Origin of the sequence: Noviluteimonas lactosilytica (assembly GCF_020866925.1) — a bacterium.
GTDB classification, from domain to species: Bacteria; Pseudomonadota; Gammaproteobacteria; order Xanthomonadales; family Xanthomonadaceae; genus Noviluteimonas; species Noviluteimonas lactosilytica.
Window position 1 is genome coordinate 1 of sequence record NZ_JAJGAK010000004.1, and the last position, 55,497, is coordinate 55,497.

Annotated in this window: 55 protein-coding genes and 1 pseudogene (1 of these 56 only partly in view); 28 read left to right on the forward strand and 28 right to left on the reverse strand. The window is 67.9% G+C overall.

The genetic code is table 11. The features are described from left to right. Positions 1 to 143: 143 nt before the first annotated feature. From LK996_RS13975 to LK996_RS13990, 4 genes are all read right to left on the reverse strand, one after another. On the reverse strand, positions 144 to 863 hold the full coding sequence (locus tag LK996_RS13975) for a 2OG-Fe dioxygenase family protein (protein ID WP_425493802.1): 720 nt from the start codon (positions 861 to 863) through the stop codon (positions 144 to 146). Between the two features lie 22 nt (positions 864 to 885). Then, a complete protein-coding gene (locus LK996_RS13980) occupies positions 886 to 1,305 on the reverse strand; it encodes an MAPEG family protein (RefSeq protein WP_230527990.1) in 420 nt (139 codons plus the stop codon). A gap of 37 nt (positions 1,306 to 1,342) precedes the next feature. Then, complete coding sequence (locus LK996_RS13985) at positions 1,343 to 3,067, reverse strand: M28 family metallopeptidase (RefSeq protein WP_230527991.1); 1,725 nt, start codon at positions 3,065 to 3,067, stop codon at positions 1,343 to 1,345. Positions 3,068 to 3,148: 81 nt separating this feature from the next. After that, a complete protein-coding gene (locus tag LK996_RS13990; protein WP_230527992.1) occupies positions 3,149 to 3,823 on the reverse strand; it encodes a DUF4097 family beta strand repeat-containing protein in 675 nt (224 codons plus the stop codon). Between the two features lie 116 nt (positions 3,824 to 3,939). Here LK996_RS13990 and gpmI point away from each other — a divergent pair, with 116 nt between their 5' ends. The 3 genes and pseudogenes from gpmI to LK996_RS14005 all read left to right on the forward strand — a co-directional run. Then, positions 3,940 to 5,481 (forward strand): 2,3-bisphosphoglycerate-independent phosphoglycerate mutase, encoded by a 1,542-nt coding sequence (gene gpmI / locus LK996_RS13995; RefSeq protein WP_230527993.1) that lies wholly within the window; start codon positions 3,940 to 3,942, stop codon positions 5,479 to 5,481. Beyond that, entirely contained in the window at positions 5,478 to 6,722 is a 1,245-nt protein-coding gene (locus tag LK996_RS14000; protein WP_230527994.1) for a murein hydrolase activator EnvC family protein, read from the forward strand. The genes gpmI and LK996_RS14000 overlap by 4 nt, the downstream gene beginning before the upstream one ends. A 100-nt stretch (positions 6,723 to 6,822) precedes the next feature. After that, positions 6,823 to 8,169, forward strand: a pseudogene (locus LK996_RS14005) (S41 family peptidase); the annotation flags it as partial. A 221-nt stretch (positions 8,170 to 8,390) separates the two neighbouring features. Here the strand turns inward: LK996_RS14005 and LK996_RS14010 are convergent. After that, positions 8,391 to 8,711, reverse strand: coding sequence for a DUF1820 family protein (locus LK996_RS14010; protein WP_230527995.1), 321 nt, complete (start codon positions 8,709 to 8,711; stop codon positions 8,391 to 8,393). Between the two features lie 204 nt (positions 8,712 to 8,915). Further along, the gene (locus LK996_RS14015) at positions 8,916 to 9,608 is read right to left on the reverse strand and encodes a rhomboid family intramembrane serine protease (RefSeq protein ID WP_230527996.1); all 693 of its coding nucleotides are present in this window, start codon (positions 9,606 to 9,608) and stop codon (positions 8,916 to 8,918) included. A gap of 193 nt (positions 9,609 to 9,801) precedes the next feature. On the opposite strand from LK996_RS14015, the gene LK996_RS14020 reads away from it, so the two are divergent. Next, positions 9,802 to 11,172 carry an OmpP1/FadL family transporter gene (locus tag LK996_RS14020; protein ID WP_230527997.1) on the forward strand — a complete coding sequence of 457 codons (1,371 nt, stop codon included), beginning with the start codon at positions 9,802 to 9,804 and terminating at the stop codon, positions 11,170 to 11,172. A 243-nt stretch (positions 11,173 to 11,415) separates the two neighbouring features. Here the strand turns inward: LK996_RS14020 and putA are convergent, their stop codons facing one another. Next, positions 11,416 to 14,634, reverse strand: a complete 3,219-nt coding sequence (gene putA / locus LK996_RS14025) for a bifunctional proline dehydrogenase/L-glutamate gamma-semialdehyde dehydrogenase PutA (protein WP_230527998.1) — start codon at positions 14,632 to 14,634, stop codon at positions 11,416 to 11,418. Between the two features lie 141 nt (positions 14,635 to 14,775). On the opposite strand from putA, the gene LK996_RS14030 reads away from it, so the two are divergent. From LK996_RS14030 to LK996_RS14055, 6 genes are read left to right on the forward strand one after another with little or no spacing between them, the layout of a single operon-like run. Continuing rightward, positions 14,776 to 15,255 (forward strand): DUF2244 domain-containing protein, encoded by a 480-nt coding sequence (locus LK996_RS14030; protein ID WP_230527999.1) that lies wholly within the window; start codon positions 14,776 to 14,778, stop codon positions 15,253 to 15,255. A gap of 35 nt (positions 15,256 to 15,290) precedes the next feature. Further along, positions 15,291 to 16,295: a cytochrome c oxidase subunit II gene (coxB, locus tag LK996_RS14035; protein ID WP_425493788.1), complete on the forward strand. Its 1,005-nt coding sequence runs from the start codon at positions 15,291 to 15,293 to the stop codon at positions 16,293 to 16,295. Between the two features lie 58 nt (positions 16,296 to 16,353). Next, positions 16,354 to 17,979, forward strand: coding sequence for a cytochrome c oxidase subunit I (gene ctaD, locus LK996_RS14040; RefSeq protein ID WP_230528001.1), 1,626 nt, complete (start codon positions 16,354 to 16,356; stop codon positions 17,977 to 17,979). A 30-nt stretch (positions 17,980 to 18,009) separates the two neighbouring features. Continuing rightward, positions 18,010 to 18,153 carry a hypothetical protein gene (locus LK996_RS14045; protein ID WP_230528002.1) on the forward strand — a complete coding sequence of 48 codons (144 nt, stop codon included), beginning with the start codon at positions 18,010 to 18,012 and terminating at the stop codon, positions 18,151 to 18,153. Beyond that, positions 18,150 to 18,734: a cytochrome c oxidase assembly protein gene (locus LK996_RS14050; protein WP_230528003.1), complete on the forward strand. Its 585-nt coding sequence runs from the start codon at positions 18,150 to 18,152 to the stop codon at positions 18,732 to 18,734. The genes LK996_RS14045 and LK996_RS14050 overlap by 4 nt, the downstream gene beginning before the upstream one ends. Positions 18,735 to 18,760: 26 nt before the next feature. Further along, positions 18,761 to 19,642, forward strand: coding sequence for a cytochrome c oxidase subunit 3 (locus tag LK996_RS14055; protein WP_230528004.1), 882 nt, complete (start codon positions 18,761 to 18,763; stop codon positions 19,640 to 19,642). A gap of 87 nt (positions 19,643 to 19,729) precedes the next feature. Here the strand turns inward: LK996_RS14055 and LK996_RS14060 are convergent, their stop codons facing one another. Next, positions 19,730 to 19,960, reverse strand: a complete 231-nt coding sequence (locus LK996_RS14060) for a twin transmembrane helix small protein (RefSeq protein WP_230528005.1) — start codon at positions 19,958 to 19,960, stop codon at positions 19,730 to 19,732. Positions 19,961 to 20,020: 60 nt separating this feature from the next. Between LK996_RS14060 and LK996_RS14065 the strand changes: the two genes are divergently transcribed. From LK996_RS14065 to LK996_RS14080, 4 genes are read left to right on the forward strand one after another with little or no spacing between them, the layout of a single operon-like run. Beyond that, entirely contained in the window at positions 20,021 to 20,725 is a 705-nt protein-coding gene (locus LK996_RS14065; protein ID WP_230528006.1) for an SURF1 family protein, read from the forward strand. Further along, positions 20,722 to 21,315, forward strand: coding sequence for a hypothetical protein (locus tag LK996_RS14070; RefSeq protein ID WP_230528007.1), 594 nt, complete (start codon positions 20,722 to 20,724; stop codon positions 21,313 to 21,315). Before LK996_RS14065 ends, LK996_RS14070 begins: the two co-directional genes overlap by 4 nt. Before the next feature lies 1 nt (position 21,316). Next, the gene (locus LK996_RS14075; protein ID WP_230528008.1) at positions 21,317 to 22,477 is read left to right on the forward strand and encodes a COX15/CtaA family protein; all 1,161 of its coding nucleotides are present in this window, start codon (positions 21,317 to 21,319) and stop codon (positions 22,475 to 22,477) included. 6 nt (positions 22,478 to 22,483) lie between these two features. After that, positions 22,484 to 23,404, forward strand: coding sequence for a heme o synthase (locus LK996_RS14080; RefSeq protein WP_230528009.1), 921 nt, complete (start codon positions 22,484 to 22,486; stop codon positions 23,402 to 23,404). A gap of 462 nt (positions 23,405 to 23,866) precedes the next feature. On the opposite strand, the gene dnaG is transcribed toward LK996_RS14080, so the two are convergent. From dnaG to rpsU, 3 genes are all read right to left on the reverse strand, one after another. Beyond that, positions 23,867 to 25,594, reverse strand: a complete 1,728-nt coding sequence (gene dnaG / locus LK996_RS14085; RefSeq protein WP_230528010.1) for a DNA primase — start codon at positions 25,592 to 25,594, stop codon at positions 23,867 to 23,869. A 52-nt stretch (positions 25,595 to 25,646) separates the two neighbouring features. Beyond that, complete coding sequence (locus LK996_RS14090) at positions 25,647 to 26,096, reverse strand: GatB/YqeY domain-containing protein (RefSeq protein ID WP_230528011.1); 450 nt, start codon at positions 26,094 to 26,096, stop codon at positions 25,647 to 25,649. A 109-nt stretch (positions 26,097 to 26,205) separates the two neighbouring features. Next, on the reverse strand, positions 26,206 to 26,421 hold the full coding sequence (gene rpsU, locus LK996_RS14095; RefSeq protein WP_036170822.1) for a 30S ribosomal protein S21: 216 nt from the start codon (positions 26,419 to 26,421) through the stop codon (positions 26,206 to 26,208). A gap of 87 nt (positions 26,422 to 26,508) precedes the next feature. Between rpsU and tsaD the strand changes: the two genes are divergently transcribed. Genes tsaD through folK form a run of 3 tightly spaced genes read left to right on the forward strand, consistent with a single transcriptional unit; the run spans position 26,509 to position 28,423 of the window. Next, positions 26,509 to 27,549, forward strand: a complete 1,041-nt coding sequence (gene tsaD, locus LK996_RS14100) for a tRNA (adenosine(37)-N6)-threonylcarbamoyltransferase complex transferase subunit TsaD (RefSeq protein WP_230528012.1) — start codon at positions 26,509 to 26,511, stop codon at positions 27,547 to 27,549. Next, a complete protein-coding gene (gene folB, locus LK996_RS14105; RefSeq protein WP_230528013.1) occupies positions 27,546 to 27,911 on the forward strand; it encodes a dihydroneopterin aldolase in 366 nt (121 codons plus the stop codon). The genes tsaD and folB overlap by 4 nt, the downstream gene beginning before the upstream one ends. Further along, positions 27,908 to 28,423, forward strand: coding sequence for a 2-amino-4-hydroxy-6-hydroxymethyldihydropteridine diphosphokinase (gene folK / locus LK996_RS14110; RefSeq protein WP_230528014.1), 516 nt, complete (start codon positions 27,908 to 27,910; stop codon positions 28,421 to 28,423). The genes folB and folK overlap by 4 nt, the downstream gene beginning before the upstream one ends. Positions 28,424 to 28,431: 8 nt before the next feature. Here the strand turns inward: folK and LK996_RS14115 are convergent, their stop codons facing one another. Then, on the reverse strand, positions 28,432 to 29,169 hold the full coding sequence (locus LK996_RS14115) for a pteridine reductase (protein ID WP_230528015.1): 738 nt from the start codon (positions 29,167 to 29,169) through the stop codon (positions 28,432 to 28,434). 55 nt (positions 29,170 to 29,224) lie between these two features. Here LK996_RS14115 and LK996_RS14120 point away from each other — a divergent pair, with 55 nt between their 5' ends. After that, the gene (locus LK996_RS14120) at positions 29,225 to 30,436 is read left to right on the forward strand and encodes a class I SAM-dependent methyltransferase (RefSeq protein ID WP_230528016.1); all 1,212 of its coding nucleotides are present in this window, start codon (positions 29,225 to 29,227) and stop codon (positions 30,434 to 30,436) included. Positions 30,437 to 30,522: 86 nt separating this feature from the next. After that, on the forward strand, positions 30,523 to 30,861 hold the full coding sequence (locus LK996_RS14125) for a VanZ family protein (RefSeq protein ID WP_230528259.1): 339 nt from the start codon (positions 30,523 to 30,525) through the stop codon (positions 30,859 to 30,861). Here the strand turns inward: LK996_RS14125 and LK996_RS14130 are convergent. From LK996_RS14130 to LK996_RS14155, 6 genes are all read right to left on the reverse strand, one after another. Next, a complete protein-coding gene (locus tag LK996_RS14130) occupies positions 30,858 to 32,105 on the reverse strand; it encodes a multifunctional CCA addition/repair protein (protein WP_230528017.1) in 1,248 nt (415 codons plus the stop codon). The genes LK996_RS14125 and LK996_RS14130 overlap by 4 nt on opposite strands. Before the next feature lie 15 nt (positions 32,106 to 32,120). Next, the gene (locus LK996_RS14135; RefSeq protein WP_230528260.1) at positions 32,121 to 34,019 is read right to left on the reverse strand and encodes a lytic transglycosylase domain-containing protein; all 1,899 of its coding nucleotides are present in this window, start codon (positions 34,017 to 34,019) and stop codon (positions 32,121 to 32,123) included. 191 nt (positions 34,020 to 34,210) lie between these two features. Beyond that, positions 34,211 to 34,948: an endonuclease/exonuclease/phosphatase family protein gene (locus tag LK996_RS14140; RefSeq protein ID WP_230528261.1), complete on the reverse strand. Its 738-nt coding sequence runs from the start codon at positions 34,946 to 34,948 to the stop codon at positions 34,211 to 34,213. A 32-nt stretch (positions 34,949 to 34,980) separates the two neighbouring features. Further along, positions 34,981 to 35,832 (reverse strand): thiol:disulfide interchange protein DsbA/DsbL, encoded by an 852-nt coding sequence (locus LK996_RS14145; protein WP_230528018.1) that lies wholly within the window; start codon positions 35,830 to 35,832, stop codon positions 34,981 to 34,983. Between the two features lie 41 nt (positions 35,833 to 35,873). Then, positions 35,874 to 36,503 (reverse strand): thiol:disulfide interchange protein DsbA/DsbL, encoded by a 630-nt coding sequence (locus tag LK996_RS14150; protein WP_230528019.1) that lies wholly within the window; start codon positions 36,501 to 36,503, stop codon positions 35,874 to 35,876. 119 nt (positions 36,504 to 36,622) lie between these two features. Next, complete coding sequence (locus LK996_RS14155) at positions 36,623 to 37,390, reverse strand: c-type cytochrome (RefSeq protein ID WP_230528020.1); 768 nt, start codon at positions 37,388 to 37,390, stop codon at positions 36,623 to 36,625. Positions 37,391 to 37,559: 169 nt separating this feature from the next. Between LK996_RS14155 and yihA the strand changes: the two genes are divergently transcribed. Together yihA and LK996_RS14165 are read left to right on the forward strand one after the other, a co-directional pair. Continuing rightward, positions 37,560 to 38,159, forward strand: coding sequence for a ribosome biogenesis GTP-binding protein YihA/YsxC (gene yihA / locus LK996_RS14160; RefSeq protein WP_230528021.1), 600 nt, complete (start codon positions 37,560 to 37,562; stop codon positions 38,157 to 38,159). A gap of 94 nt (positions 38,160 to 38,253) precedes the next feature. Next, entirely contained in the window at positions 38,254 to 39,630 is a 1,377-nt protein-coding gene (locus tag LK996_RS14165; protein WP_230528022.1) for a glutamate--cysteine ligase, read from the forward strand. Positions 39,631 to 39,642: 12 nt separating this feature from the next. Here LK996_RS14165 and LK996_RS14170 read toward each other — a convergent pair whose 3' ends face one another. After that, the gene (locus LK996_RS14170) at positions 39,643 to 41,298 is read right to left on the reverse strand and encodes a hypothetical protein (protein WP_230528023.1); all 1,656 of its coding nucleotides are present in this window, start codon (positions 41,296 to 41,298) and stop codon (positions 39,643 to 39,645) included. Positions 41,299 to 41,412: 114 nt separating this feature from the next. Between LK996_RS14170 and LK996_RS14175 the strand changes: the two genes are divergently transcribed. Together LK996_RS14175 and fghA are read left to right on the forward strand one after the other, a co-directional pair. Further along, the gene (locus LK996_RS14175) at positions 41,413 to 42,522 is read left to right on the forward strand and encodes an S-(hydroxymethyl)glutathione dehydrogenase/class III alcohol dehydrogenase (RefSeq protein ID WP_230528024.1); all 1,110 of its coding nucleotides are present in this window, start codon (positions 41,413 to 41,415) and stop codon (positions 42,520 to 42,522) included. A gap of 13 nt (positions 42,523 to 42,535) precedes the next feature. Continuing rightward, positions 42,536 to 43,366: an S-formylglutathione hydrolase gene (gene fghA / locus LK996_RS14180; RefSeq protein ID WP_230528025.1), complete on the forward strand. Its 831-nt coding sequence runs from the start codon at positions 42,536 to 42,538 to the stop codon at positions 43,364 to 43,366. On the opposite strand, the gene LK996_RS14185 is transcribed toward fghA, so the two are convergent. Continuing rightward, positions 43,339 to 44,016 carry a Dph6-related ATP pyrophosphatase gene (locus LK996_RS14185; protein WP_230528026.1) on the reverse strand — a complete coding sequence of 226 codons (678 nt, stop codon included), beginning with the start codon at positions 44,014 to 44,016 and terminating at the stop codon, positions 43,339 to 43,341. The two genes, fghA and LK996_RS14185, sit on opposite strands and share 28 nt — an antisense overlap. 43 nt (positions 44,017 to 44,059) lie before the next feature. Then, a complete protein-coding gene (locus LK996_RS14190; RefSeq protein ID WP_230528027.1) occupies positions 44,060 to 45,727 on the reverse strand; it encodes a hypothetical protein in 1,668 nt (555 codons plus the stop codon). 493 nt (positions 45,728 to 46,220) lie between these two features. Between LK996_RS14190 and LK996_RS14195 the strand changes: the two genes are divergently transcribed. Then, entirely contained in the window at positions 46,221 to 46,883 is a 663-nt protein-coding gene (locus LK996_RS14195) for a helix-turn-helix transcriptional regulator (protein ID WP_230528028.1), read from the forward strand. A 3-nt stretch (positions 46,884 to 46,886) separates the two neighbouring features. Here the strand turns inward: LK996_RS14195 and LK996_RS14200 are convergent, their stop codons facing one another. The 6 genes from LK996_RS14200 to LK996_RS14225 all read right to left on the reverse strand — a co-directional run bounded on the left by LK996_RS14200 (position 46,887) and on the right by LK996_RS14225 (position 51,968). Further along, entirely contained in the window at positions 46,887 to 47,225 is a 339-nt protein-coding gene (locus tag LK996_RS14200; protein WP_230528029.1) for a hypothetical protein, read from the reverse strand. Positions 47,226 to 47,304: 79 nt separating this feature from the next. Further along, complete coding sequence (locus LK996_RS14205; RefSeq protein ID WP_230528030.1) at positions 47,305 to 48,249, reverse strand: DegV family protein; 945 nt, start codon at positions 48,247 to 48,249, stop codon at positions 47,305 to 47,307. 3 nt (positions 48,250 to 48,252) lie between these two features. Then, complete coding sequence (locus tag LK996_RS14210; RefSeq protein WP_230528031.1) at positions 48,253 to 48,882, reverse strand: 2-hydroxychromene-2-carboxylate isomerase; 630 nt, start codon at positions 48,880 to 48,882, stop codon at positions 48,253 to 48,255. Between the two features lie 2 nt (positions 48,883 to 48,884). Continuing rightward, complete coding sequence (locus LK996_RS14215; RefSeq protein ID WP_230528032.1) at positions 48,885 to 49,289, reverse strand: DUF1761 domain-containing protein; 405 nt, start codon at positions 49,287 to 49,289, stop codon at positions 48,885 to 48,887. 37 nt (positions 49,290 to 49,326) lie between these two features. Continuing rightward, a complete protein-coding gene (locus LK996_RS14220) occupies positions 49,327 to 50,622 on the reverse strand; it encodes an amidohydrolase family protein (RefSeq protein ID WP_425493791.1) in 1,296 nt (431 codons plus the stop codon). Then, on the reverse strand, positions 50,619 to 51,968 hold the full coding sequence (locus LK996_RS14225) for an amidohydrolase (RefSeq protein WP_230528263.1): 1,350 nt from the start codon (positions 51,966 to 51,968) through the stop codon (positions 50,619 to 50,621). Before LK996_RS14225 ends, LK996_RS14220 begins: the two co-directional genes overlap by 4 nt. A gap of 175 nt (positions 51,969 to 52,143) precedes the next feature. On the opposite strand from LK996_RS14225, the gene LK996_RS14230 reads away from it, so the two are divergent. From LK996_RS14230 to LK996_RS14240, 3 genes are all read left to right on the forward strand, one after another. After that, complete coding sequence (locus tag LK996_RS14230) at positions 52,144 to 52,920, forward strand: AMP nucleosidase (RefSeq protein ID WP_230528033.1); 777 nt, start codon at positions 52,144 to 52,146, stop codon at positions 52,918 to 52,920. Continuing rightward, the gene (locus LK996_RS14235; protein ID WP_230528034.1) at positions 52,917 to 53,453 is read left to right on the forward strand and encodes a DUF924 family protein; all 537 of its coding nucleotides are present in this window, start codon (positions 52,917 to 52,919) and stop codon (positions 53,451 to 53,453) included. The genes LK996_RS14230 and LK996_RS14235 overlap by 4 nt, the downstream gene beginning before the upstream one ends. A gap of 103 nt (positions 53,454 to 53,556) precedes the next feature. Further along, complete coding sequence (locus LK996_RS14240; RefSeq protein ID WP_230528035.1) at positions 53,557 to 53,985, forward strand: hypothetical protein; 429 nt, start codon at positions 53,557 to 53,559, stop codon at positions 53,983 to 53,985. A 161-nt stretch (positions 53,986 to 54,146) separates the two neighbouring features. Here LK996_RS14240 and grxD read toward each other — a convergent pair whose 3' ends face one another. Beyond that, entirely contained in the window at positions 54,147 to 55,070 is a 924-nt protein-coding gene (gene grxD / locus LK996_RS14245; protein ID WP_230528036.1) for a Grx4 family monothiol glutaredoxin, read from the reverse strand. A gap of 248 nt (positions 55,071 to 55,318) precedes the next feature. Between grxD and LK996_RS14250 the strand changes: the two genes are divergently transcribed. Then, on the forward strand, positions 55,319 to 55,497 hold the start of the coding sequence (locus LK996_RS14250) for a polysaccharide deacetylase family protein (protein ID WP_230528037.1). It continues 595 nt past the right edge of the window; 179 of the gene's 774 nt are visible here — the first part of the coding sequence; its start codon is at positions 55,319 to 55,321; its stop codon lies off the right edge, out of view.

Sequence of the window (55,497 nt, forward strand, 5' to 3'; positions counted from 1 at the left end):
GCGCCGATGGTAGTGTGCATCCGCATGCAAGAGTAGGTCATCGCCAGGGCCTTACACCAAAACCCCGCAGGGTTACCTGCGGGGTTTTTTCTTTGCGCGGCGAGACTCCCTGCAGGGAGGCCGAAACTAATCTGCGGCGCTACTCAACTCCGTCGCAACGTCACCACCAAGACATCGCGATGCGCCGCCTGCGCGGGGTCGAACGGCGTCACCGCCGTAACGCCATGAAACACGCGTCCATCGTCGACCAGCGCCGCATCGAAGGCGGCGGTCAGCGTGAAGCTCCCCAACTCGGTGCCATCGGCGAGATGGATCGTGGTCGTGCCGCTCTCGATGTTCCGTCGATCGACCATCAGCACCAGCACATAATCGACGCCGTCCCGATGCACGCCTTCCGGCGTCGGCTCGCCCGCTTCTCCGGGACGCGCCTCGATGCGGAACTGGTGGACTTCGATGCGCCACTGCGCGACATCCGGCGACAACCCGCCGAAGAAGGCCACGCAGTAACGCAAGATCGTCCGCAGGCAATCGCCGTCCGCAACAGCATCGGTGATCGGCTCGAACCACCGTTCGATATCGCCCTGCAGCCGGTTGTACTCGCTGCTCTGGAAATGCGGCTGGTTCGCCTCGCCCCGAATCGTGCCGTCGCTCGACGCCGTGAACACCGCATGCCGGCGCCGGCGCGCACGCCCGGTGCGGGCGAGATACGGGTCCGGCCCGAGCCGGTTCCAGCTCTCCGCGAATGCCTGCCAATCGTCGAGTGATCCAACGCCTGCAAGCGCCGCGCGCATCTCGTCCGCATGGACGAAGCAGAACCCTTGCGCGCGCACGACATCCGCGCAACGCGCGCTCCCCGCATCCATCGGCACGTTCGCGTTCACGACATCAAACCGCGCCGTGCGCCCCGCCGACGACGCGCAACGCCGCCAGCACCATCAACGCCACGACGCACGCCAGCGCGCTGAACCAACACAGGCTGCGCAGCGAATGCTTCATCCCCAGCGTGTACACGACGCCGTGCAGCAGGCGGAACACCACGAACGCCACTGCCAGCCCCGCGACATGCGTCTCCGGCACGCCGGCGAACTGCGCCATCAGCACGCCCGCCGCGAAAGGCGCGAACGCCTCGAACGCATTGAGCTGCGCCGAATTCGCGCGATGCACGCGCGGGTTGGTCTGCCGCGCGAGCCAGCCGCGCGGATCCCGGTTGTCGTAACGCTCGCCGCTGGCCTTCGCGACCGTCGTCCACACGTAAGGCAACATCGCCGCGACCAGCACGCACCAGTACGCCAAAGCCATCGTCATGTCGCCATCTCCGTGAGAGGTGGACTACTCGCCTGGATTACTTACCCGCATCCGCACGCGAAGCATCGCGCGCAGCGCGGAACGGATTGCCCGCGCGCCAGTTCGGCCACGCATCGCCGTCGGCGAGCGTGCGGCCCACCTGGTACAGCGTATCGAGATCCTGCACCGTGCCTTCGAGGTTCCAGTTCGGGTCGAACTCGTCGGCGGGCTTGTGGTAACGCGCCTCCGTGTACGCCTCCGCCGCCTTGCGACCCGCGGCCGTGCCCCCCTCGACGAGATCCTCGCCGCCTTCGGCATACAGCGCCGGCACGCCCGACTTCGCGAAGTTGAAGTGATCGGAGCGGAAGTAGAACCCGCTCTCCGGCGTCGCCTCTGCATGCAGCACGCGACCCTGCTTGTCGGTGATCGACTTCAGCAAGTCGTCGAGTTCCGAATTGCCGAGCCCGGTCACCACCATGTCCTTCGCCGGACCGGACGTCGACATCGCATCGATGTTGATCGCCGCCACGGTGTCCTTCAGCGGCACGGCCGGATGTGCAACGTAATACTTCGAGCCGAGCAGGCCCGACTCCTCGAGCGTCACCGCGAGGAACACCACCGACCGCTTCGGCGGCGCCTTCGCGAACTCGCCCGCGAGCTCCATGATCCCCGCGACGCCGGTCGCGTTGTCGATCGCGCCGTTGTAGATGTTGTCGCCGGTTTCCTCGGCGTGCTTGCCCAGGTGATCCCAGTGCGCGAGGTACACCACGGCCTCGTCGGGCTTCCCGGTGCCACGCACCTTCGCGACGACGTTGCGCGATGACTTCTCGACGACCGTGCTGTCGATCGCACCCGACGCCTTCGCATCGAGCGGCACCGCCTTGAAGCCACGCTTGTTCGCCGCCTTGCGCAGCGCGTCGAAATCCTGGCCCGACGCGGCGAACAATGCCTTCGCCTGCTCGCCCGTGATCCAGCCCTGGATCGGCAGGCGCGGCGCCGGATCGTCGCTCGCGCGCAGATCGAACTGCGCGCCCGACCACGATCCCCGCACCACGTCCCAGCCATACGACGCGCCCGCGTCGTCGTGCACGATCAATGCCGCGGCGGCGCCCTTGCGCGCGGCCTCTTCGAACTTGTACGTCCAGCGCCCGTAGTACGTCATGCGGCGTCCTTCGAACAGTTCCGGATCGTCGACATGGAAGCCCGGGTCGTTGACGAGGATGACCACCGTCTTGCCCTTCACGTCCAGGCCCGCGTAATCGTTCCACTGTTGCTCCGGCGCATCGACGCCGTAGCCGACGAACACGACGTCGCTGTCCTTCACTTCGACATGCTGCTGCCCGCTGCGCGTGCCGATCACCATGTCGTCGCCGAACTTCAACGCATGCGACTTGCCCGCGACGTCGATGTCGAGCGTCGCCTTGTTGGCGGTCGTCTCGGTCATCGGCACGACCTGCGTCCACTCGCCCGCGTTGCCCGGTTCCAGGCCCATGCGCTTGAACTGTGCGACGAGGTAATCGACGGTCTTGTCTTCGCCGACGCTGCCCGGCGCACGGCCTTCGAACTCGTCGGAAGCGAGCACGCGCACGTGTTCGGCGAAATCGCCGGCAGCGATGCCGGGAACGAAGGCGTGCGTGCTTGCGGGCGCCGGTGTCGTGGCGGTCGCCGAAGTGGCGGGTGCCGCATCGGCCGTGGGCGCGTCGGCCGCGCGATTGCAGGCGGTCAGCGCGATGGCGCTGGCCAGGCACAGGACGAGGGTTCGAGGGTGCAGCGCGTTGCGCATCCGCCTGACTCCGGGGTGGGGAACCCGGAGATTTAAGCACGGTCGTCGCGCGCCGGCCCGTGCCGGCGCGCGGGTGCCCGATTACTGCGGCGCGGTGTCGGTGCTGAAGGGGATCGCCTTCGCGCCGGTGATCTGGCCGACCTTCGCCGAGGTGTGCACGTACAGCACGACTTCGCGCTCGAAGATCATCGGCCCTTCGACGACCGCGTTCGGCCCGATCACGATGCGCGGCGGCTTCTGCTTGCCCATGCGGATCCAGCTGCTGCCCGGCTTCTCGACGTGGATGCCGCCACGCACGTGCGAGCCGATGCCGACCGTCACGTCGCCGTTGACCGTTTCGATGCCGCCGCCGAGGTCGGTGTCGACCAGGCCGATGGCACCGTTCACCGTGCTGATGTCGTCGCCGATGTTGCCGCCCCGGTCGACGAAGATGCTGCCGTTGACCGTCTCGACGCCATCGTCGATCTGCGCCTGGGTGCCGATCTTGACGCTGCCGTTGACGGTGGACAGCGAGCGCACGCGGATGTTGTCGGACGCATTGATGCTGCCGTTGACCGTTTCGACGTCGTCGGCCTTCGCGTTCGACTCGATGCGGATGCTGCCGTTGACGGTTTCGAGGTCGCCGTAGGTCTGGCTCGCTGTCGCGGTGATGGCGCCATTGATCTTGTCGATGCTTTCCGGATGCTGGGCAAGCGCCGCGAACGAAGCGGTGGCCAGCGCAATGCCGAGGGCGAGGGAAAGGCGAGCGTGCGTCATGGGGTCGGTCCCGGAATCGTTGGGGTGTTCCCGTACAGATGCGCCGACCGGGCATCCGGTTTAACCCCCTTCGCTACAATCCACGCATTCCCCCGAAATCGACCCCCGGAGCGCACGTGCCTGCCGTCCAGACCCGCCCCAAGCCCGTCGTCCTGCTCATCCTCGACGGGTGGGGCCACCGCGAGGAAACGGCCGACAACGCGCTGGCCCAGGCCGACATCCCGAACTGGCGCCGCCTCTGGGCCGCCGCGCCGCACACGCTCGTCCATACCGAAGGCCGCCACGTCGGCCTGCCCGACGGGCAGATGGGCAATTCGGAAGTCGGCCACATGAACCTCGGCGCCGGCCGCATCGTCTACCAGGACCTCACCCGCGTCGATGCGGCGATCGACGACGGCAGCTTCTTCACCAATGAAGAGCTGCTCGCCGCCTGCGCCGCCGCGCGCGCCGCCAACGGCACGCTGCACGTCATGGGCCTGCTCTCGCCGGGCGGCGTGCACAGCCACGAAGCCCACATCCACGCGATGCTCGACCTCGCGAAGCAGGCCGGCGTCGAAAAAGTCCGCGTGCACGCCTTCCTCGATGGCCGCGACACGCCGCCGCAATCCGCGGAACCGAGCCTCGCCGCGCTCGAAGCCAAGTGCGCCGCGCTGGGCAACGCGCGCATCGCCACCGTCGGGGGTCGCTACTTCGCGATGGATCGCGACCATCGCTGGGATCGCGTGCGCCGCGCGTGGGATGCGATCGTCGAAGCGCGCGCCGACCACCACGCCGCCGACGCGATCACCGCGCTCGCCAACGCCTACGAACGCGGCGAGACCGATGAATTCGTCGCGCCGACCGTCATCGCAGGCGCGACACCGATGCACGACGGCGACGCCGTGGTTTTCATGAACTTCCGCGCAGACCGCGCGCGCCAGCTGACCGCGGCGTTCACGTCGCCGACGTTCGACGGCTTCACCGCGCACAAGCCGAAGCTCTCGCGGTTCACCTGCCTGACCGAATACGACGCGAAGCTGCCGGCCCCCGTCGCGTTCGCGCCCGACGACCTGCGCCACACGCTCGGCGAACTGCTCGCCGATGCCGGCCTGACCCAGCTGCGCATCGCGGAGACCGAGAAGTATGCCCACGTCACGTTCTTCTTCAGCGGCGGCCGCGAAGATCCCTACGCGGGCGAAACGCGCATCCTCGTGCCGAGCCCGAAAGTCGCCACCTACGACCTGCAACCGGAAATGAGCTGCCCCGAAGTCACCGCGAAACTCGTGGACGCGATCGACACGCAGGCGTTCGACGTCATCGTGTGCAACATCGCGAACCCCGACATGGTCGGCCACACCGGCAACATCGCCGCGGCGATCCAGGCCGCGCAGGCGGTCGATGTGGCGATCGGCGCGGTCGAAGCGGCGGTGCGTCGCGTAGGCGGCGCCTTGCTCATCACCGCCGACCACGGCAACCTCGAGCAAATGCGCGATCCAGACACCGGCCAGCCGCACACCGCCCACACCGTGGGGCCGGTGCCGTTCGTGTACGTCGGCCCGCGCGCGGCCACGCTGCGCAGCGGTGGCGCGTTGCGCGACGTCGCCCCGACCATGCTCGACCTGCTGGGCCTCCCGCAACCGGCCGAGATGACCGGCCTCAGCCTGCTCGTGCCTGCTTGAGGACGCATCTCGCGCTCGCGCTGGCCGTTGCGCTGACGACAGCAGCGGGGCCCGCGTCTTCGCAGAACAGCAAGGACACCGAGCAGCGCCTCAAGCAGGTGCGCACGGAGCTGAAGAGCGTCGCGGCCGAACGCCGGAAGATCGAAGGCCAGCGCGGCGATGCCTCGCGCAAGTTGCGCGCCGCCGACGAAGAGGTCGGCCGCGTCGGCCGCGCCGTGCGCGACACCGAACGCGCGCTCGCGCGCGACACGCAGGCGCTCGCCGAACTCCAGCAACGCCGCGACACGCTCAACGCCGGTCTCGCCGCGCGTCGCGAGGAACTCGCGCAACTGCTGCGCGCGGCCTATACCGTCGGCGACGACACGCCGCTCAAGGCGCTGCTCGCGCAGGACCGCGTCGACGACGCGCAACGCACGCTCGCGTACCACCGTTACGCGCAGCGCGATCGCGCCGCGCGCATGCAGGCGATCGTGCAGGAACTGCAGGAAGTCGACGCGCTCGAACGCGAGATCACCGAGCGCCGCACGGCGCTCGACAATGATCGCCGCAAGCAGCGCGACCAACTCGCGTCGCTCGAAACGGCACGCCGCGATCGCGCGAAGCTCGTCGACCAGCTCGACGAGAAGTACAAGGACCGCGCGACCCGCGAACGCGCGCTCGGCCAGGACGCCAAGGCCCTGCAGCAACTGCTTGCGCAACTGCGCGCCGCCGCGGCGAAGGCCGCGCGCGATAAGGCCGCCGCCGACAAGCGCGCCGCCGCTGAAAGACGCGCCGCGACCGCGAAGCCGAAGGCCGGCGACAACACCACTGCATCGGTCACGCCGCTGCGCAGGAACACCACCACCGGACCGGCGCTGCAGGTCGGCGGCCTCAGCTGGCCGGTCAACGGCAGCCTGCTCGCGCGCTACGGCGGCCCGATGCCCGACGGCCGCACGAGCCAGGGCGTGCTCATCGCCGCGCCCGCGGGGACGACGGTCAAGGCCGTCGCCGACGGACGCGTCGTGTTCGCCGACTGGATGAACGGCTACGGCCTCATCCTCATCATCGACCACGGCAACGGCTACATGAGCCTGTATGCGCACAACGACGCCCTGTTGCGCGACGCCGGCGACGCGGTCCGGCGCGGCGAAGCGCTCGCCAGCGTCGGCAACTCGGGCGGGCAGGGGCGCGCGGCCCTGTATTTCGAACTGCGCCGCAACGGCCAGCCGGTGAATCCCGACGCCTGGCTGAAACGCCAGTAGCCGCGGAATCCGATTCCCACGCTGCTTTAACGCGCGTCCAGCGCACGCTTGCATAATCGAGGCGCACTTCCCGAAGCCCCACGCACCCGGACCCCACGCCATGCGCAAGACGCCCTTCGCCTTCCTGTTGCTCCTCGCCGCGGGCGCGGCCTTCGCGCAGCAGGCGCCAGAACAGCAGGTCGTCTCCACGAGCGACGACCCCGATGCACCGGAGAGCACCACGTCGAAGGTGCCGCTCGATGAGATCCGCCGCTACGTGTGGGTCTACAACGCGGTCAAGGAAGCCTACGTCGATCCGGTCGACGACAAGAAACTGATGCAGGCGGCCGTGCGCGGCCTGCTGCTCGACCTCGATCCGCACAGCGCGTACCTGCCGAAGCGCGACGCGAAGGCGTTCGACGAAGTGACGCAGGGCGCCTACACCGGCGTCGGCGTCGAACTCATGACGCTGCCCGACCGCACGCTGAAAGTCGTGGCGCCGATCGACGACACGCCCGCGCAACGCGCGGGCATCAAGGCCGGCGACATCGTGATCGCGATCGACGGCAAACCCGTCGCCGACCGCGATGCATCGAACGACGGCGACGACGATGACGAAGGCGACGGCAACTCCGCGCCGTTGCGCGGCGCGCCCGGCACGAAGGTCGTGCTCACGATCCAGCGCGAAGGGACGGCGAAGCCGTTCGACGTCACCTTGACGCGCGAGCGCATCCGCGTCACCAGCGTGAAGTCGCGCGCGCTCGAACCCGGCTTCGGCTACATCCGCATCGCGACGTTCCAGGCCGACACCGCCGCCGACTTCTCGCGCGCGCTCGACACGTTGCAGGCCGGCGGCAACTTGCGCGGCCTGGTCATCGACCTGCGCAGCAACCCCGGCGGCCTCCTCACGGCCGCGGTGCAGATCGCCGACGAACTACTCGACAAGGGCAAGATCGTCAGCACGCGCGGTCGCGTCGCGCTGAGCGACGCCGAGTTCAGTGCGACTCCGGGCGATCGCCTCGATGGCGCCCCGATCGTCGTCCTCGTCGACGCGGGTTCGGCGAGCGCGTCCGAAGTGCTCGCCGGCGCGTTGCGCGACAACGGACGCGCACGCGTGGTCGGCAGCCGCACGTTCGGCAAGGGCTCGGTGCAAACGCTGTTGCCGCTCGACAACGGCGACTCGGTGAAACTCACCACCGCGCGCTACTACACGCCGAGCGGCAAATCGATCCAGGCGCTCGGCATCCAGCCCGACATCGTGCTGCGCCCCGAGAAAAACGCGACCAACGGCGGCCGCCCGGAATACAGCGAAGCCACGCTCCCGCGCCACCTGCGCGGCGACGGCGAAGACATGGCCGGATCCAACGCCGGCGAAGTCCTCGACGGCGACGCCCCGATCGCCGCCGCCCTGGCGGAACTGAAAAAGCCGATCGCGAAAGCGCCGGCCGCGACGCCGGCGCCGAGCAAGGAATAGTTTGCTGCGCAAACCGACGTAGTTTGCTGCGCAAACCGACGTAGTTTGCTGCGCAAACCACGTCTGTAAACGTTGCATGCCATCCCCGCAATTTTTCGCCCTTGGCGAAAACCGCCCCCAACTTGGGGGCTATTGCCGCGTCGCTTCGATCGAGTTGCGTATGCGTCGCTTCGATCGCGTTCGCGTGCGTAGCAAACTACGTCGGTGTCAAAACCTCAGCGAGGTTTGACCGGCATCGGAAAGGGCGTGACCACGGTTTCGCCAGTCGCCGCATCGCGGATCGCCGACGCGCCCTTCTTTTCCACTTCCTCGATCCGCACGATGCTCTGCATCGGCAGATGCAGCACGCGCGTGTTGCCGAATTCGTCGCGCAGGCGCTCTTCCGTCGGATCGACGACGACGCCCGCATGCACGTCGAAGACGAGTTCTGCGACCTCGGTGAATCCCCACAACGCACCCGACGACACGCGCTGCGCGTACAGCTCGTAGATGCGGCCCGCGTTGAGGAAGGTGACCTTGTAGAGCGTCTTCGCCATGGCGCGGATTATAGGTCGCCCAAAGGCGCGCGCGCCTTAGTCGAAGCGACATACACGCACCCAGATCGAAGGGACGCGGCAATAGCCCCCAAGTTGGGGGCGGTTTTCGCCGAAGGCGAAAAATTGCAGGGTTGGCCTGCAACGTTTACAGACGTAGTTTGCGAAGCAAACTACGTCCGCGGGTACTGAGTTTGCTGCGCAAACTCAGTACCCGCGCGCCCTGCGCAAACGCCGCGCGATCGCCGCGCGCACCAGCACCGCGAACACGATCCCGAACACGAAGCCCGCCAGGTGCGCCCACCACGCCACCGCGCCGAGGGCCGGGCCGATGTAGGCGAACACGACCTGCAGCAGCGCCCAGATGCCGATCAGCAGCGACGCGGGCGCGCGCACGAATTCGAGGAACAGGCCGAGCGGCAGCACGACGCCGAGCTTCGCGCGCGGGAACAGCGCGAGGTACGCGCCGATCACCGCCGACACCGCGCCGCTGGCGCCGATGATGATCCGGTCCGGCGCGCCGATCGTCAGCGCCGCCGCGAGGTTCGCGATCGCCCCGCCGAGGAGGAACAGCAGCAGGAACCGCCACGGCCCCATCGCGCGTTCCGCGGGCAGCCCGAAGATCAGCAGGAACACCAGGTTGCCGACCAGGTGCGCCCAGTCGGCGTGCAGGAACAGGGCCGTGACCAGCCGCAGCGCGCGCCCGTCCTGGAGCGCAGCGGGCCACGCGACCGGCGACAGGAAACCGCCGGACAGCGCGCCCCAACTCTGGATCAGCGCCCGCTGCTGGGTGTCCGAGCCCATCGTCGCCCAGACGAACGCGGCCGACAGCAGGACCGCGAGCAGGGGCGTCGCCCAGCGCAGGCCGCTCTTCTGTCGAGTGGGCAGGGACACGAACATGGCCGGCACATCCTACCGACACCCGAAACGAACGAGCGTTCGTTACCGTTTCGGGATGCGGTTGTTAGCACCCGGTTAAAGACCGGGTATATTCCCTACGGCGCAGTACGTCGGGAGGGGTTCCGGCACGCGCTTGGTGCTGGCCGAAGAGCCACCCGATGCACACCACATTCGTCACCGGAGACAACACGCAATGCAAACGAACAGCATCATCCGCATCTCGGCGCTCGCATTTGCCGTCGCGGGCGCCCTCGCTGCAGGCCAGGCCAACGCCTCGGGCTTCCAGCTGAAGGAAAACAGCGTCAAGGCCATGGGCCGCGCCTTCGCGGGCAGCGCCTCGGCCACCGGCGACGCCTCCGTCGTCGTGAACAATCCGGCCGCCATGTCGACGTTCAAGAAGACGACGGTCCAGGCCGACGTCACCGTCGTCGACCTGTCGTTCGACTTCTCGGGCGGCGGCGTGGCCGCGGCGGGTTCGCCGCTGCAGCAGCCCCTGACCGGTGGCAACGGTGGCGACGCCGGCGACACCACGCCGATCCCGGCGATCTCCGCGATCTTCCCGCTGGGCGATTCGGGCGTCACGGTCGGCGCCATGGTCAGCGCGCCGTTCGGCCTGAAGACCGAATACGAACCCACCTGGGTCGGCCGCTATACCGCCGTGGAATCGGAAGTGAAGACCGTCGACTTCACGCTGTCGGCTTCGTTCGACTTCGACGCCGGCGTGTCGTTCGGCCTCGGCCTCGTGTACGAGCGCGCCGAAGCCACGCTGTCGAAGGCGATCGACTTCGGTTCGAGCCTCTGCCGCGCGAACCCCGCCGGCTGCAATCTCCTGTACGCGCCGCAGCGCAACGACGGCTTCATCGAAGTCGAAGGCGACGACACCGGCATCGGCTGGATCATGGGCATGCACGTGCACGCCACCGACAACCTCGGCATCGGCTTCTCGCACCGCTCGGAAATCGACCACAACATCTCGGGCACGGCCGACTTCACCGTTCCGGCCAACACCGCCCCGATCCTCGCGGCCGGTGCGCCGGGCCAGTACGTCGACACCGCGGGCAGCGCTGCGCTGACCACGCCGGCCGTCGACACGCTGTCGGTCACCTACGGCATCAACGACAGCTGGACGATCCTCGGCGACGTCTCGCGTACGCAGTGGAGCTCGCTGCGCGAAGTCGCGATCGTCTTCGGCAACCCGGCGCAGCAGCCGAACCCGGCGGTCGAGGAATTCCGTTGGGAAGACACGATCTTCGCGTCGCTCGGCGCCGAGTGGAAGCTGAACGACCAGTGGACCTTCCGTGCCGGTTACGCCGAAGACCAGACGCCGACGCGCAACGACCTGCGCACCCCGCGCCTGCCCGACGCCGACCGCCAGTGGCTGTCGATCGGTGCGACGTGGGCGCCGAGCGAAAACTGGGAAATCAGCGGCGGCTACACTCGCATCAACGCGGACGACCCGACGATCAACCTGGCGCCGTCGATCGGCACGAGTGGTTCCGCGCTGCAGGGCGTGTACAGCTCGAGCGTGAACCTGTGGGGCCTGTCCGGTCAGTACCGCTTCTGATCGAAGTCACATGCAACAAAAAAAGCCCCGCGAAAGCGGGGCTTTTTTATTTCGCGGCTTGCTTCGCAATCCGCACGCGTTGATCGAAGTCACCCTGCAGTGATCGAAGCGACGCGGCAATAGCCCCCAAGTTGGGGGCGGTTTTCGCCGAAGGCGAAAAATTGCGGGGTTGGCATGCAACGTTTACAGACGTGGTTTGCGAAGCAAACTACGTCGGTTTGCGAAGCAAACTACGTCGGCTGCTCACTCGCCCAGAGTGAGCAGGGATGCGTTACCGCCGGCGGCCGTCGTGTTGACCGTCACCGTCTTCTCCGTGCCGAAGCGCGGGAGGTAGTGCGGGCCGCCGGCCTTCGGGCCGGTGCCGCTCAGGCCCTGGCCGCCGAAGGGCTGCACGCCGACGACCGCGCCGATCTGGTTGCGGTTGACGTACGCGTTGCCGACTTTCACGCGCGAGACGATGTGCTCGATGGTTTCGTCGATGCGCGAGTGGATGCCGAGCGTCAGGCCGTAGCCCGTCGCATTGATCGCATCGATCACCTTGTCGAGTTCGTCGGCCTTCCAGCGCACGACGTGCAGCGCCGGGCCGAAGACTTCCTTGTGCAGGCGGTCGATCGAATCGATCTCGAACGCCACCGGCGCGAAGTACGTGCCGTTCGCGGTCGACGCATCCATCTTCGCTTCGGCGATCAGCTTCGCTTCGCCGCGCATGCGCTTGCCGTGGTCTTCGAGCATGCAGAACGCGTCGTTGTCGATCACCGGGCCGACGTCGGTCGACAGCAGGCCCGGATCGCCGACCTGCAGTTCCGCCATCGCGCCGGCGAGCATGCCGATCGTCTTGTCGGCGATGTCGTCCTGCACGAACAGCACGCGCGCGGCCGAGCAACGCTGGCCCGCGGAGGTGAACGCCGACGACAGCGCGTCCTTGATCAACTGTTCCGGCAGCGCGGAGCTGTCGCCGATCAGCGCGTTCTGGCCGCCGGTTTCGGCGATCAGCACGCCGATCGCGGCGTCGCGCGCGGCGAGCGCGCGATTGATCGCGCGCGCGGTGTCGGTCGAACCGGTGAACGCCACGCCCGCGACGCGCGGATCCTTCGTGAGCGCCGCGCCGACCGTGGCGCCGTCGCCCGGCAGGAATTGCACGACCTTTTCCGGCACGCCGGCTTCGTGCAGCAGCTTCACCGCGTAGTAGCCGATGAGGTTGGTCTGCTCGGCGGGCTTGGCAATCACGCTGTTGCCGGCCGCGAGCGCCGCGGCGACCTGGCCGAGGAAGATCGCGAGCGGGAAATTCCACGGCGAGATGCACACGAACACGCCGCGGCCCTGCAGGCGCAGTTCGTTCGATTCGCCGGTCGGGCCCGGCAGCTTTTCCGGATGGCCGAACAGCTTGCGCGCCTGGCCCGCGTAGTAACGCAGGAAGTCGACCGCTTCGCGCACTTCGGCGACGCCGTCGGGGATCGTCTTGCCCGCTTCCTTCGTGCACATCGCGATGTATGCGGGCATGCGCTGTTCGAGAAGCGTCGCTGCGTGTTCGAGGATCGCCGCGCGCGAAGCCGCGGGCGTCGCATCCCACGACGGCTGCGCATCGACCGCATTGCGCAGCGCCTGCTCGACGGTCGCCGCATCCGCGGCACGCCACGTGCCGACTTGCTCGCGGCGATCGGCCGGATTGGTCACGCTGATGTCGGGACCCGCGGCGGTCGCGCCCGGCACGAGCGGCGTGGCCTTCCAGCCGGCGTTCGTCGCGGCGTTGACCTGTTCGGCGAGGGCGCGCAGCTGCGCGTCGTTGGCGAGGTTGATGCCCATGGAGTTGTCTCTCTCGTCGGCGATGTCCGTCGCCTGGCTGCGGTAGACGTCGCGCGGAAGCGGAATGCGCGGATGCGGGATGCTGGCGAAGGACGCGACGACATCGCGCGGATCGCGCACGAGGTCCTCGATCGACACGTTCTCGTCGGCGATGTTGTTGACGAAGCTGGAGTTGGCGCCGTTCTCGAGCAGGCGACGGACCAGGTAGGGCAGCAGGTCTTCGTGCGAACCGACCGGCGCGTACACGCGGCACGGCGCATCGAGGCGATCGGCCGGCACGACTTCGGCATACAGGTCGTCGCCCATGCCGTGCAGCTTCTGGAATTCGAATGCCTTCTTCGTGTCGCCGCCGCGCGCGAAGCGATGGATCGCCGCGATCGTGTGCGCGTTGTGCGTCGCGAACATCGGGTAGATCGCATCCGACGCTTCGAGCATGCGGCGCGCGTTCGCGAGATAGCTGACGTCGGTGTTCGGCTTGCGCGTGAACACCGGGTAGCCCGCCTGGCCGTCGACCTGCGCGCGCTTCACTTCGCTGTCCCAGTACGCGCCCTTCACCAGGCGCACGGGAATGCGGCGGCCGTTGCGACGCGCGAGGTCGGCGATCCAGTCGATCACGAACGGTGCGCGCTTCTGGTACGCCTGGATCGCGAGGCCGTAGCCTTCCCAGCCGTCGAGCGACTTGTCCTCGAACGCGGCGGCGAGGACTTCGAGCGAGAGTTCGAGGCGGTCCGCTTCCTCGGCGTCGATGGTGAAGCCGATGCCATGCGACTTCGCGAGCTGCGCGAGTTCCAGCACGCGCGGCACGAGTTCTTCCATCACGCGCGCGCGCTTGGCGAGTTCGTAGCGCGGGTGCAGCGCGGAGAGCTTCACCGAGATCGACGGCGCAGCAAACACGTCGGTGCCGACGAAATTGCCGCTGGTGCCGATCGCCTTGATCGCTTCGCGATACGCGCCGAGATAGCGCAGCGCGTCCTTCGTCGTCAGCGCGCCTTCGCCCAGCATGTCGAACGAATAGCGATACGCGGCGTTGGCGCCCTTGCGCGAACGCGCGAGCGCTTCGCCGATCGTGCGGCCCATGACGAACTGGTGGCCCATGATGCGCATCGCCTGCCGCACCGCGAGGCGCACGACGGGCTCGCCGACGCGGCCGACCAGCCGCTTGAAGGCGTTGTGCACGTCGCGCTTGGTGTCGTCCGCGAGATCGACGAGATGGCCGGTGAGCATCAGGCCCCACGTCGACGCGTTCACGAGGATCGAGTCGGACTGGCCCATGTGCTTCTTCCAGTCCGCTTCGCCGAGCTTGTCGCGGATCAGCTTGTCGGCGGTGTCCTGGTCGGGGATGCGAAGCAGCGCTTCGGCCACGCACATCAGCAGCACGCCTTCCTCGCTGCCGAGGTCGTACTGCCGCATGAAGGCTTCGATCGCGCCTTGGTCCTTCGTGCGTGCACGCACGCGCTGCACGAGGTCGGCGGCCGTCGCTTGCACGGCGAGGCGATCGGCTTCGGGCTGGCGCGCCTGCGCGAGGAGTTCGCGCACGTGTTCGGCTTCGTCGCGCACCCAGGCGGCGGTGATCGCGGCGCGCAGGCGGTCGGGCGGGGCCGGCAGTTCCGGCGACAACAGCGGCCGTTCGGCCGTTGCAGGGAGGGGGAGGGAATTCATCGGGCCCGCTTGGTGACGTGGCGAGCCGCACATTGTAGCGGTGCAAAACGCGCACCCATACCCCGCGCGGCTTGCCCCGCATGGGCGGCGGGGGCTACCATTTCGCGGTTTCCGCAGCCGGTTTTCCAGCTGCGGTTCGGCATGATCGAAACGGTGCCATCGTCGCCAGGAACGGATGCGCAACTCCGGTTGCGTCCGCCGCGGGCGTTGACGGGCCGGCAGTTCCTCCTCCTGTTCGCGTCCCTCGCCGCCTCGATGTGGCTGGTCGCGGGGCTGGGATGGTGGGGCGGCAACGTCTTCGCCCCCGCGTTCGCGCTGCTCGACAGCGTGCTCGTGGCGGCGGCGTTGCGATGGTTGTGGCGGCTCGGAGAGCGCCGCGAAATCATTTCGATCGGGCCGGAAGCGGTCGAGGTCTGGCGGTCGGCACAGCCGGCGCCCGTGTTCCGAGCGCACCCCGCGTGGGTGCGGATGGAAGCGACGGGCGGGGAAGCGCCGATCGTGCTGTCCAGCAGCGGGGTCCGCTGCGAGGTCGGCGCATTCCTCGGCCCCGGCGAACGCCGGCAACTCGAACAGCGCCTTCGCGCGCTGCTCGAGGCCAGCAAGGCGCCGCCCACGACATGAACACGAATGGCATTCAGCTGCGGGGCTCGTTACCGATGAAAGCAGGCTTCAAGATTTCCGGCGCCAGGGGATGGGCCGCACGCGTCGCCATCGCCGCATTTGCGCTGATGGCATCCGTTTCCGCGTTCGCCACGCCCGCCGGCGCCGGTCCCGCGGATCCGCAGCCGTGGCAGCTCAACATGGGCAGGGGCGTCACGCACTCGTCCAACATGGCGTGGGAAGCCCACATGGTCGCGCTGTGGGTGTGCGTGATCATCGGCCTGGTCGTGTTCGGCGCGATGGCCTACGCGATGTTCAAGTTCCGCCATTCGAAGGGCGCGGTGCCCGACGTCAGCTTCACGCACAGCACCAAGCTCGAGATCATCTGGACGCTCGTCCCGGTCATCCTGCTGGTCGGCATGGCGTGGCCGGCGACCGCCAAGCTCATCGCGATGTACGACACGCGCAACGCCGCAATGACCGTGAAGGTCACCGGTTACCAGTGGATGTGGAAGTACGAGTACCTGGGCGAAGGCGTGACCTTCACCAGCCGCCTCGACCGCCGCAGCGACGCGGTGCGCCAGTCGGGCGAAGTGCCTTCGTTCAAGAACGAAGCCGACCGCCACTACCTGCTCGACGTCGACAATGTCCTCGTCCTGCCGGTCGACACCAAGGTCCGCTTCGTGATCACCGCCGACGACGTCATCCACGCATGGTGGGTGCCGGCGCTGGGCTGGAAGCAGGACGCGATCCCCGGGATCATCAACGAGGCCTGGACCGAAATTAAGCAGCCGGGCATCTACCGCGGCCAGTGCGCGGAGCTCTGCGGCAAGGACCATGGCTTCATGCCGATCGTGGTCAAGGCCGTGTCGAAGGTCGAATACCAGAAGTGGCTCGCCGAGCAGAAGGCCAAGGACGCCCCGCAGGCGCCGGAAGCCGCGCAGGCGACCGCCATCGACGCGATGCAGGCCACGCCGTCCGGCACCGGCGAGCGGCAGCCCGCCGCCCCCGACACCAGCGATACGCCGACGCCCGAGAAAGCCGAGCCCGTGACGCAGTAAGCGCACGCGATCCCGGTCTTCGACTTTCCACCGAATCAAGCATTACCTGAGGTAGGCCATGGCCCAGTACGACGCCGCCGTGCACCACGACGATCACGGACACAAGCAGAGCTTCATCGACCGCTGGTTCTTCTCCACGAACCACAAGGACATCGGCACGCTGTACCTGGTGTTCTCGTTCCTGATGTTCATCGTGGGCGCCGGCATGTCCGTCGCGATCCGCCTTGAACTGATGCAACCGGGTCTTCAGTTCCTGAAGCCGGAACAGTTCAACCAGATGACCACCGTGCACGCGCTGGTCATGATCTTCGGCGGCGTGATGCCGGCCTTCGTGGGCCTGGCGAACTGGATGGTGCCGCTGCAGATCGGCGCGCCCGACATGGCGCTGCCGCGCATGAACAACTGGTCCTTCTGGATCCTGCCGTTCGCCTTCACGATGCTGCTGGTGACGCTGTTCCTGCCGGGCGGCGCGCCCGCCGGCGGCTGGACGCTCTACCCGCCGCTGTCGCTGCAGGGCGGCAGCAACCTCGCCTTCGCGATCTTCGCGATCCACATGATGGGCATCAGCTCGATCATGGGCGCGATCAACATCATCGCGACGATCCTCAACATGCGCGCGCCGGGCGTCGACCTGCTGAAGATGCCGATCTTCTGCTGGACCTGGCTGATCACCGCGTTCCTGCTCATCGCCGTCATGCCGGTGCTCGCCGGCGCGGTGACGATGCTGCTCACCGACAAGTTCTTCGCCACCAGCTTCTTCAGCGCGGCCGGCGGCGGCGACCCGGTGATGTTCCAGCACATCTTCTGGTTCTTCGGGCACCCCGAGGTCTACATCATGATCCTCCCGGCGTTCGGCATCGCCTCGGAGATCATCCCGACCTTCTCGCGCAAGCCGCTGTTCGGCTACCAGGCGATGGTGTACGCCACCGCGTCGATCGCGTTCCTGTCGTTCATCGTGTGGGCGCACCACATGTTCACGGTGGGCATGCCGCTCGGCGGCGAGATCTACTTCATGTTCGCCACGATGCTCATCGCCGTGCCGACGGGCGTGAAGGTGTTCAACTGGGTCACCACGATGTGGAAGGGCTCGATCTCGTTCGAGTCGCCGATGCTGTGGGCGATCGCGTTCGTCATCCTGTTCACCATCGGCGGCTTCTCGGGCCTGATGCTCGCGATCGTGCCGGCGGACTTCCAGTACCACGACACCTACTTCGTCGTGGCGCACTTCCACTACGTGCTCGTGACCGGCGCGCTGTTCGCGATCATCGCCGGCGTGTACTACTGGTGGCCGAAGTGGACGGGCCGCATGTACAACGAGACCGCCGCCAAGTTCCATTTCTGGTGGTCGATGATCTTCGTCAACCTGCTGTTCTTCCCGCAGCACTTCCTCGGCCTCGCCGGCATGCCGCGCCGCATCCCGGACTACAACGTCGTGTTCGCCGACTGGAACCTGATCTCCTCGATCGGTGCGTTCGGCATGTTCCTCACGCCGTTCATGATGGCCACGATCCTGTGGAGCTCGCTGCGCAACGGCGCGAAGGCGACCGACCGCGTGTGGGAAAGCGCGCGCGGCCTGGAGTGGACGGTGCCGTCGCCGGCCCCGCACCACACCTTCACCACGCCGCCGGTCATCAAGGATGGCGACCTGGCCCACGGCGACTTCGCCCACATGGACTTCGACTGACGGCGCCTCGCGCCGTCCAGTGAAACGACCATGGTCGATTCCCCGAAGCCCGTGATCGAAGCCGAGATCGCCGCACGCCGCAGGAGCGGTGTGCGCCGTACCGCGTGGCTGGTCGGTGCGGTGGCGCTCGCGGTGTACGTCGCGTTCCTGCTGTCGGGAGTGTTCGGCAAATGAACGCTCCGCAGAAGAAGAAGTTCGGGGTCGGCAAGATGGTGGGCGTCGCGCTCGGCGCGTTCGCGTTCACCTTCTCGCTGGTTCCGCTGTACCGCATCGCGTGCGAGAAGGTGTTCGGCGTTCGTCTCGAGAAGGAAGCGATCGCCGCTCCGCTCGACGCGAAGGCCAACGTGCAGCGCACCGTCACCGTCGTCTTCGACGGTGGCGTGAACTCCAAGCTCCCGTGGGAGTTCGAGCCGCAGCAGGCGACGATGCAGGTCCACCCGGGCCAGCAGTACGAAGCCACCTACTTCGCGCGCAACGACGGCGATCGCGCGATCGTCGGCAACGCGGTGCCGTCGGTGGCGCCGGCGCGCGCGTCGGGCTATTTCAACAAGACCGAATGCTTCTGCTTCACCGCGCAGACGCTGAAAGCCGGCGAAGGCCGTGCGATGCCGGTGCGCTTCATCGTCGACCCGGCGCTGCCGGACGACGTCAACACGATCACGCTGTCGTATACCTTCTTCAAGAACGACACCCAGACCGCGCAGTTGAACGCGCCGAAGGGTGGTTCGCACAACCCGTCGCACGCGGCTCCCTGAGCCACCACGAATCCGGAAGACCAGTCATGGCCCAAGCCCACGAGTCCCACGACGCCAACGTCTACTACGTCCCGCACGGCAGCCGCTGGCCGGTGATCGCGTCGGTCGCGCTGTTCCTCACGATGCTGGGCCTCGCGTCCTGGCTGAACGAAGCCAGCTGGGGCAAGGCCGTGTTCTTCACCGGCGTCGCGTTCCTCGCCGCCATCCTGTTCAAGTGGTTCGGCGACGTGATCCGCGAATCGCTGCGCGGCTACTACAACAAGCAGGTCGATACCTCGTTCCGCATGGGGATGATCTGGTTCATCTTCTCCGAGGTGATGTTCTTCGCCGCGTTCTTCGGTGCGCTGTTCTACGCGCGCCAGTTCGCGTTGCCGTGGCTCACGGGCGAAGGCCAGAAGCTCGCCACGCACACGGTGCTGTGGTCGGAGTTCACCGGCGGCTGGCCGAGCAACGGCCCGGGCTACATCGGCGGTACGTACCAGACGATCCCGGCGTGGGGCCTGCCGCTGCTCAACACGCTGATCCTGCTGACCTCGGGCGTGACCGTGACCATCGCGCACCACGCGCTGAAGGCCGGCCACCGCAAGCAGCTGCTGTTGTTCCTCGGCCTGACCATCCTGCTGGGCGCGAGCTTCCTGTTCTTCCAGGCGGAGGAATACATCCACGCCTACAAGGAACTCAACCTGACGCTCGGCTCGGGCATCTACGGTTCGACGTTCTTCATGCTCACCGGCTTCCACGGCGCGCACGTGACGCTGGGCACCATCATGCTCGCGATCATCTGGTTCCGCTGCCTCGCCGGCCACTTCACCAAGGACAACCACTTCGCGTTCGAAGCGGTGGCCTGGTACTGGCACTTCGTCGACGTGGTGTGGCTGGGCCTGTTCCTCTTCGTGTACGTGCTGTAAGGCACGCGCGACGCGGGACGAAACCGTTGCAGTCATCCCGTCGCGGGCCGGCCATGCCGGCCCGCGTCGTATCGAGGGGTGGAGCGATCAGGCCGGCGGGCGGCTTCCGACACCGTGCGGCGTGATCCAGCCCATGTAGATGGCGAGGATGATGAACAGGATGAGCGCGACCGACAGCGCGATGCGCTTGGTCAGCGCATTGACCGTGCGCTTGGTCGTCCCCTTGTCGACCAGCATGTAATAGAGGCCGGCGCCGAGGTTCCAGAGGATGAGGATCAGGACCGCGACGATCAACAGCGTCTTCAGCGAATCGTTCATGGGTCAGGCCCTGGGGGTTCGGTGGATGCGCGCATTATCGCGCCGTGCGCGGAGGTTGGCGTGACCCGTCGCGGGACGCTCTGGATCGGCTGGACGCTGGCGCTGCTCGCGATGGCGGGCTTCGCGCGCCTCGGCTCCTGGCAGTACGCACGCATGCAGGAGAAGGAAGTCCTGCTCGCGCAGGTCGACCGCGTGCTGCGCGACCGTCGCGCGGTTCCACTCGACAGCGACCTGGGTGCGTCGCTCGCGTGGGTCGAAGGCCAGGCGCGCATCGCGAAGGAAACGCTGCTGCTCGACAACCAGCTGCGCGACGGCAGGCCCGGCGTGCACGTGTATTGCGTCGCGGCAACGGGCACGACGCATCGTCTCGTCGATTTCGGTTGGGTCGCCGTGAAGCCGGATCGCACGATGCCCGACGTCGCCTGTCCCGAAGGCCCGCTGCACGTGCGCGGCCTTGCGACCGCGCTGCCGTCGGCGGGCGTGCGCATGGGGCCGGCGTTGCAGCAGATCGGTCCATCGCGCTGGCTGATGGTGCGCGCCGACATCGAGGCCGTGCGCGATGCGCTGCGCGTCGAGCTTCCGCCGCGCGTCGTGCGCCTGGATCCCGCGATGAAGGTCGGCTGGGCACGCAACCTCGACGTGCTGCCGAACACGCTTCCCCCCGAACGCCACCTCGGTTACGCGGTCCAATGGTGGGCGCTCAGCGCCGCCGTCTTCGTCACCGCACTCGTCCTTACTTTCCGAAAGAAGAAGCGCGCCGCATGAACGCCCCCCGCGAACATCGTCCCGTCGACACCACCACGCGCAACCGCAATCGCTGGATGCTCGTCGGCCTCTTCGTGCTGTTCTTCGGCGCGATGGCGGTCGCGGGCCTGCTGCGTTTTTCCGGCTGGCGCCCCGAAGGCCTGAAGAACAAGGGCGAACTCGTCGAACCCGTCGTCGACCTGCGCGGCATCGTGCCCGAGCTCGCCGACGGCAAGCCGTATCGCTGGAAGGACGCACCGCGCACGTGGCGCATCGTCGCGATGACGCGCGACTGCGACGGTGCGAATGCCGCGCCGTGCGAACGCCTGCTCACCGACCTCGACAAGGTCTGGCAACTCGCGGGCAAGGATGCCGATCGCGTGCACGTGCTGTGGGTCGGCGCATTGCCGGCGCAGGGCCCGCGTCCGAACACGCTGCACGTCGTGCGGGCGTCCGGCGCGCTGCGCGACACCCTGCCGCGCGCGGAAGACCCCAAGGGCATGCCGGTGTACCTGCTGGATCCGAACGGCTTCGTCGTTCTGCGTTACGCTCCCGGCTTCGACCCCGCGGACCTGCGGACCGACCTGTCCCGCCTGCTCAAGGTGAACTGAGATGGTGTCCAGCGCTTCCGCCGTCGCGCGACCGAGCGTGCATCGCAACTTCCATCGCATCGCATGGCTCGCGGCCGCGCTCGCGTTCGGCGTGATCGTGTTCGGCGCGTTCGTGCGCTTGTCGAACGCGGGCCTGAGCTGCCCCGATTGGCCGACGTGTTACGGCCGCGCCGCGTGGCCGCAGGCCGCGCACGACGCCGCCGATCATGTCGCGACCGCGATCCGCGCCGTCGAGCCGCACAAGGCGTGGCGCGAACAGCTGCATCGCATGCTCGCCGGTTCGCTCGGCCTGCTCGTGCTCGTGCTCGCGGTGCTCGGCGCGCGCAAGCGCAGCTTCGGCGTCGCGCAGGTGCTGCTCGCCGCATTGCTCGTGGGCATCGGCATCCCGCTGTACATGCAGGGGCAACACGTCGCCGCATCGGTGTTCGCGATCGCGGGCGAAGCGCTGCTGCTCGCCGGTGCATTGCGCTGGTCGAACGTCGACCTCGCGCGTGCGTCGTCGCTCACCTTGATGGTCATCGTCTTCCAGGCCTTGCTCGGCATGTGGACGGTGACGTGGCTGCTGAAACCCATCGTCGTCATGGGCCACCTGCTCGGCGGATTGCTGACGTTCTCGCTGCTGGTGTGGATGGCGTGGCGCGCGACCAACATGCCGATCCGCCTCGCGTTCGCGCGGCGCATGCACGTGCTGATCGCGGTCGGCCTCACGTTGCTCGCGATCCAGATCGCGCTCGGCGGCTGGACCAGCGCGAACTACGCCGCGCTCGCGTGCGCCAACGATTTCCCGAAGTGCGTCGGTCAATGGTGGCCGCCGACCGATTTCCGCGAAGGCTTCGTGCTCTGGCGCGGCATCGGCGTGGACTACGAAGGCGGCGTGCTCGACGGCCAGTCGCGCATCGCGATCCAGATGGCGCATCGCATGATGGCGGTGGTCGCGTTCGCGTACCTGCTGTGGCTCGCGATCCGCCTGGTGCGCATCCCGGGCCTGCATGCATGGGGCGCGACGCTCGGCGTGCTGTTGTTCGCGCAGGTGGGGCTCGGCATCGCGAACGTGAAGCTCGGGCTTCCGCTGCACATCGCGGTGCTCCACAACGCGGGCGCGGCGCTGCTGCTGTTCGTGCTGGTCTCGCTCATCGCGCGCGTGCGCGCGCCGGAGGCCTGACGCCTTATGCGCTCACGCGTCGCCCAATATTGGACCCTGACCAAGCCGCGCGTGGTCGCGCTCATCGTGTTCACCGCGCTGGTGGGCATGTTCCTCGCCGTGCCCGGCCTGCCGCCGTGGCGCGAGACCGTGTTCGGCCTGCTCGGCATCTGGCTCGCCGCGGCGTCGGCGGCGGCGATCAACCACGTGCTCGACCAGCGCATCGACGCGTTGATGGCACGCACGCACGATCGTCCGCTGCCCACGGGTGGATTGAAGACGTCGCAGGCGGTGGTGTTCGCGCTGGCGCTCGGCCTGTCGTCGATGGCGATCCTGGTGTTCCTCGTCAACCCGCTGTGCGCGCTGCTGACGTTCGCGTCGCTGATCGGTTACGCGATCGTCTACACCGGATGGTTGAAGCGCGCGACGCCGCAGAACATCGTGATCGGCGGCATCGCCGGGGCGGCGCCGCCGCTGCTCGGCTGGTCGGCGATCACCGGCATGCACGGCGAGTACGACTGGGCCTACGCGCTCACGCTCGTGCTGATCATCTACCTCTGGACGCCGCCGCACTTCTGGGCGCTCGCGATCTTCCGCCGCGAGGACTACGCGAAGGCGATGGTCCCGATGCTACCGGTGACGCACGGGGTGACCTATACGCGCTGGCAGATCCTGTTCTATTCGGTGCTGCTGGTCCTCGCGACGCTGTTGCCGTTCGCGCTGGCCATGAGCGGGATCTTCTACCTGGGCGGCGCGCTCGTGCTCGGCGCGGTGTTCCTCTGGTATGCGTGGCGCATGCTCGATCCGCCGGACGAGTTCTTCGCGATGCGCATGTTCCAGTACTCGGTCGTGTACCTGATGGCGCTGTTCGCCTTCCTCCTCGTCGACCACTGGCTGATGCCGTGGCTGCAGGCCGCCCCCGCGGTGGAATTCCGCCCGGTCGGCTGACGTGAAAACGCGGAGGCCGTCGCGCATCGAACCGGCCTGCCTCCGCACTCCCTGAACAAATCCGGCGGCGCCGCGCGGGATGTGACGCGCGGCCCAAACACTGCGCGTGCGCAGGCGTCAGATGGCCCTCCCGGAGGGGGTTCACGTCAGTGACGGCCGGGAAGGGAGTTCCACCCATGCGCAACGACGATCGTTCCGACCGCAGCGAACGCAGTGCCCGCGTGCTGCTCTTCCTCGCCCTGTGCGGCGCCGTGTTCTGGGCGCTGACCAGCGGGCCCGCCTGACGTTGAACCAATCCCGCGCGTCCTCGCATCCACCGGGGCGACTGGAACATCGTCGGCGTCGGTGATCGGGCGGCGACGGCGCAGCCGACACACCGCCACGACAGCGTCGAACCTGGCGCGGCGGGTCACCGGCGCCGGCGATGTCCCAGGCGCGTGGGGAACACGCGAGTCGAATGCATCAGGCGCGCGTCGACAGCAGCCCGCGTAGTTCGTCCTTTTCGTAATCTTCGAGCGCGCCTTCCAGCTTCTTCGCCTGGAGTTCGGCGATGCGCTGCTGCACGGTCTGCTTCTCGAGTTGCGCCATGACGTCGACGAACTCCGTCTCCCACATCGCCTCGTCGCCGGGTAGCGATTGCGTGGCGAGCTTGTGCAGCGCCGCCGCTTCCTCGCGTTCGCCGAAATGTTCGAGCAAGCCGCCGGTGCGGATGTCGGGACGCTCGCGCACGAGTGCGACGAGTTCCGACAACAGGTCCACGCCGGGCTGGCGCAATTCGGCGAAGCGATAGGGCGGTTCGAGCGCGAGCGCGATCGACGGTTGCTGCAACAACAGGGCGATCGCGCTGCGCACGAGGCTGCGCTTGGGCGTCGCATTGAGCGCGGGCGCATTGCGCGCGCGCTGCGCAGGCACGTGCGTTTCGGGTTGCGCGGCGCGTGCACCGACGCCGGTGAGTTCGGTGAGGCGCTGCTTCATCAGGTCGCCGAACGCGCCATCGGGAATCTGCGCGAGCAACGGCTTGCATCGTTCGGCCAGGCGCGCCTTGCCGTCGAGGCTCGACAGGTTCACGTCCGACGACATCTGCGCGTAGAAGAACTCCGACAGCGGCGTCGCGTCGCGCAGGCGCGCATCGAATCCTTCGCTGCCTTCCTTGCGCACGATGGTGTCCGGGTCCTCGCCGTCGGGCAGGAAGAGGAAAAACGCCTGGCGGCCGTCCTTCATGCGCGGCAGCACCGATTCGAGCGCCTTCCACGCGGCGCTGCGTCCCGCGCGATCGCCGTCGAAGCAGAAGAACACGTCGGCCGCGTTGCGGAACAACAACTCCGCGTGATCCGGCGTCGTCGCCGTGCCGAGGGTGGCGACCGCCTGCGACACGCCGTACTGCGCGAGCGCGACGACGTCCATGTAGCCCTCGACCACGATCAGGCGATCGAGCTTGCTGTTGACCTGCCGCGCCTGCCACAGGCCGTACAACTCGCGACCCTTGTGGAAGAGCGGCGTCTCCGGCGAGTTGAGGTACTTCGGCGAATCCTCGGGATCGAGCACGCGGCCGCCGAACGCGATCGTGCGCCCGCGCCGATCGGCGATCGGGAACATCAGCCGGTCGCGGAACTTGTCGTAGACGTGGCCCTTGTCGTTCTTCGAGAACAGGCCCGCACGTTCGAGCAACTGCATGCGGCGCTGGTCGGTGCCGAGCGCGTCGCGCAGCGCGTTGAAACCGTCGGGCGCGTAACCGATGCCGTAGCGTTCGGCGATCGCGGGCGCGATGCCGCGCTTGTCGACGTAGGCCTGCGCCTTCGCGCTGTTGCCCAGGTGCTTGCGGAAGAACTTCGCCGACGCGTCGAGCGCGCCGAACAGGTCGGTGGTGTCGTGGTTCTCGTTCTTCTGCCGCGTGTCGCGCGGCACTTCCATGCCGACGCGCTTGGCGAGTTCGTCGACCGCGTCGAGGAACTCGAGGCGGTCGTAGTTCATCAGGAACGAGATCGCGGTGCCGTGCGCGCCGCAGCCGAAGCAGTGATAGAACTGCTTGGTCGGCGAGACGGTGAAGCTCGCCGAGCGTTCGTCGTGGAAGGGACAGCGCGACGCGAATTCCTTGCCCTGGCGCTTGAGCGGCACGCGCGACGCGATCACCTCGACGATGTCGGTGCGCGCGAGCAGGTCGTCGATGAAAGCGTCGGGGATGCGGGCCATCGGTGTCAGGATGCCACGAGCGCGCGCGAGGGCGATGGCCGCGCGCGAGACATCAGCCGCCGGCGAGGCGGCGCTTCACGATCGCCGAGACGTCGCCCATGTCGGCCTTGCCCGCAAGGCGCGGCTTGAGCACGCCCATCAGCTTGCCCATGTCGGCAGGGCCGGCCGCGCCGCTGTCGCGGATCGCGCCGTCGACCACGTCCTCGATCTCGGCTTCCGACATCTTCGCGGGCAGGTAGTGCTCGATGATCGCGATCTCGTTGCGCTCCACGCCCGCGAGGTCCTCGCGGCCGGCCGCGTCGTACTGGCTCACCGAGTCGCGGCGCTGCTTGACCATCTTGTCGAGGACCGCGAGCACCTGGGCATCGTCCAGGGAGATGCGCTCGTCGACTTCCTTCTGCTTGATCGCGGCATTGATCAGGCGGATGACGCCCAGGCGTTCCTTCTCGCCGGCCTTCATCGCGGCCTTCATGTCGTCGGTCAGCTGGGTCTTGAGGCTCATGGAGTGCTCCTTGCAGAAATGCGAAAAGCCGGCGGCGCATGGGCGCGGCCGGCTTCGCGAGGTTTGGACCGATGCGGGGCGGGGCGAGCGACTCGCCGCCGGCGCCGGATCAGTACAGGCGCTGGCGCTTCGTGACGTCGCGCGAGGTGCGGCGCGCCTGGCGCTTCACCGCGGCAGCGGCCTTGCGCTTGCGTTCCTGCGTCGGCTTCTCGTAGAACTCGCGCTTGCGGGTCTCGGCGAGCACGCCGGCCTTCTCGCAGGTGCGCTTGAAGCGGCGCAGGGCAAACTCGAAAGGCTCGTTTTCGCGGACTTTGACGCTCGGCATACGGTATCTCGTTTCTATAGAGGATCTGCCGGGGCAGACCCGGGGAGCCGCGTATGATAGCGGCCTGCCCTTCAGACAACAACCGTCATGCGCGTCCTCGGCATCGAGACCTCCTGCGACGAGACCGGCGTGGCCGTCTACGACACCGCGCGCCCCGGCCCCGAAGGCCTGCGCGCGCATGCGGTCTACAGCCAGATCGCCCTTCACGCCGAATACGGCGGGGTCGTGCCGGAGCTCGCGAGCCGCGACCACGTGCGCAAGCTCCTGCCCCTCATTCGCCAGACCCTTGGCGAAGCGGGCCTCACGACCGCCGACCTCGATGGCGTGGCCTACACGGCCGGCCCCGGCCTGGTCGGCGCATTGCTCGTCGGCGCGGGCGTCGCGCGTTCGCTCGCCTGGGCCCTCGACGTGCCCGCGGTCGCGGTCCATCACATGGAAGGCCACCTGCTCGCACCGCTGCTGGAGGACCCGGAGCTGAAGGCGCCGTTCGTCGCCCTGCTGGTGTCGGGCGGCCACACGCAGTTGGTCGGGGTCGATGCGATCGGCCAGTACCGGCTGTTGGGCGAAACCCTCGATGACGCCGCGGGCGAAGCCTTCGACAAGACCGCCAAGCTGATGGGCCTGCCGTATCCGGGCGGCCCGCAGCTCGCCGCGCTCGCGGAGCAGGGGCGGCCCGGGGTGTTCAAGTTCGCGCGGCCGATGACCGATCGCCCGGGCCTCGACTTCAGCTTCAGCGGCCTGAAGACGCAGGTGCTGCTGGCCTGGCGCGACAGCGACCAATCCGAACAGACGCGCGCCGACATCGCACGCGGGTTCGAAGATGCGGTCATCGACACGCTCGCGATCAAGTGCCAGCGCGCGCTCGATGCCGCGGGGTGCGACACGCTGGTCGTCGCCGGCGGCGTCGGCGCGAACAAGCGACTGCGCGTGAAACTCGAAGAGATCGCGCGCAAGCGCGACGGTCGCGTGTGCTTCCCGCGCCCCGCGTTGTGCACCGACAACGGCGCGATGATCGCCTTCGCCGGCGCGTTGCGCCTGGAAGCCGGCCAGCGCGCGGGCAACGCCGTCCACGTGCAACCGCGCTGGGATATGGCATCGTTGCCCGCCGTCCAGACCGTCGCCGCATGAGCGTCCCGCAAGATCGTGTGTTCATCGAAGGCCTCCAGATCGAGGCGCTGATCGGCATCTACGACTGGGAGCGGCGCATTCGCCAGCCGCTGGTGTTCGACATCGAAATGGCGTTCGACAACCGCAAGCCCGCGGCGACCGATGCGATCGAGGACACGCTGGATTACAAGGCGGTGAGCAAGCGCATCATCGCCTTCGTGTCCGCTTCCGACTTCGGCCTGGTCGAGACGTTGGCGGAACGGTGCGCCGCGTTGATCCTCGAAGAATTCGGCGTGCAGCACGTGCGCCTGAAACTGAGCAAGCCCGGCGCCGTGCGCGGCGCGCGCGCAGTGGGCGTGATGATCGAACGCAGCCGCGGATGAGCGCGACGACGGATCATTCGAAGGCCGGCCGTTCGCGGGCGTTCCTGAGCCTCGGCAGCAACGTCGAACCCGAGCGCCACCTGCGCGCGGCGATCGCGGCGTTGCGCGAACGCTTCGGCGTCGTCCTCGTCTCGCCGGTCTATCGCGTGCCGGCCGTGGGCTTCGAAGGCCCGGATTTCCTCAACGCCGCGGCGATGATCGCCAGCGACCTCGATCCCTTCGCGCTGGCCGAATGGCTGCACGATCTCGAACGCGCCAACGGCCGCGTGCGCGGGCCGGTGAAATTCAACGATCGCACGCTCGACATCGACCTCGTCTACTTCGAACACGTGGTGCTCGACGAACGTGGCCTGCGCCTGCCGCGCGACGAATTGCGCCACGCCTTCGTCCTGCGTCCGCTCGCCGACATCGCGCCGTTGTTCGTCGATCCGGTGCGCCACATGACGCTCGGCGACTTGTGGCGCGCGCATCCGGATTTCGGGAAGGCGCTGGAAGTCGTCGAAGTCCTCTAGCCGCGGCTTCAGGCTTCCAGCATCCGCCCGCCGTCGAGCCGGATCACCTGTCCGGTCACGTACGTCGCATCGCGCAACAACCACCGCACGGTGTCGGCGACCTCTTCCGGCGTGCCGGTGCGCTGCAGCGGCGTGCGTTCGAGCAGCGCCTGCTTCGCCGCATCGGCCTTGCCCGAGTCGGGCCAGAGGATCGCGCCGGGCGCGATCGCGTTGACGCGAACTTCGGGCGCGAGTTCGAGCGCGAGCGCGCGCGTCATGTGCACGAGCGCGGCCTTGCTCATGCCGTACAGCGTGTGATCGCGCAGCGGGCGCTCGGCGTGGATGTCGGCGAGATTCACGATCGCGCCGCGCGACGCACGCAGGTGCGGCGCTGCGGCCTGCGCGAGGAAGAACGGTGCGCGCGCGTTCGCGTTGAACAACGCATCCCATTGATCGGGCGTCGCCGCGCCGATCGGCGTGGGGAAGAACGCGGACGCGTTGTTGACCAGCGCGTCGAGCCTGCCGAAGCGGCCGACGGTGTGCGCGACCAGTTCGGGCAGGCGGTCGAACGCGGCGAGGTCGGCCTTCAACACCACGGTCGAGCCGGCGCGCATCGATTCGAGGTCGGTCGCGAGCGCATCGGCCTCCGCGCGCGAGGCGTGGCAATGGAGCGCGACATCGAAGCCGGCTGCATGCAGCCCGCGCGCGATCGCGGCGCCGAGGCGGCGGGCACTGCCGGTGATGAGGACCGCGGGTCGTTCCATCATGGGCGGCTCAGGGGCTTCGGGCTATCCTGCGGCATTGTCGATGTTTAACGCGTCCATGTCCGCAACGCCGGAAGCCCATCCCGATCCCGCCCGCGCGCCGATCCCCGACGCCATCGCCCTGGCGCACAGCGAGCGCCTGCGCCAGCACATCCAGGCGCAGATCCTCGGCGCCGGCGGCGCGATCCCGTTCTCGCGCTTCATGGAGCTGTGCCTCTACGCACCGGGGCTCGGTTACTACAGCGCGGGCGCGACCAAGTTCGGCGCGGCTGGCGACTTCGTCACCGCGCCGGAGCTCGGGCCGTTGTTCGCCGCATGCGTCGCCGACAGCGTCGCGCCCTTGCTGCAACAACTGGGCCCGGGCGCCGACTTCCTCGAACTCGGCGGCGGCAGCGGCGCGTTCGCCGAAGTCGCGCTGAAGAAGCTGCTCGCCGCCGACGCCTTGCCCGCGCGCTACGCGATCCTCGAACCCAGCGCCGACCTGCGACAGCGCCAGCAGGAGCGCCTGCGCGAACGGCTCCCGTTGCTCTACGACCTCGTCGAATGGCTCGACGCGCCGCCTTCGCACGACTGGAACGGCGTGCTGTTCGCCAACGAAGTGATCGACGCGTTGCCGACGCCGCGCTTCACGCTGCGCGAGGGCGAAGTGTTCGAGGAGCACGTCGCGCTCGATGCCGAAGGCCACTTCGTGCGCACGGACCGGCCAGCGGATGCGTTGCTCGCCGCGGCCGTGCGCCATGTCGAACGGCAGCGCGACGGGGCGTTCCCGGACGGCTATCGCTCCGAATTGCTCCCGCAGTTGCCGTACTGGGTGCAGGCGGTGATGGGCGGATTGCGCAAGGGCGCGATGTTGTTCGTCGACTACGGCTACCCGCGCGCCGAGTACTACTCGCACCAGCGCCACGACGGCACGCTGCGCGCCTTCATTCGCCATCGCATGACCGACGACGTGTATGCGTTGCCGGGCCTGCAGGACATCACCGCGTCGGTGGATTTCACCGCGCTCGCCGAAGCGGGCACGGGCGCGGGCTTCGACCTCGCGGGGTACTGCTCGCAGGCGAGCTTCCTGATCGGCAACGGCCTGGAAACCAACCTCGCCGCCGCCGAAGCGCGCGCGCACGACGAAGCGCAACGCTATCGCCTCCGCCAGGAAGCCAAGCGCCTCACGCTGCCCGGCGAAATGGGCGAACGCTTCCAGGTGATGGGCTTCCAGCGCGACGTCGAATTCGGCGCCGCCTTCCTGCACGGCGACCTGAGCTGGCGCCTGTGATCCGCTTGCTCGGGGCAGGATTCCCCGGCACGGGCGCGCTGAAATCGTTCGCGCGCCCGCAACGCTGGCTCGGTGCGTGGTGGACGATGATCGCGCTGGTGATCGTCGGTTCGTTGCTGCCCGCGTTGTTGTTGCCGGACCTGCCGGCGGGCAGCGACAAGGTCGAACACTTGCTGGGCTACGCGATCCTGGCCGCGATGGCGGTGCAGCTGTTCGCGACGAAGCGTGCGTTGTTGTCCGCGGCGATCGGGCTCGTGCTGCTCGGCGTCGGCATCGAAGTCGCGCAGGATGCGCTGACGACGACGCGCGAGATGGATGCGTGGGATGCGCTCGCGAATACCTGTGGCGTCGTGATCGGCATGGCGACGGTGTTGGCGCCGGTACGCGATGCCTTGTTGCGGATGGATCGACGCTTCGCGCGCTAGGTCGTTTCTTCCGCGGGCTCGCGTGGCGGCCGCGCCGCACGGATCGCGCGGATACGTGCCTTCGCCAGCGCCTCGCCCAGCGCTGGACCTTCGAGGCCCTCGCGCGCGACATCCGCGGCGCGGACCGACTGCGCGACTTCCAGCAAACGCACCAACTCCTCGCGCTGCGGATACGGTCGGTCTTCGAGCCCCGTGCGCCCGCGCTTGTCCGCTTCGCACACGACGCCGAGCTGCGCGATGCGCGCGGGCTGGCGGAATCCGTCGCAGCGCACGAGCAGGTCATGCACGGTCTTGTCGCGCAGTTCGAACAGGCGATGCACGTTGAGATGTTCGCGGCAGGCGATCTTCGCCAGGTCGCGATGTTGCGCCGGCACCTTCATGCGCGCGCAGAGTTCGCGCAGCGGCGCGAGGCCCGCGTGTTCGTGGCCGAGGTGTTTGGGCAACACGTCTTCGGGCGTCAGTGCTTTGCCCAGGTCGTGCACGAGCGCGGCGAAACCGACGACGGCATCGCCCGGTGCGAGACTCGCGGCCATGTCGCACACCAGTTCGATGTGTTTGCCCGTGTCGACTTCTGGGTGGTACTCCGCGCGCTGCGGTACGCCGTAGAGCGCGTCGACTTCCGGCAGCACGATCGCGAGCGCGTCGCACGCGCGTAACGTGCGCACGAACGCGGACGGCGTCTTCGACGCGAGCGCACGCACAAGTTCCTGCCACACGCGCTCGGGCACGAGTTCGGCCATTTCGCCCGACGCGACGATCTCGCGCATCAGCGCCATCGTCTCCGGCGCGATCTCGAACCCGAGCGACGCGAAGCGCGCCATGAAACGTGCCGCGCGCAGCACGCGCAACGGATCTTCGACGAACGCGGGACCGACGTGGCGCAGCACGCGCTGCTCGATGTCGCGCGCGCCGCCCCAGGGATCGACGAGCGTGCCGTCTTCGCGTTCGGCGATCGCATTGATCGTGAAGTCGCGACGCTGCAGGTCTTCCTCGAGCGTCACGCCCGGATCGCTGTCGACGACGAACCCGCGATAGCCGCGCCCCGACTTGCGTTCGGTGCGCGCGAGCGCGTACTCCTGCTGGGTGTCCGGATGCAGGAACACGGGAAAGTCGCGGCCGACGGGCTTGAAGCCTTGCGCGAGCATCTGCGCGGGCGTCGCGCCGACGACCACGAAGTCGCGATCCCCCGCCGGCAGGCCCAGCAGGCGATCCCGCACCGCACCGCCGACGAGGTAGGTCTCCATCGGCCGATTATGTGGTCAGCCGCCCGGTGTCGGGCAAACGAACCCCTTGCGCGCCGTACCGCTGCGGCCGCGCATGCGATCGCTCACCGGCGCCGCGTCGCCGTTGAGGCGCCAGTCGTAGATCACGCTGAAGGCGAGCACGCGCGCGACGTACTCGCGCGTTTCCTTGTAGCTGATGGTCTCGATCCAGAAGTCCGGATCCATGCCCGGCCGCTGCGACTGCCAGCGCGCGAGCGGCGCGGGGCCCGCGTTGTAGCCGGCGAGCACCTGGTAGGGCGGGCCGTACTTGTCGTAGAGCTGGCGCAGGTACGCCGTGCCGATGGCGATGTTGGCGTCGGGGTCGTACAGCGTCGACGCGCCGTTCCAGGGCAGGCCGATGCGACGCGCGACCGCCATGCCGGTCGCGGGCACGACCTGCATCAGGCCCATCGCGTTCGCACCGGAGCGCGCGTTCGGATTGAACGTGCTCTCGGCGCGGATCTCGGCGGCGACCCACGCGGGGTCGAGGCCGTTCTTCGCGGCTTCGCGGCGGATCGTCGCGTCGTGGTGCAACGGGAAGCGCAACGCATACATGCGCTGCTCCTCGGGTTGCTTGCCGAACGAGAACACCGCGCGATCGAACCAGCCGTACTCCTGCGCAACCGCCACCGCGCTGCGGCGCTGCGCATCGCTGAAGCGCGACAGCGCATCGTCCCACTCGCGTTGCGCCCAGCCCGGACGATCGGCCTGGTACAGCGCCATCGCGCGCACGATCGCCGGATCGCGCGCGATCGCCGCCTGTTCCGGCGTGCCGAACTTCACGTCGACGGGGCACAGCGCGTAAGGCTCGCCGATGCGATCTGCGGCGAGGAAACCATGGAACTCCGGCTTGCGCGCGGCCTGGCGATACAACGCCTGCGCGCCGGCCTTGTCGCCGGCGATCTCGGTCAGGCGCGCCTGGAAGTACGTCCAGCGCGAATCGTTGCGCTGCTTGTCGCCCATCTTGCGGATCGCGGCGAGCGCCGCGGGCCAGTCGCTGCGCGACATCGCTTCGCGCGCGCGCCATTCGTGCAGGCGGTCGTCGTACGCGCTTTCGGGCACCGCGTTGAGGCGGCGTGCGGAGTCGGGTTCGTACGATGCGACCGTCCACAACGCCGCCTGGTAGAGCACGCGCGCGCGATCGGCTTCGGTGAACTGCAAGGCGTCGGCGAACTTCGGCAACGTCGTGTCGGCGAGCATCGGCACCGACTTCGCCAGGCGTGCGAGGCCCTGCGAGGCCATCAATCGGCTGCGCGGCGTCTTCGGCCAGCTGAGCGCGCGATCGTGCACGGCTTCGAAGAACGCGGCGTAATCGTTGGCGAGCGCGGCTTCGGCGGCGGGCAGGCCACGTGCGGCGCTGCGCATGACCGCCGGTTCCCATTCGTTCGCGGCTTTCTCGATGCGTTCCCAGCGCAATTCGGGCGGCAATCCGCCCTTCGATGCGAGCACTGCGAATGCAGCGTCGCACGTCGACGGCAATGCCTTGCCGGTGCTGCGCCAGATCGCTTGTGCATCGCTGATCCACTTCGCATCCGTGGCGCCGGTGGCCTGGCGTGCGTCGAGCTCCGCGCAACGCAACGCGACGTCGTCGATCGACGGATCCCACGCGCTGCGGAACGTCGGCCAGTCTTCGCGACGCGACAACGCGGCGAGCCAGAGTTCTCGGAACGCGCCGGCGACGGCCTGGCCGCGGTACTTCGCGAGGAAGGCTTGTGCGCGCTGCGCGGGAAGCGTGTCGATGCCGCGACGCAACGCGGCGTATTCGACCCAGCCGGCGAGCGGATGATCGGCGAGCGCCGACGATTGCGCGGGCGTCAGCTTGCCCAGTTCCGCGGCCGAGAACGCGGCGCGCACTTCGTCGCGGCGCGGCACGATCCTGATCGGCGCGTTGTTCAACGGCGGCGGCGCGACGGTGCGCGACGCGGCGGGCGCGGGTGCGGGACGTGCCGGCGACTGCTGCGCCGACACGGAGGTCGAGGCAGCGAAAACCAAGGCAAAAACAAGCGGCAGCGAATGACGCGACATGGGGGACCGTTGGGGGAGACGGCGATGTGGCTCGACTATAGCGAAGCCACCGTGAATCCCGGTCAGCGCAGCGCGTTTTCCGGCACGTCGATCTCGGCCGCGATCGCGAGGTGATCCGACTGCGCCGCCGCGAACGCTTCCATCCTCGCGACCTGCAACTCGGACGTGGTGAGGATGTGGTCGATCGCGCGCTGCGGCCGCCAGCTCGGGAACGTCGGCACGCACAGCGACGGCGGCTGCAGGCGCGTGCGCTTGTAGAGCGTCTGCATCTCCGGCCGGTCCGGATCGCAGTTGAAGTCGCCCATCAGGATCGCGTGCGGATGGTCGTGCAGCAGCTCGGCGATGAACGACAGCTGCGATGCGCGCGATCCCGCGCCGAGCGAAAGATGCGCGACGGCGACCGTGAGGCCTTCGTCGCCGTTGCCGAACTGCGCGAGCAGCACGCCCCGCCCGCGCACGCGGCCGGGCAGGGGATGGTCGTGCACTTCGACCGGTTCGAGCTTCGACAACAGCCCGTTCGCGCTCGACGCCACGCCGCCGACGCGGCGGTTCGGCTGGTGGCTCCAGTACGCGAAGCCCCCGCGTTGCGCGAGGTAGTGCGTCTGGTTGGTGAACCCCGACCGCAAGCTGCCGGGGTCGCTTTCGTTGAGGCCGACGATGTCGTGGCCGCCCGCGAGTTGCGCGATCGCATCCAGGCTGCCGCGCTTGTTGCCGGCGGGCAGCACGTGCGACCAGCTGCGCATCGCGTAGTCCGTGTAGCGGCGGGTGCTCGACCCGGCCTGGATGTTCGCGCTGAGCAGCTTGAGGCGGCGGTTCGACATCGTTCCCGCGATCAGCCCTGCGACGGAGCGGCGGCCGGCGCGGCGGGGCCGGCCGTGGCCGCGCGTTCGCGCGCAATCAGCTGGCTCGCGATGCGGATCATGTCCTCGAAGCTGTTGCCGGTGACGCGGTACTTGCCGTTGACGATCAGCGTGGGCGTGCTGTTCGCGCCCGAGCGGATCATGAACTGGCGGCCCTTGTTGACCTGCGCGTTGACCGAGAAGGAATTCATCGTGCTGAGGAATTCCTTCGGGTTCGCGCCGTACTTGCCGTAGAAGTCGGCGATCTTCTGCTCGTTCGGGCCGTCGCCTTCGCCGGGCATGGACTGCGTCACGTGGATCTCGCGGATCAGCGCGCTGTGCGACTTGTCGACGAGGTTCATCGCTTCGGCGACGTAGAACGCCTTCGCATACGGGTTCCACTCGGGGCCGAACGGCGCCGGCACGTACGAGAAGCGCACGTCGGCCGGGAGCTTGGCCTTCCACGATTCGACCAGCGGGTCGAACGCGGCGCAGGCCGGGCACACGTAACCGAACACTTCGACGACTTCGATCTTGCCGTTGAGCGGCTTCCACGGCTCGCCGTTCTTGATCACTTCGTAATCGCGGCCTTCGACCAGGCCCGACGGATCGCTCGCCGCGGCGAGCGCCTGCTGCGCGGCGGCGTCGGCGGCCGGATCCTGCGCGACCGCGGCGGTGGAGGCGGCGGCCGGCGCGACGGTCGCGCTCGCGGCGGGTTCGTCGGCGCTGACCGGCATCGCGGCCGTGGAAGCGGCAGCCGCGGTGTCGGCGGCAGGCGGGGTGTTCGACTGGCTGCACGCGGCGAGCGCGAGGAGCAGCAGGGGAAGCAGGACGCGTGGGGTCATGGGTCGATCCTCGGAAACCTGGGGGGAATGGCGATGTTCGATCAGCGCGGCGGGTTCTTGACCAGCGCGGCGGTGTTGGCGAGCAGATCGTCGAGCGAGCGGCCCATCACTTTCCAGCGGCCGGCAACGATGATCGTCGGCGTGCCGCCAATCTGCGTGCGGCCGATGAAGTCGTGCGCGGCCTTCACGCGTGCGGCAACCTGCGGGCTCTTCTGCGCGGCCGCGAACTTGTTCGCGTCGATGCCGAGCGTGGCGTAGAACGCGGCGATCTCGCCGTCGGTCGCATTGCGCGGCAGCGCGTGGTCCGCGTGCAACGCCTCGAACGTCGCGACGTGCGTGCGCGGCAACACCTTCAGCGAATCGGCGGCGAAGAACGCGCGCGCGAAGTCATCGTCGAGGCCGTAGGCCGCGGGCACGTAACGCACCTTCGCGTTCTTCGGCAGCGTGGCTTTCCATGATTCGAGCTTCGGCGCGAGGTCGGCGCAGTGGATGCACGTGTAATGGAAGATCTCGGCGACTTCGATCTCGCCCTTGCCGACCTTGTCCCACGTGCCGGGATTGGCGAGCGTTTCGTAATGCACGCCCTCGACCGGCGCGGCCGGCGCGGACTGCGCGAACGCGGCGACGGGCAGCAACAGCGACAACAGCATCAAGGCTAGGAGGCGGGTCATCGGCGGTCTCTGGCTCGCGGTTCGTTTCAAAAAAAACGCCGGCCTCAGTGTGGGGCCGGCGTACGGATCAGGGTCGTGAACGCTTCGACAGCTTGCGCTGGTCGAGGTTCCCGCCGGCGTCACTGCTGCGCGGCGACGTCGTCCGAGCGATGGTGGAGGCCCTGGACGTAGGAGGCCAGCGACTGGATCTCTTCGTCGGTCAGCGGCTTCGCCACTGCGGCCATGACGTTGAACAGGTGCGGTTCCTTCGCCGTGGTCGTGCCCGTGCGGTATTCCTCGAGGCGACGCTGCACGTAGGCCGACTGCTGGCCGGCGATGGCCGGATAGGCCGGGCCCGGGTTGCCGGCGCCGGAGGGACCGTGGCACGCCATGCACGCGGGGATGCCGCGCGCCACGTCGCCCTGGCGGAAGAGGCGCTCGCCGACTTCGTAGAACTTCATGCCGGCGTTGGGGCCGGTGGCGATCGGGGTGTCGTCGGCCACGCCCGCGCCCGCCTTCTGGGTCGCGAAGTGCGCACCGAGGTCGCGCATGTCCTGCGCGCTCAGGGGGTCGGCGAACGGCTTCATCACCGCGGCCATGCCGGTGTTGCGCTCGCCGCTCTTGAACAGCGCCAGCTGGTGCGCGATGTAACGCTCCGGCATGCCGGCCAGGCGCGGGTACTGCGGGTCGGTCGGGTTGCCGTCGAGGCCGTGGCAGGCCGCGCAGGTGCCGGCGAGCGTCGCGCCCTTCTTCGCATCGCCCCAGACCGGCTTGGCCTCGACCAGCGGCTTGGTTTCCACCTGGGCGTCGGGCGCGACAGGGGTCACGGTGGACTGGGCGAAGGCGACGGCGGCGACCGCGAAAGCGGCGGCAAGACCGGCGTAGCCGAGGACGCGTGCGTGGCGCATGCAAAGCTCCGTAATTCGGGAACCGGTGGGCTCGAACCCATCCGGGGGGTCGCGGACCACACAAAGCGGTCGCGAAGGCGCGGGATTATCGACGGCGGCGTACGGGGCGGTCAAACCGCAGGGCGGGTGCCCCGGGCGCGGGTCGGCCCGCGCATGCGATCCTGTGCGCATGGCCAACCCTTTTGCCCGCGCCCGCTATGTGCTGTCGGCGCACAACTACCGTCAACTGCCGCCCGACGAAGGCGCCGAGATCGCGTTCGCCGGCCGCTCCAACGCCGGCAAGTCCAGCGCACTCAACGCACTCGCCCAGCAGAACGCGCTCGCCCGCGTGTCGAAGACCCCGGGCCGCACCCAGCAGCTGGTGTTCTTCGAAGTCGCGCCGCAGCGGCACCTGGTCGACCTGCCGGGCTACGGCTACGCGAAGGTCCCGCAGGACCTGCAGGCGCATTGGCAGCAGTTCCTCGACGGTTACTTTTCCACGCGCGATGCCCTGCAGGGCCTGGTGGTCGTCATGGACATCCGCCACCCGCTGAAGGACTACGATCGGCAGATGCTTGGGTACGCGGCCAATCGCGGCATTCCCGCGCATGCGGTGCTGACCAAGGCCGACAAGCTCGGGCGCGGTGCGGCAGGCAACACGCTGCAGGCCGTGCGCATGGAGCTGTCGCGCGTGTTCGGCGACACCGTGTCGGTGCAGACCTTCTCGGCCGAGTCGAAGCAGGGCGTCGACGAGTTGCGCGCCGTCGCCGCGCGCTGGCTCGGCCTCTGACGCAACGCCGCTTGCGCGACAAGCCGCGCTCGCGGAACGCCAGCATCCCAATGGCGTGACGATCACCTGAACACGCGAGGACTATAGTGCCTCGATGTCGAGTCTCAGCAACGTCGCCGAACTTCCCATCACCGACCGGCGCGAACTGGTCGAATACCTCGCGTCCGGGAACAAGCCGCGCGCCGACTGGCGCATCGGCACCGAGCACGAGAAGTTCGGTTTCCGCACCGACGATCTGCGCGCGCCCACCTTCGACGGCGATCGCGGCATCGAAGCGCTGCTCGATGGCCTGCAGCGCTTCGGCTGGAAACAGGTGCAGGAACACGGACGCACGATCGCGCTGAGCCGCGAAGGCGCGAACGTGTCGCTCGAACCCGCCGGCCAGCTCGAGCTCTCCGGCGCGCCGCTCGAAACCATCCACGACACCTGCCGCGAAACCAACGGCCACCTCGCCGAAGTGAAGACGGTCGCGTCGGAGCTCGGCCTGGGCTTCCTCGGCATGGGCTTCCAGCCGAAGTGGCGCCGCGACGAAATGCCGTGGATGCCGAAGGGCCGCTACAAGATCATGCGCGAGTACATGCCCAAGCGCGGCGATCTCGGCCTGGACATGATGACGCGCACGTGCACCGTGCAGGTCAACCTCGACTTCGCCAGCGAAGCCGACATGGTGAAGAAGTTCCGCGTGTCGCTCGCGTTGCAGCCGATCGCGACCGCGCTGTTCGCCGACTCGCCGTTCACCGAAGGCAAGCCGAACGGATTCCTTTCCTATCGCTCGCACATCTGGACCGACACCGATCCGGATCGCACGGGCATGCTTGATTTCGTGTTCGAGGACGGCTTCGGCTTCGAGCGTTACGTCGACTACCTGCTCGATGTCCCGATGTATTTCGCGTATCGCAATGGCGAATACCTCGATCTGTCGGGCAAGTCGTTCCGCAAGTTCCTCGACGGCAACCTCGACGTGTTGCCGGGCTCGCTGCCGACGCTGCGCGACTGGTCGGACCACATGACCACCGCGTTCCCCGAAGTGCGCCTGAAGAAGTACCTCGAGATGCGCGGCGCCGACTCCGGTCCGTGGAATCGCATCTGCGCACTGCCCGCGTTCTGGGTCGGCCTGCTGTACGACGATGCCTCGCTCGATGCCGCGTGGGACCTGGTCAAGGACTTCAACCGCGCCGAACGCCACGCGTTGCGCGACGGCGTGCCGAAGCACGCGTTGAAGTTGCCGGCGCGCCTGGGCAACACGCAGGCGACCGTGCGCGAACTCGCGATCGAAGCGCTGAAGATTTCCGCCGCGGGCCTGCACCGTCGCGCGCGCCACAACAAGAGCGGCTCGGACGAACGCGTGTTCCTCGACCCGCTGATCGAATCGGCGGAAGCCAACCTGACCCCGGCGGAGCGCAAGCTCGCGCTTTACCAAGGGCCGTGGGAAGGCAACATCGACCGCGTTTTCAGCGAGTTCGCGTACTGAGCGAACCGCGCGTCAGAAGACCGCTGCAGTGAGCTTCGTATCGGACCACTGCCACGCAGCGTCGAATTGCTTGCGCGTTTCCGCCGCCGCGACCTTGTCGCCCATCGCTTCCTGCGCCTGCGCGAGGCCGAACAGGCCCCAGCCGTTCTTCGGGAATTTCACCAGGTCGTTCCGGAACGCCTTCGCCGCTTCGTCCGGGCGCTTCGCCGCCAGCAACGCGTTGCCGAGGAAGTTGTTGACCGGGAGCGGCCAGTCGGCGGGCTCGTTGTAGATCAGGCGGTCCTCGATCTCCGCGGCCGCGCGCAGTGAAGCGATCGCGGCGTCGTGCTTGCCTTGCGAGGAGAGCAGCTCGCCGCGCAGCACACCGGCGCCGACCTTCAGCAGATCGCCGACGTAGTTCGTCGTGCCGAGCATCAGCTTCGCCAGTTCCGGATCGTCCGCGAGTTTCTGCAACGCATCGAGTTCGCGCTGCGCCTCGGCCACGTTGCCCTTGCGCACCTGCGCCAGGCCGCGCGCGAAGTGCCAGATGCCGGTGGGATAGGCCTGCGGCGCGGGCGACTGTTCGCGCGCGAGGATCGCGTCCCACTGCCCGAAGCGCACTTCGGTCTGCAACGGCGCGACCACGTAGTGCTGCATGAAGTTGAGCGCATCCAGCTGCGTCATGTCCGCGCGCTGCCGCGTCTGGTCCGCGGACTGCGTGGCCAATGCGCGCGATCCCATCAGGCCCGCGCTCAGCACGGCGAAGTGCCAGTTGTGCGGCACGTAGCCGAGCGGATACATGCCGTTGCTGCCGCGGCACACCGCGAGGAAATCCTTGTCGGCGGTGGAGGCGCGGAAGTTGGTCGTCGTGGCGTCGTTGTAGCGGCCCGTGCGGATGTAGATGTGCGCGGGCATGTGCACGAGGTGGCCCGAACCGGGCGCGAGGTCGCCGAGCGTGTCGGCGAGCGCTTCGGCGCGCGCGGGATCGGCGGAGGCCTCGACCGCGTGGATGTAGTAGTGGATCGCGCCGATGTGTTTCGGATTGCGCTTCAGCACGGTCTCGATGGCGCCGACGATCTTCGGTGTGTCGGCGTTCGGCTCGCCCGCCGGCGTCCAGTAATTCCACGGCGACAGGTCCATCAGCGATTCGGCGTACATCGCCTGCGCGTCGTCGTCTTCGGGGAACTGCGCGACGACCTTCGCCATCGCATCGGCGTACGCGCGATCGAGCGGCGCGCGATCCGCGGGCGCGGGATCGGCGTAACGCAAGGCCAGCGCTTCGATGAGCGCGCGGTCGGCGGGCTTCGCGTTGGCGGCGAGCAGCTGCGCCTTCTTCGCGAGCGCGGCGGCTTGCGGCGCGACGTCGGGGACCATCGGCATGTTGATGTTCGGACCGAGCACGAGCGCCTGGCCCCACACGCACATCGCGCATTCCGGATCCAGGCGCGCCGCTTCGGCGAACGCATTGCCCGCCGCCTGGTGGTTGAAGCCGTACATCATGCGCAGGCCCTGGTCGAAGTAACGCTGCGCAGCGGGCACCTGCGTGCCGATGTCGCGATGCAACTCGCCGAAGGTCTCGAACAGCGGCGGTGCGGGCGTGGCGGCGGCTTCCTGTTTCGGTGTGCTGGCTTCGCAGCCGGCAAGCAGCAGGACGGTGGCGACGGCGACGGGCAGGAGAGCGCAACGCATGGGCTCGGCTCACGGTTGAGGAATCAAGAGACACCAACGTCATGCGCGACATGCAGCGGCCTTCCTCGATGGTGTAGCGTTGGCGGCTCGCCTCAGACCGGAGCCCCCACCGTCATGAAGTCGCGCGCCGCCGTTGCGTTCGCCCCCGGAAAGCCGCTGGAAATCGTCGAGATCGACGTCGCGCCGCCGAAAGCGGGCGAAGTGCTCGTGCGCATCACGCATACCGGTGTCTGCCACACCGACGCATTCACCCTGGGTGGCGACGATCCCGAAGGGCTGTTTCCCGCCGTGCTCGGCCACGAAGGCGGCGGCGTGGTCGTCGAAGTCGGCGAAGGCGTGACCAGCGTGCAACCGGGCGACCACGTCATTCCGCTCTACACGGCCGAATGCGGCAAGTGCAAGTTCTGCCTCTCCGGCAAGACCAACCTGTGCCAGGCCGTGCGTGCGACGCAAGGCAAGGGCGTGATGCCCGACGGCACGTCGCGCTTCTCGTACAACGGCCAGCCGCTGTACCACTACATGGGCACGAGCACCTTCAGCGAATACACCGTCGTCGCCGAGGTGTCGCTCGCGAAGATCGACCCGCAGGCGCCGCTGGAGAAGGTGTGCCTGCTCGGTTGCGGCGTCACCACCGGGATAGGTGCCGTCCACAACACGGCGAAGGTGAAGCAGGGCGACACCGTCGCGGTGTTCGGGCTCGGCGGCATCGGCCTTGCGGTGGTGCAGGGCGCGAAGCAGGCGGGCGCGTCGCGCATCATCGGCGTCGACACCAATCCGTCGAAGTTCGATCTCGCGCGCGACATGGGCGCGACCGACTTCGTCAATCCGAAGGACCACGCCAAGCCCGTCCAGGACGTCATCGTCGAGATGACCGACGGCGGCGTCGACTTCAGTTTCGAATGCATCGGCAACGTCGATGTCATGCGTTCGGCGCTCGAGTGCTGCCACAAGGGCTGGGGCGAGAGCGTCATCATCGGCGTCGCCGGCGCGGGGCAGGAGATCCGCACGCGGCCGTTCCAGCTCGTCACCGGGCGCGTGTGGCGCGGTTCTGCGTTCGGCGGCGTCAAGGGACGCACGCAGTTGCCGGGCATGGTGCAGGCGGCGATGCGCGGCGACATTCGCCTGGATCCCTTCATCACCCACACGATGCCGCTGGAACGCATCAACGAAGCGTTCGACCTGATGCATCGCGGCGAATCCATCCGCACCGTGATTCATTTCTGACGGGGTCGTGTCGATGCGCAAGATCGAATCGCACGCGTGCTTCGGCGGCACGCAGGAAGTGTGGGAACACGACGCGACGTCGACATCGTGCGCGATGCGTTTCGGCATCTACCTGCCGCCCGACGCACAACGCCGCCCGTGTCCGGTGCTGTACTGGCTGTCGGGCCTGACCGCCACCGAGCAGAACTTCATCACCAAGGCGGGCGCGCAGCGTTACGCGGCCGAACACGGACTGGTGCTCGTCGCGCCCGACACGAGTCCGCGCGGGCCCGGCGTTGCCGATGCCGAGGGCGACGACATCGGACTCGGCGCCGGCTTCTACGTCGATGCGACGCAAGCGCCGTGGTCGGCGCACTACCGCATGCACGCGTACGTCGCCGAAGAGTTGCCCGCGCTGATCGAAGCGCACTTTCCGGTGACCAACGCGCGCAGCATCGGCGGCCATTCGATGGGCGGCCACGGCGCGTTGATCTGCGCATTGCGGCATCCGGCGCGCTACCACAGCGTGTCGGCGCTGGCGCCGATCTGTTCGGCGTCGCGCGGGTGGGGTCGCAAGGCGTTCCATGCGTATCTCGGCGACGATCCCGCGGCGTGGAAGGCATGGGATGCCTGCGATCTGTTGCGCGCGGCGACCCGCAGGTTCTCGCTGCGCGTCGACCAGGGCGATGCCGATCCCTTCCTCGCCGACCGCCTGCAACCCGACCTGCTGCGCGCGGCCTGCGCCGAAGGTGGGCACGCGCTGGATTTCCGCATGCGGCCCGGCTACGACCACGGGTTCTACTTCGTCGCCTCGTTCATCGGCGACCACATCGCGCATCACGCGGCGACGCTGAAGTCCGTGTAGGCGAAGCGCTCGTCGCGCAATACGCGTTCGCCGCGTTCGATCGCGATCGGATGGTCGAACATCGGCCCGTCGTGCACGAGCGTGTGGAACTCGCCGTTCTCGCCGCACGGATCGCAGGACGCGGGCAGGTCGGCGAGCAGCGCCGCATCGAATGCGCGGCCGCTGAACGACGCATCGAGTTGCTGCGTGTCGACGACGCACAACTGCGCGCACAACCCGCCGGCGAGCATCTCGCGCGCGAGCGCGGCCGTGTCGCTGCCGAAGAGCGGGAAGTGCGGCGTCCACCCGAGCCGCGCACACAACGCTTCGCGCCACGCTTTCACGTCGGCGAGGAACAGGTCGCCGAATGCGATCGTCTCGCATGCGGGCCAGCGCGTGCGCGCGTCCTGCAACGCTTGCGCGAACGAGGCCTCGTAGGTCGCGTTGTCGCATTGCGGCGGGATCACCGCTTCGATCACCGGCAACCCCGTCGCGCGTGCCTGCACCTGCAGCAGGTCGCGACGGATGCCGTGCATGGCGATGCGCTCGTAACCCGAGGTCACCGTGGTGACGAGGCCGACGACGTCGGCCTCGCCAGTCGCACGCAACCTGTGCAGTGTCCAGGCGGCGTCCTTGCCGCCACTCCACGACAACACCATCTGCCTGCGCATCGACGCTCCATGCCATGGGCCTGCGTCGATTATCGCCCTTGCATCAAGGTGCCGGACACAAACGGCATTGCACGTCGCCGGTGTCGCTCCTGTCGTTTCCGCTGAGCGCGCCTTCCGCGCTCACGCCCGCTTCGTTGAGGAAGGCGGCGGCGCCAGGGCTGGTCTGGCTACCGTTCGTCTTCGTCGGGATGTAGCAGTGGGTCACGACGAACGAGCCATTCACGCCGAGCGTGGTCGGCACGGCGGCACCCGTCAGCGAATCCGCGGTCACCGCGACCTCGCTCCCGCCTTCGGGGGCGTCGACCAGCGCGATGTTCACCAGGCCTTCGTTCGACTGGTTGGTCACCGTGATCTTGTTGCACACCCGCGGCTGCACGGTGTTGCCGACGGCGATCACTTCGACCGTATCGCAGGCCTTGGTCACCTGGACCGCGGTTTCGAAGGGTGGCTCGCAGGTCTCCTCCATGACGAAGCTGCCTTCGACGCCGTCCGCACCATCGCCCGCCGTACCGGTGACGTTGTTGAACAGCCTCTCGGTCGTGTGGTCGCACGCGACTTCGACGGTCGCGGTATCGCCGGACGCCAGCGACGTCGCCATCGGCGAGGCGGTCCCTGTCTGCAGCCATTGGCCGGTGTCGGTGCGCTTGCAGCGCGGGAAGCCGGTCGGCTGCGTGGTCGCGTTGGCGCCGAAGGACAGCGTGATGTCTTCGGCGAACGCCACGTCCGTCAGCGTGCCGCCGATCGCCTTGACGTTGACGTCGTAGGTGCTGGTGAGGAACTGGCCGTTCGTCGAGATCGTCGTGGCCTTGCAGACCTTCGTCACTTCCACGCCGCACTGTCCGAACGTCTGCAGCACGTAGTCCTTCAACTGCGCGTCGGTCGACGACGAACTGCGCGTCATCGCGAGCACGGAGGAGAAGCACGTCGTCGGATCCAGCCCCAGCGCGCCGAGGTCGATGGCGCCTTCGAAGAACGTGCCGACCGGGAACATGTTGTCGGCGGGCTTCACCGCCTGCTGGCCGAACACGTAATCGGCGAACACCGTCGGGATCGCGACCTTGGTCTTGTTCGCCGCCGCGCACATGCCGTTGTCGGGCGCGTTGATGCCGACGTCGCAGAACACCTGCGGGATCGGGTCCTTCGGCTTGAGGCCCGCGGCGGAGGATTTCACCGTCGTGAGCGGCACCGCCGCCGAGCCGTTCCACACGAACACGTTGATGATGCTGCTGCCGCCGCCCTTGTTGAAGTCGGAGGTGATCAGGATGTCGCCGACCGAGTGCGCGCCCGAGAAGTTCGAGCCCGGCAGTTCCTTGATCGACTTCTTGAAGAACCAGAAGCCGATCGCGGAGTCACCGTCGTTCACCAGGCGGGTCGCACCGAAGTACAGCAACTTGTCGCCACTGGGTTGCGGGTATTCCTTCGCGAACGCATGCACGAGGTCGTCCTTGCCCGGCACGCTGTTGAAGCCGTGCTGCCAGTAGTTCGTCGTGATACCGGTCGAACTGACGTCGCGTTCGTCCTTCGATCCGCCCTGGATGTAGACGTCGTCCGTGGTCGAGCTTGCGACCACGTCCTTCTTCACGACCGGGCTGTTGTTTTCCCAGTCCTCGCCGCCGTTGTTGTTGTCCACGGCATTGCCGTCGATCTCCAGGGGTTCACTGGGTACCAGCGCGATTGCGGTGAGGGCTACCAAACCGATGCCCAGTGCCATGGAAAGCGCGAGGGGCCATCGCGTCCGCAGCCCCTGCCTCTTGGTGTTCCTGTACATGGTATGCTCCTTTCGGGTAGGGGAAGCGCAACGCAGTCCGAATCCCCCGCCGGGCTGCGGCGGCAGAGCATCCAATGGCCGCTTTCACATGGGGAATCACGCGTCCGGGTGATGGGTCCCCCTGTCCTCCCACGCGCGACTCATGCGTTGCATCCGCACGTTCCGCACATACCTCACGTCCCGCACAAAAAAAGGCGACGGAGGTGTGCTCCGTCGCCAGGTGGCTGCATGAAGGGGGAACATGCAGCGGAGGACGAGGTGCGCGATCGTGTCGCGCTGGGGGATGCGAGCGTCCCCCTGCGGGCTTTCACGCACAATCGTTTTGGTGGGTGAACAAACGGGTGACCGCTTTCGCGAAGCACGCGCGTTGGCAAACATGCGGCGAATCAGGGGCGCCGAGCTTTCCTATTGCTCGGGAACCCTGACGATGAGTGCGATGCCTGTTCTTGTGATCGGTCTGGACGCTGCATGGCGCACGCGCATGCAGCACCTGCTCTCGCTGCGTGGCGAACTCGACTGGCTGGGGGCCTATGCGCCTGCCCAGCCACGCAACGGCGCGAATTCCCCGCCTGCGTTGCTGCTGCTCGACGGCGACGACCCCGGTGTCGAGCGCGAGCGACGGAAGCCGCAACTGCCTCCTCCGAGGCGGCTCTACTTCTATCGCAACCCCAATGTCGACGCGCTACGGCACAGCATCGATGCGCAAGGGCATGCGTGCCTGGGCAAGCTCGACCCGCCCGAGATCGTGATGCGCGCGATCCGTGCCGCCGAGTCGGGCCTGTTCGTCGTCGCGCCCGAACTGCTGGTCGAGTCGCTCCATGCAGGTACCGGCGTTCCCCCGCCATCGCCGATGCCGGATCCGCCGTTGCACGGCACGCCCGATCATCCCGGCGACTGGTCTTCGCTCACCGAACGCCAGCGCGAGATCGTGCACTGGGCCGCGCGCGGCATGAGCAACAAGCAGATCGCGCGCCAGCTCGGCATTTCGCCGGAAACGGTGAAGACGCACCTGCACCACGTGTTCGAACGCGAAGGCGTGCATGGACGCATGGCGCTGCTCGCCGCGCACGTCAGCAGCCCGGAACGCGCTTCGTCGTAACCGCTACGCGGCGACGTCGCGCAGCTGCCATCCATCGCCCGCGAGCAGGCGCAGGCGATGGCGCAGGATCGCCGCGGACAACGTCGTCTTCGCGAGCAGGTCGATGCGCAAGTCGTGCTGTTCGCCGGTGACGGTGGCGTTCGGATCGGTGACGGCGAGCGCGTCGTCGATGTCGTCCGGGTCGTCCTGCCGCGCGGCCCAGCGCTCGAACAGCGAGCGCGTGCGCAGCGCATCCTGCAGTTGCGCCGCGAATTCCTCGGCGCCGTTGGCGGTGAACGACGTCGCCGCGTCCGCGCCGCGCGCGGACTTCGGATCGGGCAGGCTCAGATAGAAACGGGTCATCGCGTTCCTCCGGGATCGCGTTCGTCGGGATCGCATTCATCGCGATCGTCGCGAACCGCGTGCGTGCGCAGCGTCAACGTCAGCCTTCGAACGTGTGCGGCTCCGACGCGAAGCCCACCACCACCGCACCCTTGCCGACATTGACCATGCCGGTGAGGCTCATGACGCTCTCGAACATCTCGACGTTGTAGCTCTGGCAGGTCACGCGCAGGTCGTCGTAGCCGGGCAGGGCGCGCATTTCCTCGAGTTCGCCGCCGTAGCTGAGGCACACGGTGGGCGTCATCAGGCCGCGGCGCACGCGGTCGGCGGTGTGCGCGAACAGGCGTTGCACCGCGTTGTCGAAACCCTTCACCTTGCCGATCGGTGCGGTTTCGCCGCGATAACCGCGCAACACCGGCTTGATGTCGAGCGCCGAACCGAGCGCCGCGCTGAGCAGGCCGACGCTGCGGTCGCCCTTCTTGCGCGCGCGGGCGCGCAGGTAATACAGGTCGCGCGGGATCATGTAGCCGTAGGTGTGCAGCGCGAGGTGTTCCAGGCGCGCGCGGATCTTCGGCGCGCCTTCGCCGGCCTGCAGCAGGCGCACGGCTTCGACGGCGGTGATGCCCTGCGCGGCGAACAGCGTCTGCGTGTCGATCACGCGCAGCGAGAACGGCGTGTCGTGGCCCGCGGCCATGCGCACGCCGCGGTACTCGTTGAGGATCGCGTAGCTCGCCTGCAGCGCGTTGTCGTAGATCGGGCTGCGCGTCCTCGTGATCGTCATGCAGAACACGTAGTCGTAGTCGATCACGAGCTTGTCGAGGAACAGCGCGGTGATCTGCTCGACGGAGAACGGCGAGGTCTCCGCTTCGGCGCCGCCCTCGGCGACGTGCGAATGCAGGAAGGCGAGCGTCTCGCGTTCGTCGCGCTGGTCCACGCGCGTGGCATCGCCGATGTGCACGGTGATGGGCAGGATCGTGAACCCGTTGCGCCGCAGGTATTCGCCGGGCAGGTCGCACGCCGAATCCACCACCAAACCGATACGCATGCGTCACTCCTTCCGCGTGATGCCGATGGGCAACTTCGAAATACGCTGCATTTCAGCATCCTGCAGCACCGACGGATCGTGCAGTGCAGCAAGCGCGAAGGGATGCGCGTCGTTGCCCCAGAACAGCGCATCGCCGACCTGCAGCATCGGCACGCCGTACACGCCGGCAGCGATCGCGGCCTCGGTGTTCGCGCGCAACGCCGCTTTCACCTGCGGCGTGACGATGGCTTCGGGCGCCAGGCCCAGGCGATCGAGCAGCGGACGCAGCGCGGCGTCGCCGTCGACCGGGCGGCCATCGCGCCAGATCCAGTCGAAGATCGTATCCACCGCATCGGCGCCGCTGTCCGCGGCGATGCACGCGCGCAGCGCGCCGAGCGGGTTGAACGGATGCGCGGGCGGAAATACAAGTGGCACGCCTTCGGCGCGCGCCTGCCACAGCACGTGCCGATAGGTGAACTCGCGTTTGCCCGGAATCTCCGCGGGGCCGCGCTGGCCCACCGCGGACAGGACCGCGCCGAAGACGACCGGCACCGGCTCCACCGCGTGCGTCGCACGCAACGCCTTCACCTTCTGCCAGTGCAGGTAGGAGAACGGCGAAAGGAAGTCGAAGTACCAGCGCAACGGCGCGTCCATCGTCAGTGCCAGAGACCCAGGATCAGGCCGTACAGCGCGAACTGCAGGATGTGGTAACCCGAGTCGATCAACCACAGTTTGAGGCTGCGGCCTGCGAACGCGTAGTTGATCCCGAAGCTCATGGCGACGAAGAAGAAGCCGACCATCAAGCCCGCGTGCACCGTCTTCCACAACTCCGGGCCGGTGTTCATCAGGTGCAGCAGCATCGCGAAGCCGTACGCAGCGATCAGCGCCGCGACGAACGCGACGCCGAACGTTTTCGCCGGATGCGATTTCGGCGCGGCGTTCGGGTCGATGCCCGCTTCGCGGCACCACGCGTTCTTGAACAATGGCCCGTACCAGATGCCGCCGAGGACGAAGGCAGACACGGCCGCGGCGACGATGGCCAACCAATTCAGATGATGCATGTCGGAACCCTCCCCGGCTCCAGCTCCAAGTAGGGATTTACTCGGAGCCCGCAGGATACGCCCGCGGCAGGGCCGATGGCGCACGCATGTAACGATCGCGAAGTTCCGTCTGGCGCGACTTCATCGGCTGCGCGCGGCCATCGAGCCACACCTGCTCGGCGACGCTCGACACTTCCAGCGGATCGCCGCTCCACAGCACGAGGTCCGCGCGCTTTCCGACCGCGATCGTGCCGAAATCGCCGGCGACGCCGAACGTTTCCGCCGGCACGCGCGTCAGCGCGGCAAGGCCGTCTTCCCACGGCAGGCCGTTGGCCACCGCGTTGCCGGCCATCTGCCGGATCTTGCGCGCGTGGTGCGAGCCCGCGCTCTGGATCGCGACCTGCACGCCCGCCGCACGCAGGCGCGCGGCGTTCTCGAGCGTCGCGCCGATCTGGTCGAAGTCGCCCGGCAGGTCGGCCAGCGTGTCGACGAACACCGGCACCTTCGCCGCGGCGAGCTGGTCGGCGACCTTCCACGCTTCCGCGCCGCCGGAAACCGCAATGCGCACGTTGTTGCGCTTGCTCCAGCGCAGCAGCTGCACGATGTCGGCCGCGCGATTGACGCTGACGACCATCAGTCCGCGGTTGTCGAGGAACTTCGCCAGCGCGGCGCGGCCCATCGGATTGAGCATCGCGAACTTCGAGTCCGGCGACAGGCGGCCGCGCGCTTCGGCGACGAGCTGGTCGAGGATCATCCACTGCGCCGCGCGCGAGTTGCCGGTCATCGACGACGCACCGGACCCGAGCGACACGAACAACACCTTCGCGCCCACCGGGTCGAGCGAACCGTCCAGGCGAACGACGCCGCCCTGGCCCGCGACGATCGATCCGCCGGTCGTCGACCCCGCGGCGAGCAACGTCCAACCGAGGCCTTCCACGCGCGCGACCGGCAGCAGCACCGATTCGGGGTTGTAGGCCAGCGTCACGTCGAACTCCGGATGCACCGCCGGATCCTTCTCTTCGCCGAGCGCCTGCGCGCTGTCGACCGTGCTGCTTTCGCCGGAGACTTCCTCCAGCCCGATGTCGGTGATGCCGGCGAACAACGCAGGCGTCAGAGCATGGCCGCCGGCATCGACGACGGTCGCATTGCCGGGGGCGAGGTTCGCGCCGATCGCGGCGATGCGGCCGTTGCGCACGAGCACGTCGGTGTTCTCGAGCGTGCCACGCGAGGTCGCGGTATGCACCTTCGCGTTGCGCACCAGCAGGTCCTGCGCGAACGCGGCGCCCGACAGCGCGAGCGCGCATGCGGCGACGAGCGCCTTCGTCATCATCGACCGTGTCATGAGCTTGTTCATCGCACACCCCCGCGCGCACCGGCCGACTGGCCGAGCATGAAGTCCGATTTCGGCTGCCGCGACGGATCGTTGCGGTCGTACATGCGTGCGCCGTCGATGTAGACCTGTTCGGCGTGCGCGTACACGGAGAACGGATTGCCGTTCCACACCACCACGTCGCCCATCTTGCCGGGCTCGAGCGTGCCCGTCTGGTCGAGGATGCCCATCGCCTTCGCGGGGTTCTGCGTGAGCCAGAGGATCGCGTGCTCGGGCGTGATGTCGATGCCGACGCGATGCGCGTTGGCGATCACCTTCGCCGCTTCCTGGTTGAGGCGCTGGATGCCTTCCTCCGAATCCGAATGCACGATCGCGCAACCGTTGGGGGCGCGATCGACGAGCGCGATGTTTTCCTGGATGCCGTCGAAGGCTTCCATCTTGAAGCCCCACCAGTCGGCCCACAGCGCGCCGCATACGCCTTCCGCGGCCAGGCGGTCGGCGATCTTGTAGGCCTCGACGCCGTGGTGGAACGCGGCGATCTTGAACCCGAACTCCTTCGCGAGGTCGAGCATCGTCGCCATTTCATCCGCGCGGTAGCAGTGGATGTTGACGCGGATGTCGCCGTTGATCGCGCCGGCGAGCGTGTCGTTCTTCAGGTCGCGCGCGCCGGGCTGGGCGTCCTTCGCGTCCTTGCCTTCGCCGTTCGGCTTCTGCTTCTTCAGGTATTCGGCTGCTTCGATGAAAGCCGCGCGGTAACCGGCGACGTTCGCCATGCGCGTCGCCGGGCCGCCCTTCTGGCCGTACACGCGCTTCGGGTTTTCGCCGCACGCCATCTTCAGGCCCCACGGCGCGCCCGGGAATTTCATTCCCTGGTACGTGGTGGACGGGACGTTCTTCAGCGTCGCGCCGCGACCGCCGATCAGGTTCGCCGACCCCGGCAACACCTGCAGGCTCGTGATGCCGCCCGCGAGCGCGGTGAGGAAGCCCGGATCCTGCGGCCAGATCGAATGCTCGGCCCACACGTTCGGCGTGACCGGGCCGGTCATTTCGTTGCCGTCGCTGTGCGCGCTCATGCCCGGGCTCGGATACACGCCCAGGTGCGAGTGGATGTCGATGATGCCCGGCGTGACCCACTTGCCCTGCGCGTCGACGCGGATCGCGCCGGCCGGCGCCTGCAACCCCGTGCCGACCGCGACGATCCTGCCGTCCTGCAGCACGACGTCGGCGTTTTCCAGTCGCGTGCCGGTGCCCGTGAGCACGGTCGCGCCGGTGATGAAGACCGGCGGGGAAGCCACGCGCTGGTAGGTGCTCGCATACGGATCGTCGAGCCAGCGCGGCTTGGTCGACGCGGCGGGCGCGTCGCTCTTCACGGTGCCCGCGCTGCTGGCACAGCCGGCGAGCAGGACCGTCGCGACGACGGCGGCCAATGGCTTGATCACATCCTTCCCCTTTCGTGAGTGCGCCAGGCGCAACCCCCGCACGCTAGCCATTGTGCGGCGCGATTGCCAACGTGCCTTTGGTCACGCCGCGCATAGAATGTGCTGCATGAAGGACAAGCCGCAGATCGTCGAGAACTGGTTGCCGCGCTACACCGGCGTTCCCCTGGAAGGCTTCGGCGAGCACATCCTGCTGACCAACTTCGGCGGCTACCTCGGCCATTTCGCGCGGCTCACGGGCGCACAGGTCGTCGGCCTCGACCGTCCGATGCCGAGCGCCACGGTCGACGGCATCACCATGATCAACTTCGGCATGGGCAGCCCCAACGCCGCGACGGTGATGGACCTGCTGTCGGCGACGATGCCGAAGGCGGTGCTGTTCCTCGGCAAGTGCGGCGGGCTCAAGCGCAAGAACCTGCTCGGCGACCTCGTCCTGCCCATCGCCGCGATCCGCGGCGAAGGCACGTCCGACGATTACCTGTTGCCCGAAGTCCCCGCGCTTCCCGCATTCGCCCTGCAGCGCGCGGTGTCGACGATGATCCGCGACCTCGGCCACGACTACTGGACCGGCACCGTCTACACGACCAACCGCCGCGTGTGGGAACACGACGAAGCCTTCAAGGAGCGCCTGCGCGCGATGCGTTGCATGGCGATCGACATGGAGACCGCGACGTTGTTCGCCGCCGGGTTCGCCAACCACATCCCGAGCGGCGCGTTGCTGCTCGTGAGCGACCAGCCCATGGTGCCCGAAGGCGTGAAGACCGAAGCGTCGGACGCGCGGGTGAGCGCGGAGTTCGTCGAACGCCATATCCAGGTCGGCATCGAGGCGCTGCGCCTGATTCGCCGCCATGGCAAGAGCGTGAAGCACCTGAGATTCGACGAATGATCGACGCACGCGAGGTGATCGACTTCTGGTTGCAGGCGGGGCCGACGAAGTGGTTCCGCGGCGGCGCGGCGTTCGATCGCGAATGCGAAGCGCGGCTGGGCGCGGCGCATTTCGTGGCGGCGTCGCGCAAGCTCGACGACTGGATGATGACAGCCGACGGCGCCCTCGCGCTTTTGATCCTGCTCGACCAGGTGCCGCGCAACATTTTCCGCGGCACCGCGCACATGTACGCGACCGATTCGCTGGCGCATCGGTTCGCCACACGGGCGATCGACGCAGGCTTCGACACGCAGGTCGATCCCGCGCTGCGCATCTTCTTCTACCTGCCGTTCGAGCACTCCGAGGCGCTCGCCGACCAGGAGCGCGCCGTGGCGCTGCACGCCACGTTGCCGAAAGGCGACGACGGCGGATGGGCGAAGAAGCACATGGAAGTGATCCGCCGCTTCGGGCGTTTCCCGCATCGCAATGCGGCGCTGGGTCGCGAAAGCACGCCCGAAGAACGCGAATGGCTGGAGGCCGGCGGCGGTTTCTGAAGGCGCTTCACCGTCTTCAAGCAGGCGGACGTACCTGAAGGAACTCCCTCTGCTGCGTGGAAGGGCAGGGCAGGGGTTGGGTCGCGTCAGTTAGCATCGCCCCATGATCACGACCCTCGCCCTGCTCGCCGCCACTGTCGCCGCGCCCACGTTGCCAGCGTCTTCGCAAACCGCGCCTGTCGCGCCCGCACCCGTTGCCGCATCGCCGGTCGTCGCGTCGCTCGACTACGACGCCGCCAAGGCGCTCGCCGATCGCGATGAAGCCGCGATGTCGAAGATCGCCGCCGACATGCTGCGCCGCTCGCAATCGGGCGTGCTCGGACGCGCGGCCGATGCCTGCCGCACCGACGAAGCGATCAAACCCTTCACCGTCGTCCTCGAACTCGACGCGAAGGGCAACGCGACCGGCCACTGGCGCAACGCCGACACGGGCCTGGCCAAGTGCATGGAAGACAAGTTGTCTCGGCAGATGTTCTACGTGCCGTCGAAGGCGCCGTTCTATATCTCGTTCGAAGTGTCGTTCACGCCCTGATGCCTGCGCCGTCGCGAGCCAACGTGAGCGCAGGCATCGACGCGACCTGGGCGGCTACGACCTATGGAAGCTACAAGGCCCCCGTCGGGGGCCTTGCTGTATTGGTCGGCCTTGGCATCGCTTCGCGCGGCGCGACGAAGCTGTTCGACCGACGTCGCTGATTAGTACTTCGCGACGCTCGAATCGACGTCAGCCCACGCGTCGATGCCGCCGGCGATGTTGTAGACCTCGCGGAAGCCCTTCGTGCGGAAATGCTCCGCCGCCTGCTGGCTGCGGCCGCCGCGATGGCAGAGGAACGCGAGCGCGGTGCCCTTCGGCAGCGCTTCGATGTCTTCAAGGCCGTTGTCGAAATTCAGCACGTCGCCGGCGATCGACGCGAGCGCGCGTTCTTCACCCGGACGCACGTCGACGATGCGTAGCGTGCCGGCGTTGCGGCGCTCGATCGCCTGCGCGGGCGTCATCGACTGCACCGGCTTCGGCGCGTTGGGGTTGTCGATGATCAGGCCGCGGCCGCGTTCGTCGTCGGCCCAGTCGATGTTCAAACCTTCGGCGCGGCGTGCGCCGGCGAGGTCGAACTGCACGCGGATGCCGTCGACTTCCGCGGTCACCGCGTTCGGATCCGGCTGTGCGAGGTGCAGCCGCGTGCGGTACTGCGCATCGATGTCCATGCGCACGACGACGTCGCCGCCCGCATCGGTGATCGCGTTGCGCAGCATTTCGATGGCGGAGGCGCCGATGCGGATGCGCGGCGGCGTGCGATCGGGTTGCGGCAGGCCGAGCGCGGAATGCAGTTCGCCGGAGTTCGCCATCTGCTCGATGATGTCGCTGCCGCCCACGAGTTCGCCGCCGATATAGAGCTGCGGGATCGTCGGCCAGTCGCCGTAGAGCTTGATCGCTTCGCGGATCTCGGGATCCGACAGCACATCGACATGCTTGTAGTCGATGCCGAGCGAGTTCAGCGCGCCCACGGCCTTCGCCGAAAAACCGCACTGCGGAGACTGCGGCTGGCCCTTCATGAACAGGACGATGCGGTTGTCCGACAGCAGCGTGTCGATGCGCGAGCGCAGGGCGGGGTCGAGGGACATGGCGTGGGCGTGGTGTTCGGGGGAACGCGTATTGTAGACCTGTGGGTGTTGGGGGGCCGGAAAGGGGAAGGCGGGAAGGCGGGAAGGCGGGAAACGGGAAACGGGAAACTCGGGAAACGGGAGGCGAGCGCCCCTTCGACCGACGGGACCACGAGCCGAAGCGTAGGCCTGTCTCCCGTTTCCCGAGTTTCCCGTTTCCCGTGTTTCCCGTGTTTCCCGTTCCCCCTCTCCAAACCTATGATCCCACCGTGACCCCCACCGCCCCACGTCTCACGCCGAAGCATCCGCACGCCTGGGCGTACTTCCTCGCGCTGTCGCAGGCGCTGGTGGTGTTCCTGTGGTGGCGCTTCGGCTGGCAGGTGGGCGTGCCGGCGATGGTGTTGTCGCACGCGCCGTTCTGGTGGGCGACGCTGGTGCCGGATTCGGC

Bases quoted from the DNA above. Each gene is read 5' to 3' on its own strand.
- LK996_RS14090 (WP_230528011.1), bottom strand. From the start codon at position 26,096: ATGAGCCTCAAGACCCAGCTGACCGACGACATGAAGGCCGCGATGAAG.
- LK996_RS14235 (WP_230528034.1), top strand. From the start codon at position 52,917: ATGATCGACGCACGCGAGGTGATCGACTTCTGGTTGCAGGCGGGGCCG.
- LK996_RS13975 (WP_425493802.1), bottom strand. From the start codon at position 863: ATGGATGCGGGGAGCGCGCGTTGCGCGGATGTCGTGCGCGCGCAAGGG.
- folB (WP_230528013.1), top strand. From the start codon at position 27,546: ATGAGCGTCCCGCAAGATCGTGTGTTCATCGAAGGCCTCCAGATCGAG.
- LK996_RS14125 (WP_230528259.1), top strand. From the start codon at position 30,523: ATGATCGCGCTGGTGATCGTCGGTTCGTTGCTGCCCGCGTTGTTGTTG.
- LK996_RS13980 (WP_230527990.1), bottom strand. From the start codon at position 1,305: ATGACGATGGCTTTGGCGTACTGGTGCGTGCTGGTCGCGGCGATGTTG.
- LK996_RS14070 (WP_230528007.1), top strand. From the start codon at position 20,722: ATGAACGCCCCCCGCGAACATCGTCCCGTCGACACCACCACGCGCAAC.
- LK996_RS14130 (WP_230528017.1), bottom strand. From the start codon at position 32,105: ATGGAGACCTACCTCGTCGGCGGTGCGGTGCGGGATCGCCTGCTGGGC.
- LK996_RS14210 (WP_230528031.1), bottom strand. From the start codon at position 48,882: ATGGACGCGCCGTTGCGCTGGTACTTCGACTTCCTTTCGCCGTTCTCC.
- LK996_RS14230 (WP_230528033.1), top strand. From the start codon at position 52,144: ATGAAGGACAAGCCGCAGATCGTCGAGAACTGGTTGCCGCGCTACACC.
- folK (WP_230528014.1), top strand. From the start codon at position 27,908: ATGAGCGCGACGACGGATCATTCGAAGGCCGGCCGTTCGCGGGCGTTC.
- LK996_RS14030 (WP_230527999.1), top strand. From the start codon at position 14,776: ATGATCGAAACGGTGCCATCGTCGCCAGGAACGGATGCGCAACTCCGG.
- fghA (WP_230528025.1), top strand. From the start codon at position 42,536: ATGCGCAAGATCGAATCGCACGCGTGCTTCGGCGGCACGCAGGAAGTG.
- LK996_RS14060 (WP_230528005.1), bottom strand. From the start codon at position 19,960: ATGAACGATTCGCTGAAGACGCTGTTGATCGTCGCGGTCCTGATCCTC.
- LK996_RS14240 (WP_230528035.1), top strand. From the start codon at position 53,557: ATGATCACGACCCTCGCCCTGCTCGCCGCCACTGTCGCCGCGCCCACG.
- tsaD (WP_230528012.1), top strand. From the start codon at position 26,509: ATGCGCGTCCTCGGCATCGAGACCTCCTGCGACGAGACCGGCGTGGCC.
- LK996_RS14080 (WP_230528009.1), top strand. From the start codon at position 22,484: ATGCGCTCACGCGTCGCCCAATATTGGACCCTGACCAAGCCGCGCGTG.
- LK996_RS14075 (WP_230528008.1), top strand. From the start codon at position 21,317: ATGGTGTCCAGCGCTTCCGCCGTCGCGCGACCGAGCGTGCATCGCAAC.
- LK996_RS14150 (WP_230528019.1), bottom strand. From the start codon at position 36,503: ATGACCCGCCTCCTAGCCTTGATGCTGTTGTCGCTGTTGCTGCCCGTC.
- putA (WP_230527998.1), bottom strand. From the start codon at position 14,634: ATGAATTCCCTCCCCCTCCCTGCAACGGCCGAACGGCCGCTGTTGTCG.
- LK996_RS14170 (WP_230528023.1), bottom strand. From the start codon at position 41,298: ATGCGTTGCGCTCTCCTGCCCGTCGCCGTCGCCACCGTCCTGCTGCTT.
- yihA (WP_230528021.1), top strand. From the start codon at position 37,560: ATGGCCAACCCTTTTGCCCGCGCCCGCTATGTGCTGTCGGCGCACAAC.
- LK996_RS14200 (WP_230528029.1), bottom strand. From the start codon at position 47,225: ATGACCCGTTTCTATCTGAGCCTGCCCGATCCGAAGTCCGCGCGCGGC.
- LK996_RS14155 (WP_230528020.1), bottom strand. From the start codon at position 37,390: ATGCGCCACGCACGCGTCCTCGGCTACGCCGGTCTTGCCGCCGCTTTC.
- LK996_RS14045 (WP_230528002.1), top strand. From the start codon at position 18,010: ATGGTCGATTCCCCGAAGCCCGTGATCGAAGCCGAGATCGCCGCACGC.
- LK996_RS14195 (WP_230528028.1), top strand. From the start codon at position 46,221: ATGCCTGTTCTTGTGATCGGTCTGGACGCTGCATGGCGCACGCGCATG.
- LK996_RS14185 (WP_230528026.1), bottom strand. From the start codon at position 44,016: ATGCGCAGGCAGATGGTGTTGTCGTGGAGTGGCGGCAAGGACGCCGCC.
- LK996_RS14190 (WP_230528027.1), bottom strand. From the start codon at position 45,727: ATGGCACTGGGCATCGGTTTGGTAGCCCTCACCGCAATCGCGCTGGTA.
- LK996_RS13990 (WP_230527992.1), bottom strand. From the start codon at position 3,823: ATGACGCACGCTCGCCTTTCCCTCGCCCTCGGCATTGCGCTGGCCACC.
- LK996_RS14050 (WP_230528003.1), top strand. From the start codon at position 18,150: ATGAACGCTCCGCAGAAGAAGAAGTTCGGGGTCGGCAAGATGGTGGGC.
- LK996_RS14055 (WP_230528004.1), top strand. From the start codon at position 18,761: ATGGCCCAAGCCCACGAGTCCCACGACGCCAACGTCTACTACGTCCCG.
- grxD (WP_230528036.1), bottom strand. From the start codon at position 55,070: ATGTCCCTCGACCCCGCCCTGCGCTCGCGCATCGACACGCTGCTGTCG.
- LK996_RS13985 (WP_230527991.1), bottom strand. From the start codon at position 3,067: ATGCGCAACGCGCTGCACCCTCGAACCCTCGTCCTGTGCCTGGCCAGC.
- LK996_RS14175 (WP_230528024.1), top strand. From the start codon at position 41,413: ATGAAGTCGCGCGCCGCCGTTGCGTTCGCCCCCGGAAAGCCGCTGGAA.
- LK996_RS14010 (WP_230527995.1), bottom strand. From the start codon at position 8,711: ATGGCGAAGACGCTCTACAAGGTCACCTTCCTCAACGCGGGCCGCATC.
- LK996_RS14215 (WP_230528032.1), bottom strand. From the start codon at position 49,289: ATGCATCATCTGAATTGGTTGGCCATCGTCGCCGCGGCCGTGTCTGCC.
- LK996_RS14205 (WP_230528030.1), bottom strand. From the start codon at position 48,249: ATGCGTATCGGTTTGGTGGTGGATTCGGCGTGCGACCTGCCCGGCGAA.
- dnaG (WP_230528010.1), bottom strand. From the start codon at position 25,594: ATGGCCCGCATCCCCGACGCTTTCATCGACGACCTGCTCGCGCGCACC.
- coxB (WP_425493788.1), top strand. From the start codon at position 15,291: ATGAAAGCAGGCTTCAAGATTTCCGGCGCCAGGGGATGGGCCGCACGC.
- LK996_RS14220 (WP_425493791.1), bottom strand. From the start codon at position 50,622: ATGAACAAGCTCATGACACGGTCGATGATGACGAAGGCGCTCGTCGCC.
- LK996_RS14165 (WP_230528022.1), top strand. From the start codon at position 38,254: ATGTCGAGTCTCAGCAACGTCGCCGAACTTCCCATCACCGACCGGCGC.
- LK996_RS14020 (WP_230527997.1), top strand. From the start codon at position 9,802: ATGCAAACGAACAGCATCATCCGCATCTCGGCGCTCGCATTTGCCGTC.
- LK996_RS14120 (WP_230528016.1), top strand. From the start codon at position 29,225: ATGTCCGCAACGCCGGAAGCCCATCCCGATCCCGCCCGCGCGCCGATC.
- ctaD (WP_230528001.1), top strand. From the start codon at position 16,354: ATGGCCCAGTACGACGCCGCCGTGCACCACGACGATCACGGACACAAG.
- LK996_RS14115 (WP_230528015.1), bottom strand. From the start codon at position 29,169: ATGATGGAACGACCCGCGGTCCTCATCACCGGCAGTGCCCGCCGCCTC.
- LK996_RS14015 (WP_230527996.1), bottom strand. From the start codon at position 9,608: ATGTTCGTGTCCCTGCCCACTCGACAGAAGAGCGGCCTGCGCTGGGCG.
- rpsU (WP_036170822.1), bottom strand. From the start codon at position 26,421: ATGCCGAGCGTCAAAGTCCGCGAAAACGAGCCTTTCGAGTTTGCCCTG.
- LK996_RS14145 (WP_230528018.1), bottom strand. From the start codon at position 35,832: ATGACCCCACGCGTCCTGCTTCCCCTGCTGCTCCTCGCGCTCGCCGCG.